A 55750-nucleotide genomic window follows, 5' to 3' on the forward strand; every position below is an offset into this window, starting at 1 on the left:
ATCCAGAAGTTACAGGCCTGCAAGACAGCATGGCCTATGACCGTGAGGAATTGAGCCTTGAGTTGACGCCGCAAGGCGAAGCGCTTGGGTTCGACATTGCCACGCTCGGCAGCACGTTGCGCAATCGCCTTGGCGGGATTGAAGCAGCCACATACCCCGATGGTCCACGCACGGCTGCGATCCGGGTGGAATTGCCTGCGGACGAACTGACCGCCGATTTCCTGGATCGTACCCTGCTGCGTGCGGATAGCGGTCAATACGTGCCCTTGGCTGACATCGTTACAGTCACATCGCGGCAAGGCTTCTCAACGATTGCGCGTGAGAACGGGGTTCGCTTGATTACTGTCTCCGGGGATCTGGGCGAAGATGATCCGGCCCGCGCGGAACTTGTGATGACCGAATTGCGCGAGGTGATCATTCCCCGCATCGAGGCGGAGTTCGGCGTTGCAACCCGCCTTTCCGGTTTGGCGGAGCAAGAGCAGGAATTCTTAACCGATGCGTTGGTTGGATTCCTGTTGTGCCTTGTGGGGATCTACCTTGTGCTGGCGTGGATTTTTGCCAGTTGGCTCAGACCCATGGTTGTTATGGCAATCATCCCGTTCGGGCTGGTCGGTACGATCTTTGGTCATGTCGCGTGGGATGTGCCGCTGAGCATGTTCACGGTGGTCGGCCTGATCGGCATGACTGGCATTATCATCAACGACTCCATCGTTTTGGTCACAACCGTCGATGAATATGCCGAAAAGCGCGGTCTCTTCCCGGCTATCATCGACGGCACTTGCGACCGTTTGCGTCCGGTTCTTTTGACGACGCTGACGACAGTTCTTGGTCTCATGCCATTGCTCTATGAGACCAGTCAGGATGCGCAATTCCTAAAGCCGACCGTGATCACTTTGGTTTACGGCTTAGGCTTCGGGATGTTCATCGTGCTTCTTGTGGTGCCGGCTCTGCTTGCGATTGGGCAAGACTTTGGCCAACAGATGCGGGGCTTCCGCCGTGCGCTTGGCTCGGCGGGACACAGCCGTGCGATGGCCCTTAGCATGGGCGCTCTGTGCAGCGCCGTGGCAGTTCTGTTCGCGGCCACGTTCGGATCGCTGGTGGCAAACGGAAGCCTTTGGGGCCCGCTTGCCGCATTGGGGGACAGTGCGTCGGCTGCCTTCATGGCGTTCGCAATCGGCACGCTGGCCCTTTGCGGTTTGGGATGGTTTGGTGCGATTGTTCTGCGCGCTACCGTGCGCCGCAGCGCTCCTTGAAGCGGATCAACCGGTGCAGTGATCCAGTTCGATTGCGCGCTGGCTGCCGATCACTGTGATTCTAAGATCACCGCGGTTCAACGCAAACGGTCCTTGATCAGCAGGAACAACGTCCGCAACGGCCGTGATCGCGCCGCCCTGCCGCTGCGTTGCGGCCTCGGAAACCCAGATCATGGGATCGCGGTGTTCTACGACAACAGTCTCATCGTTGCCCGTGGCAGGTACTTGCGCCCGAACGGTCACGCGCAAACCATCGCTGATTGGCTCGATCGTGCAGGTCACAGCACCAGCGCCCGCCTCAGAAGCCGTATAAGGACGGTCGGACAAGGCAGCCGCAATCGCGCCGTCGCGTGTGGTGCTGGGCGGCAGCGCGCCTTGAAGGTCGACCGAGATTGGCATGCAAACATCATAGCACACGCCAAGTTCCAACCGCCCTTCGACCTCCGCCGCGCCGTTCGTGTTTAACGCGAATTCGACTGGAAGGATTACCGATCCTTCATATCCAACCGACCTCAGTCCGTTAGTGAAAAAGACCTGCGGGCTTGGCCAATGGATGGCCATACCGGTCACACCCTCAACATCGGTCAAGCGCAGCACTGTAGGCACGCCCCCTTCACCCGGCGCGCGCCAATAGGTTTTCCAACCGGGGGCAAGATCAATGCGAATGGCTGCCATGTGCCTGTCGTCCGACAGTCGATAACCGGACAGCAGACTAACCTGCACAACCTCATCGGCCGAGAAGAACTGGGCCGAAGCGGGCAGTGCAGACATCAAGCCGAGCGCAAGTGCGCCAAAGGTGCGGGCGAAAAAGGTCATCGGATCGGAACTAGGAAGTTGCGCCTGAAATTGAAAGTCACGTTTCCGATACCCTGTGCAAGTGCATGACGATTGATTGATTCCGGCAACAGGCCCATGCTTCCCCCATGACAATGCCCGATCTTGCCCATGACCTGACCGGAAAGCTCCTGATCGCGATGCCGGGGATGGAGGATCCCCGCTTCGCCGGTGCGGTCGTGTTCATGTGCGTGCATTCACCGGGCCAGTCCATGGGATTGATCGTCAACAAGCCGATGGACGAGATCACCTTCGCAGAGATGATGGACCAGCTAGAGATCGCCAAGCAGGGCACCACGCCGGACGTTCCCGTGTGCTACGGAGGCCCTGTCGAGCTTCGGCGCGGCTTTGTGCTGCATTCATCCGACTACAAACCGCGTGGAGAAGAGGCTTTGCGCATAGACCATCGCTTCGCCATGACCGGGACGTTGGAGATCCTAGAAGACATTGCAGCCGGGCAAGGCCCGCGCCGCGCCATGCTGGCACTTGGGTATTCAGGTTGGGGCGAAGGCCAGCTTGAAGCCGAAATTCAACGCAACGATTGGCTAACGGCCGATGCGACGCCTGAACTGGTCTTCGATATTGCGATGGAGCGGAAATGGGACGCGGCGCTGGAAAGCCTTGGCGTGACGTCGCTGACCCTGTCCAGCGAGGCCGGTCACGCTTGAGGGTGTGAGGCCCGGCGCAAGCGATCATTGATTGCACGGCCGAGGCCAACCTCGGGGATATCCGCCACATGAATGCGCTTCGCCCCGGTTTTTCGCGCCAGTGCATCAGCCTCGTGCATGACGGAAAACAGGCGCGCGGCTGCTTCGACCAGATCACCGCTTTCTGACAGTGTCAGATCGGCGGCGACAGGCCCGAACCCGATGCGAATGTCGCCGTCCTGAGGCTCGCCTCCAAGGACGAGTGGCACGTTCGTTGCATAATGCCGCTCCATCTGGCCCGGGGCTTCGACACGTCCTGGGGTAAGGTCATCTGCAAGCGGGCCAACAAGCCTCTCGATCTCTTCCCGTGCGATGCCACCCTCTCGAAGCAAACGGACACCCGAGTTGCTCGGGGCCAGTATCGTCGATTCCAATCCCACGCCGCACGGCCCACCATCAATGATTGCGTCAACCTTGGCACCCAGACCGGCGGCCACGTGCGCGGCTTGTGTTGGGCTGACCTGCCCTGAAGGGTTTGCGGAAGGGGCCGCAATCGGTCCGCCGAAAGCCTGCAAAACACGCTGCGCAAGCGGATGCGCCGGGATGCGCACCGCGAGCGTCGGCAGGCCACCACTGACCAGATCAGCAACCGCCCCTTTGGATGGGAGCACCAAGGTCATGGCTCCAGGCCAGAACGCTTCGGCCAAGGATTGCGCTCCGGCTCCCAGCTCCACCAATTCCTCTACATGATCGAGCGATGGAACATGCACGATCAGCGGATTGAACTTGGGCCGCCCTTTCGCCTCGAATATGCGGGCAACGGCCTGACCATTCCGCGCGTCAGCGGCTAGCCCGTAGACCGTCTCGGTCGGGAGCCCAAGCAAACCGCCGTTTCGCAACACGTCAGCCGCTCGGGCAACACCCGCGCAATCATCTTGTAACATTTCGGGGTGAGACAGCGGCATCCGTGACGTAACGTTGAAGTTGCGTAAACTTGGGGGCGGACCCTAGGTCTGACCCATCAGACTGAGGCCCCTAGCGCAATCCAAGCGCTTTCGCAAACCGCCGGGAGGAACCAGACCATGCCCTATAGCGCACCCGTATCCGACATTTCCTTTTGCCTCGACCATGTCGTGGGCTTCGACCGCGTGCAGCAGGCAGAGGTGTTTGCTGAGGCGTCCAGCGATCTTGTGGAGGCGATGCTGACCGAAGCGGGCCGCATCTGTGAAGAGGTTATCGCACCGCTCAACCGTGCCGGCGATCTGCACCCTGCTGTGCTTGAGAATGGCGTCGTACGCACCTCACCCGGGTTTGGCGATGGCTACCACGCCTTGGCCGAAGCGGGGTTCATGGGCATCTCCGCAGATCCTGAATATGGCGGCCTTGGCCTGCCTCACACCGTCACTACCGCGATCAACGAGATGATCGGTGGCGCCTGCTTGTCGCTGGAATTGAATCCGCTGATGACGCAAGGCCAGATCGAAGCGCTCGAACATCACGCCTCGGACGAGATCAAGGCGCTCTATTTACCGAAGCTGACCTCAGGCGAATGGTCGGGCACGATGAACCTGACCGAGCCGCAGGCGGGATCGGACGTGGGTGCACTGACCTCTAAGGCGGAGCCGAACGGCGATGGCTCCTACGCCGTCAGCGGCCAGAAAATCTATATCTCCTGGGGCGACAACGACTTCACAGACAATATCGTGCATCTGGTTCTGGCACGTCTGCCGGATGCTCCAAGCGGAACGAAGGGCATCAGCCTGTTCCTCGTCCCAAAGAAAATCCCAGACGCCGATGGCAATCCCGGCGTTGCCAACAGCCTCAAGGTCGTCAGTCTGGAACATAAGATGGGCCTGCACGGCTCGCCCACCTGCGTCATGCAATATGACGGGGCCACCGGCTGGTTGATCGGGGAAGAGAACAAGGGCATGGCCGCAATGTTCACGATGATGAACAACGCCCGCCTTGGCGTGGCGGTGCAGGGTGTCTCGGTGGCCGATGCAGCCTACCAACACGCGCTGGCCTATGCGCAGGACCGCAAGCAGGGCCGGACAGGTGGTGAAACCGGCATGATCATCGACCACGCCGACGTGCGGCGCATGTTGATGGAAATGAAGGCCGAGGTCTTCGCGGCGCGCGCCATGGCGCTTGATCTGGCCGTTGCGCTCGACCTCGCCAAAACCGGCGACAAGGCAGCCGAGGCGCGCGCTGCGTTCCTGACGCCCATCGCAAAAGCCTATGGCACGGAAACCGGCATCAAGGTTGCCAACATGGGCATTCAGGTCCACGGCGGCATGGGCTTCATTGAGGAAACCGGCGCCGCCCAGTTCGCCCGTGATGTGAGAGTCACGGCGATCTACGAAGGTACCAATGGCATTCAGGCGATGGACCTTGCTGGTCGCAAATTGATGGATGGCGGCGAAGCGGCCTTCGCTTTGCTCGACGAAATCGCCGCCGTTGAGGGTGAGTTCGCATCGGTGATCCAACCGCTGGTCGAGGCGTTGCGCAAAACGACAGAGGATGTGCTGGCGCTCGACATGGGCGACCGTTTCGGCGGCGCAGTGCCATTCCTGATGGCCTATGCGCGGGTTCTCGGCGCGCATTACCATGCTAAGGCCGCAGCCAGCGGCGATGAAACACGCAAAGCGCTGGCACAGTTCCACATCACGCGGCTGTTGCCTGAGGCGCATGCGATGATGGTGCAGGCGCGCTGCGGCTCGGCCGGGCTTTATGACCTCTCGCCCGACGATTTGGCGGCGTAACGCATGAGCGATCTGGGCTTCACATGGAGAACACACAAATCTGGTGAACTTCAAATCTTTCATCGCGGAAAACTCGCAACCACCTTGCGTGGCGCCAAGGCATCCGACTTTTTGGACCTTGCTGCCTCCGGCGATACAGGAGCCGCACAGCAGGAGGCTGCGCGGCTGACGGGAAATTATAAACGAGGCAATGAACGTCTCGCGAAGGGACATCCGCGCAATGCCTGATGGCAACAACCCGATCCGAACCCCGTTTGAACAAACTCCGGCTGAGGCCGAGGCTGTAGAGGTCGCGGACGGTGTGCTGTGGCTCCGTATCTCGCTGCCGATGGCGCTAGATCATGTGAATGCCTACGCCCTGCGTGATGAAGATGGCTGGACGGTCATCGACACCGGGCTCAACACCAAACGCACGCGCGCGATCTGGCGCGCGGTCTTCGATGGCCCGCTTGCCGGTGCGCCGGTGCGCCGCTTGGTTGTGACCCATCACCACCCTGATCATGTCGGCCTCGCCGGATGGTTCCAATCGCAAGGCATCGAGTTGTCGATGACCCGCACCGCCTGGCTTTTCTCACGCATGCTGACACTGGATGAGCAGGCGCAGGCCACCAACGAACAGGTGCAATTCTGGATCGACGCGGGCATGGTCCCGGACGTTCTCGAAAAACGCCGGGCTGAGCGTCCGTTCAATTTCGCCGACATCGTTTACCCCATGCCCCTTGGCTTCACCCGGTTGATCGAAGGTGACACGATCAAAATGGGCGGTCGCACCTGGGACATTCGCTTTGGCCATGGCCACGCCCCCGATCATGCGACGTTCTGGAGCCGGGACGGAGAGCTTGTGATTGGCGGAGACCAACTGCTCGCCACGATCTCTCCCAACATCGGCGTCTATGCGACCGAGCCAGAGGCCGACCCGGTGGGTGAATGGATGGCGGCTTGCGAGGCGCTTCAGCCCCACGCGCTTGAGACACAGCTTGTGCTACCAGGCCACAAACTGCCCTTCACGGGGCTGCCCTCTCGCATGCGCCAGTTGATCGACAATCACCACGGTGCGCTCGACCGCCTGCGCGCCCATATCGCCAAGGCGCCGCGCACCGCGGCTGAATGCTTTCCACCGCTGTACAAACGCACGATTGATGAGGGGACGTATGGCCTCGCGCTGGTCGAAGCGGTGGCCCATGTGAACCATCTGCACCGCATCGGCGCAGTCACACGCGCCCGCCGAGCCGATGGGGCATGGGAATACAGCCTCGGCTGATCACATTTCGCCCCAGCGGCTTGACGCCACAGGCGCTTGGGGCTGACACTTTCCCCATTCTGCGATATTCCGACGCGCAAATGATTTTCCGAGGCATGAGGGACCAGACCAATGGCCGACAATGACGACTACAAGCACGGTGAAATGGACATCCGCGAACAGGAAAAGACGTTCGATGGGTTCATGAAGTGGTCCACCAATGTGGCCATTATCTCGATCCTGATCGTTATTGGCCTGGCGATCTTCGCCACATGATCCGCGCCTTCCGCATCGCCGCCGCTGGGCTCGTCGCGCTGGCGCTGGCTGGCTGTGCAGGTGAGGCTGTGTGGGACTCAGACGAGGCGGTCGCACGCGCGACCTACGTTCCCGCTGGCCCCGCCACGGTGACGCTGATCACGTCGATCAATACCCGCAACGGGTCTGGCGCACATTCCGCGCTTTTGATCGACGGCGCGCAGCGGTTGCTGTTTGATCCGGCTGGAAACTGGCACAATCCCGGCGTGCCTGAGCGCAACGATGTCCTGTTCGGTATGTCACCGGGATACATGGACCTTTACCTCGCGTTTCAGTCCAATGGCGTGTTTGAAGCGCATATGCACACGGTCGAGGTATCACCACAGGTCGCGGCGCAGTTAAGCCAAGCCGTTCAGGCCTACGGCCCGGTGGCACCTGCATTCTGTTCGCGCTCAATCACGGAAATCCTTTCGGGGACTCCAGGGTTCGAGACAATCTCACCGGGCTTCTTCCCGGACAATACGATGGAACAATTCGCGCAGTTGCCGGGTATCACCTACCAACTTGTCGAAGGCACCATTTCGGATGAAGCCAACGGAAGCGAAGAGGTACTGGCAGCGCAGGTTGCTGGAACGAACTGAGCCCTTTGAGCGAAGGCCCAAAACAAAACCCCCGCGGCCAGGCCTCGGGGGTTTTTTTGATTTTCTGATTCGCGGGTCGGACCCGTCAAGGCTTCCTTACAGGAGACCTTCGCGCTGCGCCTTTTTGCGCGCCAGCTTGCGGGCACGGCGAATGGCTTCAGCCTTCTCGCGCGCACGCTTCTCCGACGGCTTTTCGTAATGCTGCTTGAGCTTCATCTCACGAAAGACGCCTTCACGCTGAAGTTTTTTCTTCAGGGCGCGGAGTGCCTGATCGACGTTGTTGTCGCGAACACTGACCTGCATGTGGTGTCACCACCTTTCTAGGTTAGAATTGAGCGTAGGTGCAGGAGGTGGCCGTATAGCAACGACCTCCTACCTTGTCTACCATGGCGGTATGGAGGCCTTGAGATGAGTGACCAAAGCGACGCGATCCTTGATGCAGCGATGATGCATGTGCCTTTCGACGGCTGGTCAGAGGCGAGTTTTGCTGCGGCCGCATCGGATGCTGACGTTTCAATGGCGGAGGCCAAAGCACTGTTTCCGCGCGGGGCGGTGGACCTTGCCGTGGCGTTCCACCGTCGCGGTGACCGCGCACTGGCCACAAAGCTTGCGCAAACCGATCTGACGGGAATGCGCTTTCGTCAGAAGGTGGCCTGGGCGGTCAAGGCGCGGCTCGATGCGGTTGAAGATGATAAGGAAGCGGTCCGCCGCGGCGCGACCTTGTTTGCCTTGCCGCTCTATGCGGCGGATGGGGCGAAACTTGTGTGGGAGACCGCAGACACGATCTGGGCGGGGCTTGGCGACACGTCCGAGGATCTGAACTGGTACACAAAGCGCGTGACGCTCTCCGGCGTCTATTCATCCACCGTTCTATTCTGGCTGGGCGACACGTCCGAGGGGCATTCAGCGACCTGGGCCTTTCTGGATCGGCGCATCGAAGATGTCATGCGGTTTGAAGAGATGAAGGCCAAGGTGCGCACCAACGCGTTCCTGAAGCCCTTTGCCCAAGGGTTCGAGCGGTTTGCCTCATCGGTCAAAGCGCCTGCGCGCCGTGCACCGGATGATTTGCCGGGCCGGTGGCCTTCGTCGGCGGGCTAGCTCCTCCTCCGGTCTTCGACAATCCTCGCAGCTTTTTTGTATCCGGCGGGTTGTGTCCGACCTGCGTCTGGCGTGTTCTGAACGCAACGAAGGAGGCAACAGATGGCAGAAGTGATGCGTGCGATCGAGATTTCGAAACCCGGCGGGCCCGAGGCTTTGCGCCAATGTGAGCGCCCTGTGCCAAGCCCCGGTGCAGAGCAAATCCTGATCCGCATCGACCATGCCGGCGTGAATCGCCCCGACGCGCTTCAACGGGCTGGCAGCTATGCGCCCCCAAAAGGGGCGTCGGATTTGCCGGGGTTGGAAGCCGCCGGTGTGGTTGAGGCGGTCGGCCCTGGTGTGACCCGCTGGCACCCGGGCGATGCTGTGTGCGCGTTGTTGCCCGGTGGCGGCTATGCGGAATTCGCAGTGACCCATCAGGATCATGCGCTGGCTGTGCCTGATGGCCTGAGCATGGTGCAAGCTGCGGCCTTGCCGGAAACCTTCTTCACCGTGTGGTCCAACGTTTTCATGCGCGCCGGGCTGACAGCCGGGCAGCGTTTTCTGGTTCATGGTGGATCCTCGGGCATCGGAACAACGGCCATCCAACTGGCAAACACCCTTGGGGCACGGGTCTTTGCGACGGCTGGCTCGCCAGAGAAATGTGAGGCCTGCGCCGAATTGGGGGCCGAGCGGGCGATCAATTACCGGGAAGAGGATTTCGTCGACATCTTGCGGGCCGAGGGTGGGGCGGATGTAATCCTCGATATGGTCGGCGGATCTTACCTGCCTCGCAACGTCAAGGCGCTGGCCGATGACGGGCACCTGCAGCAAATCGCCTTCCTTCAAGGCCCTAAGGTCGAGTTGAACTTCGCCCAACTCATGGTGCGACGGCTCACGATCTCAGGCTCGACGTTGCGCCCGCAATCGGATGCAGCGAAGGCCGGTATCGCGGCTGATTTGCGCGAAAAGGTCTGGCCGCTTCTCGCCTCGGGGCGCATCGCACCGGTGATGGATCAGACCTTTGCGCTGGAAGATGCTGCAGCTGCCCACGCCCGCATGGAAAGCAGCGCACATATCGGGAAAATCATGCTGAGGGTTGCGTAACGGCCTAGGGCCCGAACATAGCCCATCCGGCGGCCAGCCGGGTCACCGCCGTGATCAGGCAGATCGCAGCGAAAACCCAGGCGATGACGGCGAAGGCAGACGGGAACAGGCAGAACGCAGCAAAGACAGCGATGGTCTCCGCCCCTTCTGCCAACCCGCCCAGGTAGTAGATGCCTTTGTTCGGATAGGCGTCCGACGACATGCCACGCCGTTCCGCGATAATGGAAAATGCAAGGAAAGACGTGCCCGTCAGGATAAACGTTGCCACCAAGACCGCGCCGGGTACCGCGTTTGTGGCCGGATCCGCCAGAACGAAACCAAGCGGGAAACAGGCGTAGAAAACGAAATCCAATGTGATGTCTAGGAAGGCCCCACGATCCGTCGGCTCCGTCATACGCGCAACAGGCCCGTCCAACCCATCCGCCAAACGGTTTAGCGCCAGACCGATCAGCGCCAGCCAGTAAAGCCCGAAGGCCGCGGCCAAAGCAGCCAACAGCCCGACTGCGCAACCCGTCAGCGTGATCTGATCGGCCCGAATTCCGCGCGCAACAAGGCCACGGGCCAAAGGCTCCATCAAGGCGCGTTGTAGCGGTAGAAGGCGGGCATCAATCATGGCCGCGTCTTGGCCCGACGGGAGGTGAGCGTCAATGCACGGCTTCTTGAGCGCCCGGCAAAAGCGCGTCGTTCATCAGATCGTCAAGAAAAAGCGAGATTAGCTGCAGCCGCCCTGAGACATCCGCTTTTCGGTAGACCGACGCGGCCTGCGCCTTCGCCGTACCCTGCGCGGTTTGCCGTAGGTCCGCGATTTCCGCGATCGAGTAACCTTTGATCGCCAACAGCGCCACGTCACGCTCCGCACTTGTCAGCGCCCACTCCGCGAACTTGGCGTCAAGCAGCGCCTGAAATGCCCCTGATGCGACCTGAAGCTGTTCGGTCAGGCGCGTCTGATGGCCTAACGCACGCCGCAACTCAGTGGCTGTGAAGGCGAGGCCCAAAAATAAGGTGACTGTGACGATGCCTTCCACGATATCGCTGTCCGCCAGTGAATTGACGCTTCCCGGACGGACGAAATCGAGCGTGATGTCATACAGAAAATAGGCACAGCAAAGCGCCTGAACGGCAAAAAGGCTCCAAAGCACAACGGGGCGGGAGGGCATGGTTCAGCTTTCCTGTCGCATGGGCCGGCCGCGCAATCGCGGCCGGCAGTGTTGTTGCGGATCAGGCGTCGTCGTCGTCCGCGTCATCATCATCGTCCTCTGCCTCGATCTCGGCAATCCGGCCCGTGGTAAGATCGACCTCGATCTCGAATTCGGCGCCATCCAGCATCACCTCGACCTCCAGCATATCACCCTCGGTCTCAGTCTCTTGGATGGTGTAGCCCTCGGCTTCGAGGAAAGCGAGGATGTCGGCCTCTGCCGTACCGGCCACATCGCCCGGGGTCAGCTGCGCAAATGCAACAGTGGGGGCTGTGATGAGGGCGAGAATTGCGGCTTTAGTTGTGGTTTTCATGGGTAGTTCCTTTCCAGATTGAGAATTGGCCACCGTTTTGTGGCTTGGGCTCATCTGGGCAGATCGCGGGCCATGCGGAATTAGACGTTTGGGGGATGCGCCGGGGCATAGGCCAAAGGTTTAGGCACAAATCCTAGGGGTTATAGCACGCTCTCAGCTGGAACATCCCGGTGGCGCACAGGGCCAATGCGGCGAGGCCGGCCAAAGCCAGAAGCGTCGCCTCCGGCCCGATCCGGCCGATTAACCAAGCGCTCGCAACGGGGCCCGAGGCCGCCGCAAACATTGCCGGGCGAGCCACGTAAGCCATGACCAAAGGGTAATCCTGCGCGCCGAAACGCGCCAAGGGCACCGTGCCGCGTGCAATGGAATAAAGCCCATTGCCTGCGCCATAGGCGATCAATGCGGCGCCTGCGGGCGCATCGAACCACAGGGCCAATACTCCGCTCAGGATAAGGGAGGTTGCCACGAATTGCGTGACAATCGGCGCATGGCGTTCGCGTCCCAACATCTCCAGCAATCGCGCACCGACTTGCGCAGGCCCAATCAAGGCACCAAGCCCCACGGCAGCGGCCAGTGACAGGCCCGTTGCCGTCAGCAACGTGATCAGGTGGACGGAGATTGTGGCAAACACGAACGTCAGGCAAACCGCTATGAAGGCCAGTAGCCTGTGGCGCACGTCCGCCTTCAGCCGGCCTTTGGCGTGGGCGACGGCCCCCGGCGCACCTCGCGGCAGTCCCCAAAGGCAAAGCGGCAGGGTCACGCACAGATGCAAAGCCACGTATCCAAGGCAGGCGCCGCGCCAGCCAAACGCCTCCACCATCCAGGCCGACAGCGGCCAGCAAACCGTACTGGCGAAGCCGCCCCATAGCGTCAGTTGGGTGATCGCCCCACGCGCGCTATCGCCGAAAATCGTGCCGAGGGTCGAGAAGGCGGCATCGTAAAGCGTGGCCGACATACCGCAGCCGATCAGCGCCCAGGCGAGCAGATAAACAGGCACGCCCGGGGCCATCGACAGGCACAAAAGCCCTAAGGCCAACACTATGACACCAACCGACATGACGCGCCGTCCACCCCGCGCGCGGATGAACCGCGCCACATGCGGCGCAGCAACGCCTGAGACCAGCAGCGCGATCGAGACGCCCCCAGTGACCAATTCCATCGGCCAGCCCGTCTCGGCAACGATTGGGGCGGCCAAGACCGCCAGCAGATAGAACGATGATCCCCATGTCAGGATCTGGACCACACCCAGCGCTGCCGTGATGCGGACCCGCAATGTCACTCCCCCGCGACCGCCGCAACATGCTCCGGCAGGCCCGCAAGATCCGCGATCTCACGGTAGCGCGGATGCCCCTCGGGCGGATCAGCATGCTCTAACGCCCAACTCAGACCGTGGGGCACATACACGGCCCACGACCCAGCCGCGAGCGCTGGCACGACGTCGGATTTCATCGAATTGCCTACCATCATCGCATGCTCGGCCCCGCCATGGTCCGCGAAGGCCCTAGAATAAACACTGGGCACCTTCTCCGACACGATTTCGACGCCAGCGAACATCTCACCCAATCCACTCGCGGCCAGCTTCTGTTCCTGATGCAGCAAGTCCCCCTTGGTGATCAGGACCAGAGGATAACGATCCGACAATGCACCAAGCGTGTCTTCCACATGGGGCAGCAACTCAATCGGGTGGCGCAGCATCTCTTGCCCCATATCGAGGATTTGCCCGATCACATGCCCATCGACCCGGCCCTCGGTCACATCCACCGCGGTCTCGATCATCGACAGCATGAAGCCTTTGATGCCGAATCCATAATGGCCGACATTCTTCATCTCGGCGGCCAGCAATCGCTCTTTCAGATGATCGCCCTGGGCGTGATCGGCCAGCAATTCGGCGAAGCGCTCTTCGGTCAGACGAAAGAAACTCTCGTTCTGCCACAGCGTGTCATCCGCATCGAATCCGATCACGCTTAACCTTGTCACGCGCCGTCCCTCTTTTCTGTTGGCCCATCCGTCTTATATAGTGCCGCCTCAGCGCACGCGATGAAACGGGATTCGCACCCAGATGATGACCGACTGGTATATGATGGCAGACAAACGCGACGACACCGAAGATGGTGACGGCGATGTCTCGCTTGCGACCAAGACCAAACCCAAGACGCAGCGCCCGCCGATGTACAAGGTGCTGCTGCTGAACGACGATTACACGCCGATGGAATTCGTTGTGCATGTCCTCGAGCGGTTCTTCGGTATCACGCATTCCCAAGCGGTCGAGATCATGCTGACCGTGCACAAGAAGGGTGTGGCGGTTGTCGGCGTCTTCTCGTACGAAATCGCTGAAACCAAGGTCGCTCAGGTGATGGATTTTGCCCGCCGCAACCAACACCCTCTGCAATGCACAATGGAGAAAGAGGAATAGGGCCAAGCCGCGCCCGTCTCGCATCCAATGACCCCAGACAGATGGACCCTTGCGATCGAGGGCGGTGAGATTGACCCGCCCTCAGGCCCCGTGCTCGTCATGCGCGCCCGCGGTGATGCGGATTTCTCCGCGCTGGGTGAGGTGACCTGTGTGCAAGGCTTCAAGCCGGACCATGATCGCCTCGCTGCACGTGGGCTTACCGTGATGGTCGAACCGGAGGGCCAGTTCGATGCGGCCCTCATCCAGATCGTCAAATCCCGCGCCGCGACCTATTCCGCAATTGCCGAGGCGATGGGCCACCTGCCGCCCGGCGCGCTTGTCATGGTCGACGGCCAGAAGGAAGAAGGCATCGAGGCCATCGTCAAAACCCTTCGCCTTGTGTTCGAGGTCGAAGGTGTGATGTCCAAGAGCCACGGCAAACTCGCCTGGTTCCGCCGCCCAGATGTCTTGCCGCAGCAAGTACTCGATTGGGTCATGGCCCCAGTGCCGACACCTGAGGGCTACTTGACCGTGCAGGGTGGCTTTTCAGTCGACGGGCCGGATCGCGGCTCGGAACTTCTCGTGGCCCTTCTGCCGCAACTGACCGGCCGCGTGGCCGATTGGGGCGCAGGCTGGGGCTATATCTCGGGTGAGGTCCTTGATGAGCAGGAGGGGATCGAAACCCTCGACCTGATCGAAGCCGACCACGCGATGTTGGATTGCGCAGAAATGAACGTCGACGACCCGCGCGCCAGCTTTCACTGGGCCGATGCGACAAAGTTCGCGCCTGATGCCCCGTACGACGCGATCCTGTGCAACCCGCCCTTCCACGTCGGGCGCCGTGCCGATCCGAGCCTTGGCCGCGCGTTCATCGCAGCGGCCGCCAAGGCCCTAGCGCCAAGGGGGCGCTTTTTCATGGTCGCCAACCGGCATTTGCCGTATGAAGATACGCTCAAGGCGTGCTTCGGAACGGGCCGCCTGTTTGGGGAGCTTGAAGGTTACAAGATCTACGAGGCCGCGAAGCCCAAGCGCACCAAGCGCTGAGCCGCGGCCACTGCCAGTCCAATCATCCAAAGGATATCCAGATGGGTCTTTCCATCCAGGGCAAAACCGCCATCATCACCGGCGCCGCGAATGGCGTTGGTCTCGCGATTGCGCGCCATTTCATTGATCGCGGCGCAAATGTCATGTTCGCTGACCGCGACAAGGCGCGCCTCAAAGACGAGTGCGGCGATATTGAGGGTGCAGATGAAAATATCCGCTACTTCGCCGGTGATTTGCGTGAACGCCTGACGGTCGAGAACCTGATCTCCGCAACGCTCGACGCCTATGACCGCGTCGACGTTCTTGTGAATGCCAGCAGGCAAATCTTGACTACCGATCCGCTTGATCCGACCGATACATCGGTCGAGACCATGCTGGAGCAGAACACATTCGCGGCGCTTCGGCTGAGCCAGGCTGTCGCCAAACGCATGATCACGCAGGCCGAGGGCGATGAACAAGACGATGGGCCTGTCGGCTCCATCATCAATGTCTCTTCCATCGCCGCGCGCAGGACGCATCCGGATCTGATGGGATATTCCATCGCCACTGCCGCGCTCGACCAAGTCACCCGCAGTCTTGCAGTGGCCTACGCCCCGCACCGCATTCGTGTGAACGGCGTGGCCTTTGGTTCGGTCATGTCAGCGAGCCTGAAGGACAGCCTGAACGAGACTGACGGTTTGCGGCAAGAAATACGCGAATGCACGCCACTCGGGCGCATTGCGTCGGCCCGTGAGGTTACGTCGGCGGTGCAATTCCTTGCCTCCGACGGGGCCGGTTTTGTGACCGGTGAAACCATCACCGTTGATGGCGGGCGGACGCTACTGGATAGCGTGACAAAAGCGGCGCACTAGGTCAGGACGGGTCGCAGACCCTTGGTGTGTTAGCGAAGTCCTCGACCCAGCCGAACAAGCCGTTCGTTCCATCGGGATTGTCCCATTGCACGAAGACCCAGCCACCAAAATCGCGATACCTGAAATACAGGTTCGCGCCCTGTGGTGGGGAACCGATCACATGGGAGCTTCGGCGCAACCCTGTATGCGCTGCCAATTCCGGGCCACGATAGTTTCTGCATTGGGACAACTGGCCCGTCTCAAAGGGGATTGCTGTCAAGCCGCGGTATCGGTCAATAACTGTCGGTATGCCCGCTTCCGACGCGGTTGAGTTCGGGTTGATCGCGCACCCCAGCGCAGCCTCACGCGCCCGTACCCACGCGATCATTTCCCTCTCAGCAGCCGTCAATTCCGCGCTGCTGCACCCTTCATTCGAGAACACGTCCCGTGCCAGAGCAGAATTGAAGCAATGCCCCGCCGCGTAATAGACCATATTCCGCGCCGTCCAGAGCGTGGCACAGTTTTGCGCCCAAGCGTCGACAGGCAGAATCGCAAAGACCGCTGCAATAAAAGTTAAGCGCATGCTTGGTTTACCCCGCCATCCATTCACACACATCTTCGGTCATCTCGATCCCCTGTACCCAGCCATGGCTTCGCTCGTCTCTATCGGGTCGGAAGACACCGATATACTCCCAACCTCCCGGCATCTGCAGGTGTGAAAAGCCGAAACTATCGCCGGGGCGCAGGTGGCCGATCACGGTAGTGCTGTTCGACATGCCGGAATGCAACTCCCGAACCGGGCCGGAATATCCGCCGCATCCGTGCTCGGTATCCGCCCGGATCGGGACGGTCCAAAGCTCGGTAAGCTCCTGCCGCCAGCGATCGACGATGGGGTCTAGCTCTGTCGTTGATGTATCAACGTCACAGCGCCCCTGCGCCTCGATTTCAAGGTATTCCGCAATGATAAACTGATCGAGTGGCGTCAATGGGCGCTCACCCGGCGTGCAGTTTGAATTGTCGAAAATGGCTTGCCCCAAAGGCGTTTCGAAGCAATGTCCAGCACGATCCATCACAGTATTCCGCCCCAGCCAAAGCTCCTGACACCATGCGCCGCCTTCCGCGTTTGCGGATGCAGTGATTGACGCTGCCCCCATAAGGCTCGCGACAAAGACCGCGCAAAGCCGCAATGGCGTATGCTTTTCAACCATCTCCACTCCCCAAAACAAAAAAGCCCCGCGATGGGCAGCATCGCGGGGCTGGATGGATGGTTCAAGCAGCGGAAAGGCTTACTTGTCCTCTTCGTCCTCATCGTCGTCGCTGCTGTCAGGCAGGTTGAAAAAACTGTCCGCATCGGGCGTTTCTTCCGCCTCGGGCTTCTCGTCGTCGCCACTACCAAGCGTGAAGGTCTCAAGCCCGGCAATCGAAGACGGTACGGCAGGCTCCGGATCCATCAGAAGCGAGGTCTCGGTCGACACCAGCTTGCGCCGCTCATCATCCGTCATTGCCGTGCCCTCGGCAGCTTTCTTGGCATTTGCCTTCTGAACGGCGGCATCCAATTCGGATTGCTTGCACAGTCCGAGCGCCACCGGGTCAATGGGCTGGATGTTGTTGATATTCCAATGCGTCCGTTCCCGGATCGCCTGGATCGTCGGTTTCGTGGTGCCGACCAGCTTGGAAATCTGGCCATCGGTCAGCTCCGGGTGGAACTTCACAAGCCACAAGATCGAGGCCGGGCGGTCCTGGCGCTTCGACAGCGGCGTATAGCGCGGGCCACGTCGCTTTTCCTCGCCCACGGCGGCGGCGTTGAACTTCAGCTTCAGCTTGTGCGACGCGTCCTTTTCGGCTGCATCGATCTCGTCCTGCGTCAGCTGGTTGTTCACGATCGGGTCGAAGCCCTTAACGCCAACGGCCACATCGCCATCGGCAATGCCCTGCACCTCCAACTCATGCAGGCCGCAGAAATCGCCGATCTGCTTGAAGCTCAGCGTCGTGTTGTCGACCAGCCAGACAGCGGTGGCTTTTGCCATAATCGGTTTGTTCATATCAGGCCTCCAAGGCTCACATCACATACGAGGAAAGGCCGGTGGAGCCGGGTGCGAGGGCAGGGCCTTCGCGGTTCCTCGATTTCAGGGAAATCGCAGGCTATATAGGCGCGAACAACGGGCGAGGGAACCCCCATTGCATCGAGGGACAGCATGAAACGATTGATTGCCGCGCTGATCTGCGGCGCCGGTATGGCTCACGCGGACGGAGAGCCTGCGGGTGAATTTGATTACTATGTGCTGGCGCTCAGTTGGACGCCGACATGGTGCGCCATCGAAGGCGATGATCGGGACAGTCCGCAATGCGATGCAGGGCAGGGATACGGGTTCACCCTGCACGGCCTCTGGCCGCAATACGAGGAGGGCTGGCCAAGCTATTGCCCCACGGCGATGCGCAACCCCTCACGTGGCATGACGGGTGAGATGGTCGATATCATGGGCTCCAGCGGCCTCGCCTGGCATCAGTGGAACAAGCACGGCGTCTGCACCGGGCTCGAAGCGGCTGACTATTATGCGCTGAGCCGCGTCGCCTACGAAAGCGTGACCCGACCTGACCTGCTGCGCCGTCTGGATCAGGAGGTGCGCCTGCCCGTCGCCGTGATCGAAGAGGCCTTCCTGGAAGAGAACCCGCAGCTCGAAGCTGACATGCTCACCGTCACATGCCGCGCGAACCGAATCCAAGAAGTCCGCATCTGCCTGACCCGAGAGCTTGAGCCCCGCACCTGTGGCGCGGATGTCATCCGCGATTGCACATCACCGGACGCGCTCTTTTCCCCAATGCGCTAAGTGGCAAAACGAGGCCGAGGCGCGCCGGCCGCCCGCCCACCCCGGCGCGCCACGGCCTCGGCCGTCTTTGCCAGAAAACCCCCGGTGGAGGCCACGCAACCGTGACGGCAAGTGGCGCGGCAAAAGGCGGACGCATCCTTCGCCGTTCGTACCAATCAGGAATGTAATGCAGCGCAGCTGCGCGAGTCTGTCAGGATCACACCGATTTCCGCGCGCGCAACGCGGCTGAAATTGTGCCGTCGTCAAGGTAATCCAATTCGCCCCCAATCGGGACGCCTTGCGCCAGCGAGGTCAGGCTCACCCCAATTCCTGCCAGTTCATCGGCGATGTAATGGGCGGTCGTCTGTCCATCGACCGTAGCATTTAGGGCAAGGATCACCTCTGTGATGCCTTCGTCGCTCATCCGCTCTTTCAGGCGCGGAATGCGCAGATCCTCTGGGCCCACATCGTCCAGCGCAGAGAGTGTCCCACCGAGCACATGGTAGCGCCCCTTGAACGCGCCGCCCCGCTCCATGGCCCACAGGTCGGCAACATCCTCGACCACGCAAATCTCACCCGTGGCGCGGCCTTGGTCCGCACAAATCTCGCACAGGTCGGCTGTGCCGACATTGCCGCAGTTCACACATTCCCGGGCCGTTTCGGCCACGCGCGCCATGGATTCGGCAAGTGGGCGCATCAACGCGCCGCGCTTCTTGATCAGCGTCAGCACAGCACGCCGGGCCGAGCGGGGGCCGAGACCAGGCAACCGGGCGAGAATCCCGATCAGTTCCTCGATGTCCTTTGGGGTGTCGGCCAACGGTTCAGAACGGCATCTTCACGCCGGCGGGAAGACCCATTTCTTCGGTGAGCCGTCCCATTTCCTCATTGTGCTTGTCCTGCGCTTTGGATTGCGCATCTTTGATCGCGGCCAGGATCAGGTCCTCGACCACTTCCTTGTCGTCTTCATTGAAGATCGACGGATCAATGTCCAACGCGGTCAACTCGCCCTTCGCGGTTGCCGTAGCTGTCACAAGGCCCGCGCCGCTCTCGCCTTGCACTGTCATTGTGGCAAGGTCTTCCTGCATCTGGGCCATCTTGCCCTGCAATTCCTGTGCTTGCTTCATCATCTTGGCCATGTCGCCAAGACCGCCCAAACCCTTCATCATCGTCCTGCTCTCCAGATGGAATACGTTTGAGCCACAGATACGCCGCGCAAGGCGAGGCGGCAAGGCGGCGCATTCTTGACAAAAACTGTCTGAAATGCGGGCCAGCGTCCAAGGCACCGTATCGGCACCCGGAAAACCTCTCCTATGAAAAGGTCCGAACCGATGACGTTTCGTATTGCCTTCACGCTCTCTCCCCTCCTGCCGCTCTTGGCGACATTGCCCGCGCTCGCGCAAGACGCCGCTGCCGACGATCTGATCGCAGCACTCCAAGAGGGCGGCCATGTCGTCTACATTCGCCATGCCCAGACCGAGGCGGACTACGCCGATCAGGTTACGGCCGATCCACTGAATTGCGCCACTCAGCGTGTTCTCAGCCGCACAGGCTGGCAACAGGCGCAGCACATTGGGGCTATGTTCGACGCACACGCAATCCCTGTAGGCGACGTAATCGCCAGTCAATACTGCCGCGCTTGGCAGACAGCGAGCCTTGCCTTTGGGACCTATTCGGAGAACGCCGCACTCAACTTTGAACCAGCGGAGGACTATACCGACGCACAGTTTGAGGCGATGCGCACGCGGGTCGAGCCATTGATCGCTGCCCCCTTGGCCGATGGGGCCAATCGCGTCATCGTCGGCCACGATGATCCTTTTGAGGCTGTCGCAGGCATCTACCCGGAACCGCAAGGGGTTGCCTACGTGTTACAGGTTGTAGATGGGCAGATCGTCGTTTTGGGTTCGATCGCACCTGATGCTTGGCCTCAGCCCTAAACGCCAACGGGCCACGCACGCATGCAAATTTGGTGTTGAGCTCGCGCGTTAGTGCGCGGGCTCACTCATCCTCAAACGGGTCCCAATCCTCTGCCTCTTCCAGGGCTTCGACGGCGGCCTCAGCCTCTATCTCAGCGTGAGAGCGTATTTCGGCAATCTTGGCGTTTGGAAACCGCGACAGTACCGCCTGCATCAACGGATGCGCAGTGACCTCCGCCTCAAGCTCATGGCGCTTTGCCTGCTCTTGTTCCTCAATCGTCGGCCCGCCGCCCTCTGACGCGACGGTGATGCCCCAACGGGCCCCGGTCGCGGTCTGAAGTGTGCGGCCCAGGCGCGGGATCAGGTCTTTTGGCGCGCGCTCGGTGGTCTGCACCTCCAACCGTCCCGGCGCATAGCTGACCAGCCGCAAGCCCGTCTTCACCTCGATCAACAGCTTGATGTCACGCGATTGTTCGACCAGCGCCACGACGCTCTCGAAGGTGGGATACAAGCTCAAATCCGGCCCAGCCTGCGGGGCCAAAGCCGCTTGCGGCCCGCCGCCACCCACCGGCGCCGTTCCCGTAACACGCGCCTGCGGTCCGGGCCCGAGCGCTGGGCCACCGCCACCGCCACCACCGGCAGGCGCGCCGCCGCTCGGGCGCTCCATCTGCCCCAGCTTCTTCACCAGATCGCCGGGAGTCGGCAGTTCAGCCACATGGGTCAGGCGGATCACCGCCATCTCAGCCGCCATCATCGCATTGGGCGCAATCGCCACCTCTTCCAGCGCCTTCAGCAGCATCTGCCACATCCGCGTCAGCACCCGCATCGGTAACTTCTCGGCCAGCGTCAGACCCCGCGAGCGTTCATCCGGCGAGATCGTCGGATCATCCGCCGCCTCCGCCGTGATCGAAATCACCGAAAGCCAATGCGTGATCTCCGCCAGATCGCGCAGCACGGCCACCGGATCGGCCCCGTCGGCATATTGCCCGCCTAACTCGTCCAGCGCCTTGGCGGCATCGCCCGCCATGATCGCCTCGAACAGGTCCATCACCCGGCCCCGGTCGGCCAGGCCCAGCATCGCGCGCACCTGATCGGCGGTGGTCTCCCCCGCGCCATGGGCAATCGCCTGATCCAGCAGGCTCATCGCATCGCGGACAGACCCTTCGGCGGCCCGCGTGATCAGCGCCAGCGCATCCTCGGCGATCTCGGCGCTTTCCAACCCCGCGACCTTTTGCAGATGGGCGATCATCACCTCCGGCTCGATCCGGCGCAGGTCAAAGCGCTGGCACCGCGATAGGACCGTCACGGGAACCTTGCGAATTTCGGTGGTGGCGAACAGGAACTTCACATGGGCGGGCGGTTCTTCCAGCGTCTTCAAAAGCGCATTGAAGGCGCTCGTCGACAGCATGTGAACTTCGTCGATGATGAAGATCTTGTAACGCGCGGTCGCGGCCCGGTAACTCACCGTTTCGATGATCGCGTCGCGGATGTTCTGCACGCCGGTGTTCGACGCCGCGTCCATCTCCATCACGTCTACATGCCGGCCTTCGGCAATGCCCACGCAATTCTCGCACACACCGCAGGGGTCCGCGGTCGGCCCGCCATTGCCATCCGGGCCGATACAATTCAGCCCCTTGGCGATAATCCGTGCCGTCGTCGTTTTCCCGGTCCCGCGGATCCCCGTCAGCATGAAGGCCTGCGCGATCCGATCCGCCTCGAACGCATTCTTCAGGGTGCGTACCATCGCCTCCTGCCCGATCAGATCGGCAAAAGTGGCCGGGCGGTATTTCCGGGCAAGAACCTGATAGGTGGCTTTGTCTTCAGCGCTCATGGAGACTCGCGGTTTTGGGGTCCTCGCACAAGCTAAGCCCCCGGGCCCGCAGCGTCCACCGGATTGCGTGGTTGCCGCGAATGCGCTTCACTCAGACCAGACACCAGATGGAGGTCGCTATGTCTTGCTGCGGAAAATGCGAAGATCGTGAGGAAATGGTGCGCGACGCCAGCGCCTGGATGAACAACCTCAAGAAAGGGGAGCGGCGCTCTGTCATGCTGACCTTCGAGGACAACTACGTTGCCGTCGGTAAATTCGTCTCACTACACGATGGCTATTTCACTTTCCACAATGAGAACAATTACGGCCCCGGCGCCCCCAACAGCAGCGATAGGGCATGGCGTTACGAAGATCACCCTTACTGCATGGTCAAACGCATCCAGCGCGACTATTTCGGCGAATACAAAGGATACGGCGAATAAGGCGAGGCCGTTCTGTTGGTCACAACGACCAAAGGATCGCACCGGTGCACAGCGTTGCAAATGTAAGGATCGCGGCCAACGCCGTATAGGAGCGTGATGGCTGCGCCTCAGCATCGGTATCCTTCAGGCGGTGAAACGTCTTTAACGCCTGCCTGCGCGCGGACCAAAAGGTCAAAATGGCGGCCAGAAGAAAAACGCTCGCCACTGCTTTTGCCGCCCATGTCGGCTCGAATGCACCAAAGACGGCCTTCAGGCCAATCGCAACCCCAATGGCGGCCATGCCCGTACCCATCCATGATGCAAAAGTCCGCTCATTCGCCAGAATCGTCCGATCCTGCGCCCAATTCGTGCGGTCTTTCGCCATGTTATTACGATCTGCCATTCTATTGAACATAGCGTGCCAGACACCGAGAGGCGAATGATCAAGCCCTTTCACTTGAAACCAAAGTGACCCTGCGCTAGATAGCCTCATGGTCGACAGGGCGGCCTCCAGATCCGCGGAAAGTTGGAACCGACACCCTCCAGAGCACGCGACAGACACATACTCGGTGTCTCTCAAGCCCTCCTTAGCGGATCGTTGGGCAGATGTGAGGGAACCCGATGACCATACGATCAATCGACCAGCTGCGCCGTGATGCCACGGCTCTCAAGAAGGCGTACCACGGCGAAGATCGGGGCGCTTTTTTGCGCATTCAAAACCACCATCCAAGGCCTGACGGCGCGCCGCTGAAACACGCGGACTTTCTGCACGTCGTTGCGCGCGAGCAAGGCTTTGCGTCCTGGCCCCATCTCAAACTTGCCGCCGAAACCCACGGCATGGACCGCGCTGCGCGCCAGCAACGTTTGGGTATTGCGCTGGCCAATGGGCAGGATTTCGTGGTGCGCCAGCTTCTCGCCGATGACCCTGACCTACCAAACGGTAATATCGGATTGGCCTGCAGGCTTTACCTGAAAGATGAGGTCGCCCGCATTCTGGCTGCCAGCCCATCAGCTGCCACTAAGCCTGCGCCGGTGAACCCGCCCCTATGCATGATGGCGCAATCCAAGGCGATCCACCTGTTTCCCGATCGCGAGGCCGACATGCTGGCGATTGCCGATCTGCTGCTGAGTAAGGGGGCCGATCCCAATTACGGCACGCCCTATGAGTCAGATCCGGCCCACAAACTCTCAACGCTCTACTTTGCGCTCGGCCATGCCAATAACATGGCGCTCTCGGAATGGTTACTCGATCACGGTGCCGATCCCAATGACGGCGAAAGCCTCTACCATGCGACGGAGCTTGGCCACCATGGCGGCCTTCGCCTTCTGTTGGCCCATGGGGCGGACCCGTCCGGCACCAATGCGCTGTTGCGGGCAATGGATTTCCATGATGTGGAGGCCGTTCGCCTGTTGCTGGAAGCCGGCGCCAAGCCCGATGATTTCAACGACGCCGAAGTGGGCGGTGAGACACCATGGGTCGTCCCCGCGCTCCACCAGGCCGCGCGCCGCATGAGCCCACCCGAAATGGTAAAACTCTTGCTCGACCATGGGGCGGACCCGAAGCGCGCCTACGAGGGCATGACGCCTTACGCCTATGCCCGCGTGTTTGGAAACGCGGCTTTGGCCGACCTTTTGAGAGACCGCGGCCATGCAACCCCGCTCTCGCCTGAGGAGGCGCTGCTGGCACAAGCTGCGGACGGCGACGTGCCGGACGGCGCTTTCATCAACCCCGACAACCTGCCCGAAGGGTGCCGCAATATCATTCGCCAGATCCTGCACCTGCCCGGCAAACTGCCGCACGTGCAGCGTCTTGTGGCGATTGGTGTGGAAACTGATCGGCCCGACAGCGAAGGCCTGACCCCGCTGCAAGTCGCCGGGTGGGAAGGGCTGCCAGAGGTCATGGCATATCTCCTGCACCAGAAACCCGATCTGGGTCATATCAATGGCTATGGCGGCACGCTCTTCTCGACCATCCTGCACGGGGCCGAGAATAATCCGGCACGGCAGGGGCGCGATTACATCGCCTGCCTGCGCCTTGCGCTCGAGGAAGGCGTGGCCTTGCCCCGCGCCGCGCCGGAGCGTGCAGGCGATCCCGAGATTGCGGCCTTCCTCAAGGATTGGGCAGAGGCCCATCCCGGTCAGGTTGTCGAAGGCGGGCCAGTCTGACTTGTCCTCCGACAGGATGAGCGCCAAACCGACGGCGCGGGAAACCATCCGCGCCGTCCCCGGATCAAAGGCCGCCTAGACCCCCATGACCGATCATCGTCCCGATCCAGTGGAACTCGGCAAGGACACCAGTCCTGTGCGCAAGGCCCTAGTTTTGATCGGTCTGCTGGCCTGGGTCGCCCTCATGGTCACATCCATCGTGGCGTGGCTGGATGAACCACCGCCCAATGTCATCGTCACTGGCCTCGGAACCTTTATCGCCTTCTTGGGCTGGCAATGGATCGCAGCCCTGCTGGCGACCATCCTGTGGTGGCTGTCCAGTGGCTTGCCCCAAGGCACCATACTCCGCTACCTGGCGCGTGTGCCGGGGTGGTAGAGCATGCCGGGCGTCTTCATCGTCTTCGGTCTCGCATGGCTTATTGTGATGTTCAGCTGACCCGCTACCACTTGCCCTTTTTGCCCTTCTGTTCGGCCATCACCGTCTTGACCATGCGGTGAAAGCCCTTCTCTCGGGCGCGGCGTTCATGCGGGGCCTCTTGGTTGATCTCTTCTTCGCGGACCAGCTTGCCAAACCGGCGCAGCCGATCTGCGTCGAGGTCCCCGGCCGCAATCGCTGCCTGCACCGCGCAGCCCGGCTCGCTCTCGTGCTGGCAATCGCGAAACCTGCACTGCTCGGCCAACGCTTCGATATCGGCAAAGACCGCGCCGATCCCCTCCGCCGCATCATGTAGGCGCAGGGCCCGCATGCCCGGCGTGTCGATCAGCCAACCGCCAAAGATCGTCGGCGACAGCCCGCGCGACGTCGTCGTGTGCCGCCCCTTCGCATCGTCTTCGCGGATGCCCGCCGTGGCCTCCTCCGCGCCGGTCAGCGCATTGGCCAAAGTGGTTTTGCCCACACCGGATGAGCCCACCAGCGCCAGCGTTTGCCCGGCCTTGGCCCAGGGCTTCAACCGCTCCGCCGCGTCGTCGTCCTTGGCGTTCAGCGCGATGGCAGAGGCCAGCGGCGAAAGCGCCTCCGCCCGCCGCTCAAAATCTCGCGCCTCGTCGGTCAGGTCCGATTTCGTCAGCACGATCAACGGCAAGCACCCCGCCGTCGCGGCCAGCGCAAGGTAGCGCTCCAACCGGGCCATGTTGAAATCGGCATTGCACGAGGTCACGATGGCAAGCGTGTCGACATTGGCCGCGATGAGTTGCGTCTCAAGGCCCGAGCCCGCCGCCCGCCGGCTCAGCAGCGTGTCGCGCTCCAGCAGGCGCACGATCTGCCCGCTCTTCGCGTCGGCCAGAACCCAATCACCGGTCGCATAATCGCCGGTCGTCTGGTCAGGGGGCGTTAGAAGGGTCAGCGGGCCGCCGTCTGTCAAAGCGGTGATGCGGCTGCGCGAGACGCTGTTGATCCGCGCTGGCGCAAGGCCCGCATCGGCATCGGTAAGTTGAGAGATATGGCGCTGGCTCCAGCCAAGCGCAGCAAGGGTTGGGGTGGTCATTGTGGAATGTCCCGAAATGTCATGACAAAGGGCGCAGCACGTGGCAGCGCGGTCAATTCATCGGGCGCGGTCTGAGGGTCAGACGCGGGCCCGGAGGGGGGATGCAATCGGCATGGGACCTCCGGCTTTGGGTTGGTGGGCCTGCGCGCTCTGCTGCGCATAACGCTTTCGGCCCGACGCGCCTTGCTTCGCAAGACGCTTGGGTGAGAGGCTGGACAACGACCCAAGCAGGAATCGTTATGGCTGCTTCCTTCCGGACCTGACCAGGTTGGCGAAGTGCTTGCCCGCGCCAACCTCTCACCCCCGCAGATAATCGCACCGACGCCGAATCGCAAGATGCGCGCGTGGCGGACGAAATTTGACCTTCCCCACGCCGCATGCAACCTTTTGCACCCGCAAATGAGCCCGACCCAGATTGAGGTGAGATGCCCGACAGTGACCCAGATCCCAAGCGACCGCAGGCTCAGGCTCCGGTCCTGACAGATCTCGACAAGTACCTGATCGGGGAAGGCACTCACAAACAGCTCTGGCGTGTGCTTGGTGCGCATACCCATCCAGATGGCACCCATTTCGCGGTCTGGGCGCCCAACGCCCTATCGGTCAGTGTTGTCGGCGATTTCAATCATTGGGATGGCAGCGCCCACCCGATGCAAGCCGCTGGCCAAACCGGTGTGTGGGAGGTCTTTGTTCCCGATGTCACAGACGGCGCGCTCTACAAATACGAACTGATCGGGGCCGATGGCGGCACGCGGCACAAAGCCGACCCTGTTGGTTTCGGTGCACAGCATCCGCCCGACCAGGCCTCCATCGTGCGCGACATATCCGGCTATGGCTGGCGCGATGCGGATTGGATGGCAACCCGCGCGACGGCGAATGACCGCGCGAGCCCGATCTCTATCTACGAGGTCCATCTCGGGTCCTGGCGCAGGCGGTACGACGATGGCGGCCGCCCGCTCAGTTACCGCGAACTCGCCCGCGATCTGATCGACTACGTGGCCTTCATGGGCTTCACCCATATCGAGCTGTTGCCGATCTCCGAATTCCCCTTCGACGGCTCCTGGGGCTATCAGCCCGTGGGCCTCTACGCGCCGACCATTCGTTTCGGCCCCCCCCACGAATTCCGCGATCTGGTCGATGCGGCCCATGCCAAAGGCATTGGCGTCCTGCTCGATTGGGTGCCCGGCCACTTCCCAACCGACGCTCACGGCCTTGCCCAATTCGACGGCACGCACCTCTACGAACATGCCGACCCGCGCGAAGGCTTCCATCAGGATTGGAACACCCTGATCTACAATTATGGCCGGACAGAGGTGCGAAATTTCCTCACCGCCAATGCGCTCTATTGGATGGAGGAATATCACCTCGACGGCCTGCGCGTGGATGCGGTCGCCTCCATGCTCTACCGCGATTATTCCCGGGCCGAGGGGGAGTGGATTCCCAACAAGGATGGCGGGCGCGAGAACTACGAAGCGATAGCTTTCCTCCAGCAAATGAACACAGAGGTCTACGGGGCCGATCCCTCCGTGATGACGGTGGCGGAGGAAAGCACCTCCTTCCCACAGGTCTCGCAGCCGGTTCACACCGGCGGCCTTGGGTTCGGCTACAAGTGGAACATGGGCTGGATGAACGACACGCTGCGGTACATGGAAAAGGACCCCATCTACCGCCAGCACGATCATCACCTGATGACCTTCCCGATCGACTGGGCCTTCACCGAGAATTTCATCCTGCCGATCAGCCATGATGAGGTCGTGCACGGCAAAGGCTCCATGCTCGCCAAAATGCCCGGGACGGAGTGGGAGAAATTCGCCAACCTCCGCGCCTACTATGCCTATATGTGGACCCAGCCGGGCAAGAAGCTGCTCTTCATGGGCTGTGAATTCGCGCAGCCCGAGGAATGGAACCACGACGCCGAGCTGAACTGGGGCGCGGCCGAGGCGCCGGAACATAAAGGCATCCAAAGCCTGATCCGCGATCTCAATACGCTCTACCGTGAAACGCCCGCGCTCCATGTGAAGGATTGCGAGGCTGACGGCTTCGCGTGGCTCTCCAACGATCCTTCGCAATCCACGATGGCCTACCTGCGCAAAAGCGGGTCAGACGATGCGCCCGCCGTGATCGCATGCAACTTTACGCCGGTTGAGCGGTTGGGTTTCCGCGTTGGCGTGCCCAACGCGGGCTTCTGGGAGGAAGCGCTCAACACCGACGCTGGACACTACGGTGGCGGCAACAGGGGCAATCTGGGGGGATGCGAGGCCAGTGACACGCCGTACGACGGGCAGGATCACTCCGTGACGCTCACCTTGCCCCCACTTTCAGTGATCGTGCTCAAACTGCGCGACACGCAATGAACAAACGCGGGAGGGATAGGACATGGCACTGACAAAGCGACTGACACAGAGATCCATGGTTTTTGTGCTGGCGGGGGGGCGCGGCAGTCGCCTGAAAGAACTCACCGACCGCCGCGTGAAACCCGCCGTCCCCTTCGGCGGCAAGGCCCGGATCATCGACTTTGCCCTGTCGAACGCGATGAATTCCGGCATCCGCAAGATGGCCGTGGCCACGCAATACAAGGCGCACTCGCTGATCCGTCACGTGCAACGCGGCTGGAACTTCTTCGGGGCCGAGCGCAACGAATTCATCGACGTGCTGCCCGCCTCGCAGCGTGGCAACAACGAAAGCTGGTACAAGGGCACCGCTGACGCTGTGACCCAGAATATCGACATCGTCGACAGCTATGGCGTGGATTACGTCGTCATCCTTGCGGGCGATCACATCTACAAGATGGATTACGAGATCATGCTCCGCCAGCATGTCGAAAACAAAGCCGACGTGACTGTGGGATGCCTGACCGTGCCCCGGATGGAGGCAACGGCCTTCGGCGTCATGGCCACCGACAAAAGTGGCCAGATCACCAGTTTCCTCGAAAAGCCCGCCGACCCACCCGGCACGCCCGACGATCCGGAAAAGGCGCTCGCGTCCATGGGAATCTACGTGTTCGACTGGAAGTTCCTGCGCGATCTTCTCATCCGCGACGCCGAAAACCCCGACAGCTCCAACGATTTCGGCAACGACCTGATCCCCGACATCGTCGCCAACGGCAAGGCTATGGCGCATCGCTTCGACGAAAGCTGCGTCCGGGAAGACGGCGCACCGGCCTACTGGAAAGACGTCGGCACCGTTGATGCCTTCTGGCAGGCCCATATCGACCTGACCAACTTCACGCCCGAGCTGGACCTATGGGATCGCAACTGGCCGGTCTGGACGTATAATGAGGCCACGCCACCCGCAAAATTCATCCACGACGAACGCGACCGGCGCGGCATGGCGATCTCGTCCATGGTATCCGGCGGCTGCATCATCTCGGGGACGGAGGTGCGCAATTCCGTGCTGTTCTCCAACGTCCATACCAACTCCTACGCCGTGCTCGACAATGCCGTCCTGCTGCCAGAGGTTGTGGTCCACCGCTCGGCCCGGCTCCGTCAGGTGGTCATCGACAAAGGCGTCGTGATCCCCGAGGGCCTTGTGGTCGGCGAAGATCCGACCGAAGACGCGGAATGGTTCCGCGTGACCGATCGCGGCACCACACTGATCACGCAAGAGATGCTCAATAAACGAGCCGCCGCCCTATGACGCAAATCCTATCGGTCGTCTCCGAATGCGCGCCCCTGATCAAGACGGGTGGCTTGGCCGATGTGGCGGGCGCTTTGCCCGGCGCACTGGCCGCGCATGGCGACCATATGCGGGTGCTGCTGCCCGGCTACCGCGCGATTATGGGCAAGCTGGGCAAGACAACGGTGGTCGACACCTACCGCGACCTATTCGGCGGCAGAGCCACCTTGCGTGCAGCAACGGCCCACGGCCTCGATCTGCTTATCGTGGACGCCCCGCATCTTTATGACCGCGACGGCGGCATCTACTGCGATGCGGGCGGGCAGGATTGGCCTGACAACCCCGAACGCTTTGCAGCACTCTGCTACGTGGCCGCGCTGATCGCGAAGGATGGGGCAGGGGGCTGGACCCCGGACGTGGTCCATGGCCACGATTGGCAGGCAGGCCTGACGCCGGAATACCTGCACGGCCAGGACGTGCAGACCCCCTTTGTCTTCACGATCCACAACATCGCCTTCCACGGCAACACCGGCGCGGATCGCCTGAACGCGCTGCGCCTTGATCCGGACCGGTTCACCACCGATCATTTCGAGTTCTGGGGCCATATCTCTGCCCTCAAGGCCGCCATCGCCGCCGCCGACCGCATCACCACAGTCTCCCAAACCTACGCGCGCGAACTGCTCACGCCCGAATTCGGCATCGGCATGGACGGGATCCTGCGCGCCCGAAGCTCGGACCTCACCGGCATCGTCAACGGCATCGACACCGGGGTCTGGGACCCTGAGACAGACCCCAACATCGCCCCCTACAAAGCACCCGCCGGGAAGGCCGCCAACAAACGCGCCCTGCAAAAGACCTTTGGCCTCGTGAAATCCGATGGGCCCCTCTGCGTCCTCGTCTCACGCTTGACGGAGCAGAAGGGCATCGACCTCCTGCTGCACGCCCTGCCGACCCTGCTGGACAATGGCGGCCAGCTGGCCCTCCTCGGCTCCGGCGACCCGGCGCTTGAGGTCGCCCTTCTTGAAGCCGCCGACCACCACCCAAATCTCGCCGTGAAGATTGGCTATGACGAACCACTCTCGCACCAAATGATCGCGGGCGGCGATGCCATCCTCGTGCCGTCGCGGTTTGAACCCTGCGGCCTCACCCAACTCTACGGCCTGCGCTACGGCACGCTCCCCCTTGTGGCCCTGACCGGCGGCCTCGCTGATACCATAATCAACGCGTCCCCCGCCGCCCTTTCCGCGGGCGTGGCCACTGGCATCCAATTCCACCCGATCAACGCGCAGGCCCTCTCCGATGCCTTCGCCACCCTCTGCACGCTCTACGCCGACCAACCGACGTGGAAAAAGATGCAACGCAACGCGATGAAGCAGGCCGTCGGCTGGGACACATCTGCCGCCGCCTACCACGCCATCTACGCCGACCTCACCGCATGAGCCTCCACCACGGTCCCATCCAGCCCGGCCGCCCGACGCCGCTTGGGGCCACTCCCGATGAAGATGGCATCAACTTCGCCATCTTCTCGCGCCACGCCACCAAGGTTGTGCTGTGCCTCTTCGATGAAGCTGGCAGGGAAATCGAGAATATCGCACTGCCGGAACGCGAAGGGCATGTCTGGCACGGCTACCTGCCCGGTCTGCAAACCGGCCAGCAATATGGCTACCGCATGGATGGCCCCTACGCCCCCGCAGAAGGCCATCGCTTCAACCCCCACAAGCTGCTGATCGACCCCTACGCCAAGCGCCTGACTGGCCACCCAAAGTGGAACGAGGCGCTCTATGGCTATGCGGCGGGCCACGCCGACAAGGACCTCAGCTTCTCCAAGCTGGATAGCGGCCCGTATATGCCGCGTGGCGTCGTAACTGACCTGCCCACCTACAAGGACGACCGCCCCGTCACCCCGATGGAAAACACGGTGATCTACGAGGCACATGTAAAGGGCCTCACCGCCGGTCGCCGCGACATCGCCAATCCCGGCACGTACCTCGCCATGTCCGCCGACCCGATCCTCGATCATCTCAACCGGCTTGGCGTCACGGCGATTGAACTTCTGCCCGTCCACGCCTTCCTGAACGAAAAATTCCTGCTCGACCGCGGCCTCACGAATTACTGGGGCTACATGACTTACGGCTTTTTCGCCCCCGACCCGCGCTACATGGGCGGCGACGACATTGCCGAGTTTCAAGAGATGGTCCGCCGTTTCCATGGCGCAGGGATCGAGGTTATCCTCGACGTCGTCTACAACCACACCGCCGAAGGCAGTCAGCTTGGCCCGACCCTCATGTTCCGCGGCCTCGACAACGCCAGCTATTACCGCCTCGCCCCCGACCCGCGTTACTACATCGACGATAGCGGCTGTGGAAACTCGCTCGACTTCGAGAACCCCTTTGTCATCCGGCTCGTCATGGACAGCCTGCGCTATTGGGTGAAGGTGATGGGCGTCGACGGGTTCCGCTTTGACCTTTGTTCGTCGCTTGGCCGCACCGCACGCGGCTTTGAACGCGATGGCCCGTTCTTCCGTGCCATCGGGCAAGACCCGGTCCTCAACCGCGTGAAGCTGATCGCTGAGCCTTGGGACATCGGCCCGGGTGGCTACCAACTCGGAGCCTATCCCGCGCCTTTTGCGGAATGGAACGACAAGTTCCGCGACGACACGCGCGCGTTCTGGCGGGGCGATGCGGGAAAGGTTTCTTCCATTGCCGCGCGCCTCTCTGGCTCCGCCGAATTCTTCGACCATGATGGCCGCGCCGCCACTTCTTCGCTCAACTTTCTGACGGCCCATGACGGCTTCACGCTGCACGACACCGTCAGCTACTCGGCCAAGCAAAACGCCGCCAATGGCGAGAACAACAACGACGGCCATTCGAACAACTATTCCGATGCCATGGGGGCCGAGGGGCCAACGGATGACCCGGCGATCCGAGCCGCCCGCATCCGCCGCAAACGCAACCTGATCGCCACGCTGATGCTCAGCCAGGGCACGCCGATGCTTCTGGCCGGAGATGAACTCTCCAACAGCCAGGGCGGCAATAACAACGCCTATTGCCAGGATAATGAGATCGGCTGGGTCACCTGGCCCGAGGCCGAAGACCCGTTCTTCACCTTCGTCGAGCAGGCCATCTCTTTCCGTCGGATGCACCCGCTCCTGCGCCAACGACGCTTCCTGCATTCCCGCACCCGTGTAGTGGATGGTGAGCCTGATCTCTTCTGGCGCCGCGCCGATGGCGACCCCATGCGGCAAGAGGATTGGGACAATCCTGACCTCAACACGCTGGTCGCGGAAATGCGCATGGCCTCCGGCTCACCGGAATACGTGCAGCGTGAAGGCGCGCTTCTCGTCGTGCTCAACCGTGGTGCGGCCATAGACATCACGCCGCCAGCGCTGCCCGATGGCGGGGCCTGGATACGCCGTTTCGATACCAGCCAGGAGGACGCCATCGCCGTCGCGCCCGGCTTCCACGTCGCGGAAAACGCAGTCGTGGTATTCTCGCATGAGACCGTGACCTGAGGGAGGATCACCAATGCCAATGCAAACCGCCCGGACCGAACCCATCGAAGGTCAGAAACCCGGCACCTCTGGCCTGCGCAAGAAGACCAAGGTGTTCCAACGCCCGCATTATCTTGAGAATTACGTCCAATCCATTTTCGACGGCATCGGCGGCGTGGCGGGCAGCACCCTCGTCGTGGGCGGCGATGGGCGCTATTTCAACGATGACGCGATCCAGATCATCCTGCGCATGGCCGCCGCCAACGGGGCCTCGAAATGTATCGTCGGGCAGGGCGGTATCCTATCGACGCCCGCCGCCTCCAACCTGATCCGACAGCGCAAGGCCGATGGCGGGTTGATCCTCTCGGCCAGCCACAATCCCGGCGGCCCCGACGCCGATTTCGGACTGAAGTATAACGGCCCCAACGGCGGCCCCGCCTCCGAGGCCGTGACCGCCCGCATCTATGCCCGCACGCTCAGCATCGACGCCTACAAGATCACAGCCTCCGGCGGCATCGACATAGACACACTCGGAGAGCGCAGCCACCAGGGAATGCAGGTCGAAATCGCCGATCCGGTAGAGGACTACGCCGCCCTAATGGAAAGCCTCTTCGACTTCGACAAGATTGCCGCGCTCTTCGCAAACGGCTTCACCATGCGCTTCGACGCCATGCATGCCGTCACCGGCCCCTACGCGAAGGCCATCCTCGAAGACCGCCTCGGCGCGGCCAAGGGCACGGTGGTCAACGGCATCCCCAGCCCCGATTTCGGCAAGGGCCACCCCGACCCGAACCCGATCTGGGCCAAGCCCCTGATGGATGAGATGTACGGCCCCGACGCCCCCGATTTCGGCGCGGCCTCCGACGGCGATGGCGACCGCAACATGATCGTGGGCAAAGGTGCTTACGTCACCCCCTCCGACAGTCTCGCGCTTCTCACCGCGCAGGCCCATCTCGCGCCCGCTTATGCTAAGGGCCTCGCCGGTGTGGCCCGCTCCATGCCGACTTCTCGCGCTGTCGACCGCGTGGCCGACGCGCTTGGCATAGCCTGCTATGAGACGCCCACGGGCTGGAAGTTCTTCGGCAACCTCCTCGATGCAGGCAAGGTCACGCTCTGCGGGGAGGAAAGCGCTGGCACCGGTTCCGACCATGTGCGCGAAAAAGACGGACTTTGGGCCGTGCTCCTCTGGCTGAATATTCTGGCCGAGACCGGCAAATCCGTCGCCGACCTCCTCGCAGATCTCTGGGCGACCCACGGACGCTGCTACTACACCCGCCACGATTATGAGGATGTGGACAGCGACAAGGTAAACGCCATGATCGATGCCCTGCGTGCCAAACTGCCCGCACTGCCCGGCACCGGGGCCGCCTCCCTCACCATCGAGACCGCTGATGAATTCGCCTATGACGATCCCGTCGACGCCTCCCGGTCCGAGGGGCAGGGCCTGCGGATCACCTTCACCAACGGCGCCCGCGCCGTCTTCCGCCTGTCGGGCACCGGCACGCAGGGCGCCACGATCCGCGTCTACCTCGAACAGCTGGAAATCGACCCCGCCAAACTGGCCCTCGACCCGGCAGAGGCGCTGGCCCCCGTGATCGACGCGGCCCTCGCCGTGTCGGACCTGAAGGCCATGACCGAGCGGGACGCGCCGGACGTCATCACCTAAACGGCAGATGCTCTCTTGCCTGGCCTTTGGGCCGGGCGAACTTCCCAAACGCGCATCGCTCAAACCGCCCCTTCCCCCCTCCGCAAAACTGTGGCACCCCCCGCGCATCCCGAACCCTCGCAGGATCCAAGCCGCCATGACCGCGCATCAAGACCTTTCCGCCGACGCCATGCGCGCCCGCATCCTGCAACACCTCACCTATACGCTCGGCAAGGACCGCCCTCACGCCAGCCTGACCGATTGGCGCATGGCCACCAGCTACGCCATCCGCGATCTGCTGATCGAGCCGTGGTTCGCCGCCACCCGCCGCACCTATGAGGCGCAGGGAAAGCGCGTTTATTACCTGTCGATGGAATTCCTCATCGGCCGCATCATCGAAGATGCGATGGTCAATCTCGGCCTGCGCGCGACGATCCGCGATGTCCTCAAAGACGAAGGCATCGATCTTGACGCACTCATCGCCGATGAACCCGACGCGGCGCTGGGCAATGGCGGTTTGGGCCGCCTCGCCGCCTGCTTCCTCGAAAGCCTCTCAACACTTGCCTGCCCCGCCTATGGCTACGGCATCCGCTATGAGCACGGCCTCTTCCGGCAGAAATTCGAAGGCGGGCGGCAGGTCGAATTGCCCGAGGATTGGCTCAACCAACCACACCCGTGGGAATTTGAACGCGCCGAGGCCCGGTACGAAATCCCCTTTGCGGGCCATGTCGAAACGCTGGATGGCCGCCCCGTCTGGCATGCGGCTGAAACCGTCTATGCCCGCGCCTACGACATGCCCGTCGTCGGTTGGCAGGGCAAATGGGCCAACACCCTGCGCCTCTGGGGTGCGCATCCGACCGAGCTTTTCGACCTCGACCGGTTCAACGCAGGCGATCACACCGCCGCCGCAGCCCCCGAGGCGCTCGCCCGCACCCTGTCCCGCGTCCTCTACCCCGATGACAACACCGACAGCGGCAAGGCCCTGCGCCTGAAGCAGGAGTTCTTCCTGACCTCCGCCGCCCTGCAAGACATCCTGCGCCGGTTCCTCTCGGAATATGACGATTTCGCCCTTCTGCCCCAGAAGGTCGCGATCCAGATGAACGACACGCATCCGGCGCTGGCGGGCCCGGAACTGATCCGCCTGCTGACGGACGTCCACGGCCTCGACTGGACCCGCGCGAAGACGCTGGCGCAGGGCTGCCTGAACTACACCAACCACACCCTCCTGCCCGAAGCGTTGGAGGCCTGGTCCACTTGGCTCATGGGCAACGTCCTGCCGCGCCACATGCAGATCATCGAACGCCTCGATGCGGACCACCGCGCCGCCACCGGCTGCGAGGGCCATCTGGGTATCGTCCACCACGATCAGGTCCATATGGGCACACTGGCCTTCGTGATGGCCTCCCATGTCAACGGTGTCTCCGCGCTGCATACGGATCTGATGCGTGAGACGGTCTTCGCAGGCCTCGATGCCGCCTATCCCGGTCGCATCCTCAACCAGACCAACGGCGTCACCCCGCGCCGCTGGCTGCGCATGGCCAACCCTGCGCTGTCCCGCGTCCTGACCGACACACTCGGCACGGGCTGGGAAAACGACCTCTCCCGCCTCGCCGATTTGCGCGCGCACGAGGATGACGCCAGAGTCCGCGACGCCATCGCCGCGGCCAAACGCACCAACAAGGTGGCGCTGTCGAATTGGGCCGCGGATCAGCTTGGCATCGCCATCGACCCCGACGCCATGTTCGATGTGCAGATCAAGCGGATGCACGAATACAAGCGCCAGTTGATGAACCTGTTAGAGACGATTGCGCGCTGGCAGGCCATCCGCGAAAACCCCGATGCGGGCTGGACGCCCCGCGTGAAAATCTTCGGCGGCAAGGCCGCGCCCGGCTATGCCTTTGCCAAGGATGTCATCCGCCTGATCAACGACGTGGCCCGCGTGATCAACGCCGATCCGGTCACGGGCCATCTGCTCAAGGTGCTCTATCCAGCCAATTACAACGTCTCCATGGCCGAGCGTCTGATCCCTGCCGCTGATCTGTCCGAACAGATCTCCACCGCCGGGAAAGAGGCCTCGGGCACCGGCAACATGAAGTTCACCCTCAACGGCGCGCTCACCATCGGCACGCTCGATGGTGCCAATGTCGAGATCCGTGAACAGGTCGGGGCCGAGAATTTCTTCCTCTTCGGCATGGATGTGGCCCAGGCTCAGGCCTGCGCCGCCACCCAAGACCATGCGCGCGCCGCCATTCTCGCCAGCCAGCCCCTGCAAGACGTGCTGCAGGCCATCGTCGAGGGCCGGTTTAGCCCGACCGACACCGGCCGCTACGCCCATATCGTCGATGTCACCTGGAACCACGACCCCTTCCTCGTCGCTTCCGATTTCGACAGCTACTGCGCCGCCCAGGCCCAGGTCGATGCCGCCTACCAGGACCCCGACCACTGGACCCGCCTCACGCTCCGCAACATCGCGGGCAGCGGACATTTCTCCTCGGACCGAACCATCCAAGGCTACATGGCCGACATCTGGCAGGCCCACAGCCTCCTCTGACCCGCCTGTCTTCCTTGTGCCGCAAATATTCCGGGGGCAGCGCCCCCCAATTTTCCTTTGGAAAATTGCACCCGGCGACGACGCAGTCGGCGCAACCCCTTGTCGCCCTCGGCACGCAGGCGTAGCCAAGACCCATGCCCACCACCCAACAGCCCCTGCGCGGCATCGCGCTGAAAGTCGCCTCTGTCTGCGTCTTCGTCTCCATGGCCTCGCTCATCAAGGCCTCCGCCGACGCGATCCCACCCGGGCAGGCCGTCTTCTTCCGCTCCTTCTTCGCGATCCCCGTGATCCTCGCCTGGTTGATGATCCAGCACGATCTCGCCCATGGGTTGGAGACAAATAATCCTATGGGTCATGTCTGGCGCGGCCTGGTCGGAACGTCCGCGATGGGCCTTGGCTTTGCGGGCCTCGGTCTCCTGCCGCTGCCTGAGGTCACCGCCATCGGCTACGCGGCCCCGATCCTCGTGGTCGTCTTCGCCGCCATGTTCCTCAACGAACAGGTCCGCCTGTTCCGACTTTCAATGGTCGCCTTGGGGATGGGGGGTGTTCTGATCGTCCTCAGCCCGCGCCTGAACCTCGACCCGACCACTGCGGACACGGGCGAGGCTCTTGGTGCGGTCCTTGTCTTGATGGGCGCGGTCTGCGCGGCGCTAGCACAGGTCTTCGTCCGCAAACTCGTGCAGACCGAACGCACCGCCGCCATCGTCTTCTGGTTCTCTGTCACCGCTTCGGCCCTCAGCCTGCTGACGATCCCCTGGGGCTGGGTCTGGCCAACGCCTGCACAATGGGCGTTGCTGATCGGCGCAGGTCTTGCGGGCGGGGTAGGGCAGATTTTGCTCACCTCCTCCTACCGCTTCGCCGATGCCTCGCTTATCGCGCCGTTCGAATACACGTCCATGCTGCTAGCCATTGGCGTCGGCTACTTCATCTTCGCCGAGACCCCGACCACAACAATGCTGCTCGGCGCGGCCCTAATCGTCACAGCAGGCATCGCGATCATCTGGCGCGAACGCCAACTTGGCCTGCAGCGCGGTGCGCGCAAAGCGGGAACCCCGCAGCCGTGACGTAGCGTCAGACCCTCTGACACCGCACATCTGACACCAACCTGCAAGGTTTCCCCCTTCGCGCGCCCGTTGCCCTGTGTACCACCACATCACGACGGGAGCGGCGGCAAGTGAAGGGGTTGCCGCGCCCGCAACCATCGAAGCGCGATTACCCGCAGCTTCGATCCGCGCCACTAAACTGGGTGGGGCGGCGGTGGCAAAGGGGCATCACTCCGCCCATGACCCACCAAGGGGCCGGGCCGTGCGCAGGGCAGATCGCACGCCCGGCCCCTTTTTTGCGTCCGCCATGACAGTCACCTACGATCTATCGAGTTGACGCCATCCGGCCTTCCATTAACTTTCCCTACAACACTCATTTCAGGACGCGCCACCATGACCCGGACCCACCTTCACACGTGCCTTGCAACCCTGCCCCTTCTGCTTCTTGCAACAGCCGCCTCGGCGCATGTCGGCGAGGGAATCAATACAGGCTTCGCCTCCGGCTTCTGGCACCCGATCCTGGGGTGGGACCACGTCGTTGCCATGGTCGCCGTCGGCCTCTGGGGCGCCTTCCTCGGTCGCCCGGCAATCTGGATCCTTCCGGTCGTATTCCCGCTCGTCATGGCCTTTGGTGGCGCGCTGGGCGTTATGGGCGTGCCAATCCCTGCGGTTGAAACCGGCATCGCACTGTCCGGCGTGATCCTTGGCCTCTTAATCGCGTTTGCTGTGAAGGCCCCAATTTGGGTCGCCGCCGTGATTGTCGGCGTATTCGCGATCTTCCACGGCCATGCCCATGGCGGTGAGTTGCCCGAACAGTTCAGCGCCTATGGCTACGCAGTGGGCTTCGTGATCGGCACCGGCCTTCTGCACGTTGTCGGCATTGCGCTCGGCTTCCTGACCAAAAGCTCGGTCGGGACTTGGGCGGCGCGGGGCATCGGCGGCGCGATTGCGCTTGTCGGTGCCGCGTTCCTGTTCGGCCTCGCCTGACTTGAACCCCACGACGCACCCGTGAAACACCGCTACCTTCTGCCCTTGGCGTTCGCCGCCGCGCCCACCAGCGCGGCGGCCCATTCGTTTGAATCCGGCGCGGACCTTTACGCTCAGTTTGTGGAAGGGGCAGGGGTGATCGCCACCTACCCGGCGGTCTTCCTGCCGCTGCTGGCGCTCGGGCTCTTCCTGACCCTGTGGCAGAGCGAGGGCATGGTCGCCGCCTGGCCCTACTTCCTCGCGGGGCAGATTGCAGGCATCGCGGTCGCCCCACTGGTCGGCGAATGGATCCTGCCCGTAATGATGAGCGCTGGCATCATCGTAGGTGCGCTCGCAGCCCTCCTCCCACAGCCCAACCGGCCTCTGTCGCTGATCTTCGCAGCCACCCTAGGCACGCTGACCCTCGCGCTCGGGCTGGAAGGGCACCGTTTCTTCGAACTTCCGGTTCTCATCCACCTCGGCCTGCTCTTTGGTGCAAACGCCGCCGTGGCGCTCGCCGCAGGTATTGCGCGATTGGCGTTGGAGAAAGTGCCAGCCGAATGGATGCGCATAACGGTTCGCGTCGCCGCGTCGTGGATTGCCGCGATGTTGATGCTGATCCTCGCCTTCACCCTGCGCGGCGGTGGCGTTACTTAAACTCTACCCTTGCGCGCGGCGGTAATCGTCTTCTGCCAGATTGCCCTGCCGCGCCAATAGCCCCTGCAAGCGTTGCATCACGCGGCCCCGCGCCAGTTTCAGCGTCTGAAGGGCCAACCGGGCCGAGAGTGTGTTGGCCGACATATCCAGCACGACCTGCACCCGCGTCATATCCGGGCGCAATTCCAGAAACGTCATCTCGTAGACCGCTTGCATGCCGCCGACAGTGGTCTGGATCTCGCACCGCTCCGGCGCGTCCATGGCGCTGATTTCCGAGGTCACAGGCCGCACTCGGCCACGCACGGTGACAGATCCGCGCCAGCCGCAACCCGGTGCGGCTTCGGCCCAATTGCCGACGCGCGTCAAATCGGCGCCGCGCCCCTTGGCTTCGGCCTCGATACCACTGAAATCCGTGAACCGGGCCCATGTAATGGCCGCAGGTGCGTCCACATCTTCGGAAACCTTGAATTTCATAACCCGCGTTGCTCCTGCTCAGCCCCCGCTTTCCGTTTGCCGGGGGCAGGGGTAGGGCGTCAAGGTAAAGGTCAGGTCAATCCAGCGTATCGGCCAACCAGTGTTGCAACAGAAAATGCGCAATCGCGCCTTTCCGGGCCGGAAGCATCGTTGGGTCATTTCCAGCCCAGACTTCAACCATTTGCGATTTCGTGACCCACTTGGCGTCTTCGATTTCTTCGGGATCGATTTCGATCTTGGTAGACGTCGCCTCCCCACGGCACCCGAACATCAAGGAGGCCGGAAAGGGCCAGGGCTGGCTGGACAGGTAATCGACACGTCCAACCTGAACCCCTGCCTCCTCTCGCACTTCACGTCGGACGGCGGCCTCAATGGTCTCGCCGGGTTCCACAAATCCCGCCAACAGGGAATACATCCCCTCGGGCCAGCCGGGCGAGCGGCCCACCAGAACCGAGTCGCCATGCGTGATCAGCATGATCACCACCGGATCGGTGCGCGGGAAATGATGCCCGCCGCACTTTCCGCAATCGCGCTGCCAACCGGCCATGGCCAAAGCACTCTTCTCTCCGCACTTCGCGCAATATTGGTGGGTCGCATGCCATGTCAGGATGGCGCGCGCCGTCGCGGCCAGTTCAGCCTCGCGCCGGGATAGGTGGGTCATCAGGCCACGCAATTCGCGGAACCCGGCCTCCTTTTCGGAAGGGTGCATTTGCACGCTCGGGTCGAGAAAGGCGTTCACACCTTCTTCGTCAACATCGACAGGCGTCCAGGCTGACACATCTCGCGCGAACAGCAGGCGTTTCCCATCTTCGTCGTAGCCCAAGAGAATGGGAGGTTCACTTGCACGTCCGAATACGGCAGCGTCCGCTGCCCGAACAGCGAGTTTCACATCGCCATCCTTTGGGTCGCCTTCGACCATCGGCTTGCCGCGCCACAGCGGCAGTACCATTGCATCGGCGTCCAGCGCCGCATCTAGATGATCTGCTTTCCCGCGCAATTCGGCAGCGCGGTCCAAGCCCGAGGTCCCGAAGGTCACGTCTTCTGAGTATTTCATAGTCACCCTTCCCCGGACGTCAGGTGCCATCTCTATGGCCCGAGGGCAACACCACAGCTTGGCTATGGAAAAACCGCTGTGAAGTGCAACGAAGGCTCTCTGATAGCTCGGCCTTGCAGCTACGGTGAAAAAAAAAGACGGCTGGGGCCCAAGAACATGACCCTAATCGGGGCAACAATGGTTTCAAAGATTTCTGCTGGGCCAGATCAGGTGCATTTGCGCCTTCTGGCCACAACGGATTTGCATGCGCATCTGTTGCCGTTCGACTATTTCACCGACACCCCCACATCGGGCGTTGGTCTGGCGCAGCTGGCCGATCTGATCCGTGCGGCCCGCAAAAACGCGCCCAACACGCTGCTGTTCGACAACGGCGATACGCTGCAGGGAACGCCACTGGCCGACGCCACCTTTGCCGAGGTCCTGCCAAACGGCGATCCGAACCCCATGATCGTGGCGATGAACGGCCTTGGGTTTGACGCGGCCACACTGGGCAATCACGATTTCGATTTCGGTCTGGATTACCTGCAAATGTCGTTGTCAGCCGCCCGCTTCCAGTTGACACTTGCAAATGTCCACCAACCCGATGGCAGCCCCTTCCTGCCGGAACGGACCCTGCTCAAACGGCGGGTAACAGACGGCTCGGGACGGGAGCATGAGCTGCAAGTCGGCATCACTGGCGTGGTTCCACCCCAAGTGGCTGCCTGGTCAAAGCCAAGCGTCGACGGAAAGCTACGTTTCTCCGATATGACCATGGCCGCCGCGACGCAGGTTGCGGCTCTGCGCGACGAGGGCGCGGACGTGGTTGTTGTTCTCGCCCATAGCGGACTTGGCCAGAAAGACGCCGCCGCTGGAGCCGAAAACACCGCCTCTCAAATCGCCGCTCTGCCGGGGGTTGATGCCGTTTTCGCAGGCCACACACACGATCTGTTTTCGCATCCCGGCGAAGCAGGGCGGGCACCTCTGGTGCAACCCGGCGCATACGGGTCGCATCTGGGACTCATAGATCTCATCCTCGAACCGGCGCGCGATGAAAACCGATGGTCCGTGAAGCCCGCCCAATCCGCCACGCCGTCATTACCGGCCCGTGTCCAAGACCAAGACCCGCAGTCGACCCACCTGCTCAGCGATCTCCCTGATGTGCGCAGCCAAGTCGACGAAGCCCATCGCATCACGCGCACCCATGTCGACAGGCCGCTCGGCCATTCCGCCGTGCCGCTTGAGACGCTGTTTTCCACAATCGCCCCCTGCGCCGCGACGCAAGTGATTGCCGATGCGCAACGCGCCGCCGCACTACCCCTGATCGCGGCACACCCGGAATTGAGCGACCTGCCCATCCTGTCCGCCGCCGCGCCCTTCCGCGCCGGGGGGCGGGCAGGGCCCGAAAACTACACCGACATCCCGGCGGGCGATCTGAAACTGCGCCATGCAGCGGACCTCTATATTTATCCCAATTCGCTCTGCGTTCTGCGGATCAACGGGGCCGGCCTGCTTCAGTGGCTGGAACGCAGCGGCTCGATCTACAACCAGATCGACCCAACGGCGACCGAACCGCAAAAGCTGATCAACCACAGCTTCGCGCCCTACAATTTCGATCGCATCACCGGGCTGACCTACCAGATCGACGTGTCACAACCGCCGCAAACCGATCCCGAAGGCCATCACGTCGACGAAGCCGCCTCTCGCATTCGCAACTTGCGCTTTGAAGATGGCCGCGCCGTTGGCCCTGCGGATGAGATGCTGATCGTCACAAATTCCTACCGCGCCGCAGGGGGCGGCCATTTTCCGTCTGCCGCCCAAGCCATCATGGTCAAAACCAGCAGCATTTCCGTCCGCGATGCCGTCGCGAAATACATCGCACAATCCGAACAAAGCCTCGCCCCGACCGTTCAGCCAAGCTTCTCGCTTACCCCCCTTGGGGGCGTCGACCTTCTATTTGAAACAGGACCCGCTGCAGAAAAGCATAAAAATCGACAGGCGCAACTTGGCCTTCGCGCCATTGAAGAAGATGAAGATAAACAAGGCTTTACCCCCTTTCTCCTCACTCTCTAAACTATCTCCCACACTATTTTTCCGCACATTTCCAAACTTTTTTTGCCCGCCATGTCGATTGGCCCACCCCTCCGTTCGTCATGGGGGTGAAGGCGATGATGCCTTTGCTCAAACAGACGGAGAAAGACAATGACCCTCACGACCATCCTAGCCGCCGGCACCGCAACCCTCGCCATCGCCGCCGCCGCCACCTACCTGCTGCCGCGCAACGTGACCGTGGAACGCAGCGCCCTTGTCGATGCCACACCCGAAGCGGTCATTGCGCTTGCCTCCTCCACCCAGGGCTTCCAACAGTTCAACCCCTACCTGACCAGCGACCCCGAGTTGAGCATCGAACCTTTCGGCCCCGAGGCCGGCATCGGCGCAGGCTTCCGCTTCGAAGGCCGCGAGGGCACTGGCACCCAGACGATCAGCGCCATCACCGCCGATCGTGTCACCTACGCCATCGACCTCGGCTCCATGGGCCAGCCGACGCAGCACATCAGCGCCGTCGCTGAAGGCAACCAGACCCGCGTGACCTGGACGGTCGAGAGCGACATGGGCCTCAACCCCGTCTTCCGTGTCTTCGGCCTCTTCATGGATCGCATGTTGGGCGGCACCTATGAAACCGGCCTTGCCAACATCGCCCGCGTTGCCGCCTAATCCCCCAACCAGACCAAGGACAAAAACAATGCGTTACACTTTTCTGCTCTACTCCGACCCTGCCGATTTCGCCCATATGACCCAGGACGACTGGATCGAGATGAAATCCGTCTACGGCCAATACATCGGCGCTCTGCAAGAGGCCGGAGTGTTCGTCGACACCGACTGGCTCCACCCCGCCGACACCGCCACCACGCTCAGCATGAAGGGCGGCGAGAAGACGGTGCAGGATGGTCCCGTGGCCGAAACCCGCGAAAGCCTTGGCGGTTACTTCGTGATCGACGTGCCTGACCTCGACGCAGCCTTGGCCTGGGCCGAGAAATGCCCCGCCGCTCATGCGGGCAAGATCGAGATCCGCGCAACCGCGATGGACAGCCTCGGATGACTGACCCAACCCGCGCCGCCGAAGATGCGGCGCGGGCCTCCTACGGGAAACTGGTGGCCATCCTCGCCGCGCAATCCGGCGACATCGCCGCCGCCGAGGATGCCCTGACCGAAGCCTTTATTCAGGCCCTACGCCTCTGGCCCGAGCGCGGCATCCCCGACCGGCCCGAGGCATGGCTTCTGACCACCGCCCGCAACCGTCGCATCGACGCCGCCCGCCGCGACAAACGTGTGACCTTCACCGATGAAATGCCAGAGATCGCAATGCCCGACCCGCACACCTTCCCCGATGATCGCCTCAAGCTGATGTTTGTCTGCGCCCATCCCGCCATCGACGAAGCCATCCGCACGCCACTGATGTTGCAGACGGTGCTTGGGGTGCAGGCCGCCGACATCGCCCGCATCTTCCATCTGCCACCGGCGACCATGGCGCAGCGGCTGGTGCGGGTAAAACGCAAGATCAAAGACACCCGCATCCCCTTCACCCTGCCTGATGACGTAGATCTCCCCGATCGCATTGGCGCGCTGCTGGATGCGGTTTACGCCGCTTTCGCCGTCGACTGGCAGGAAGGCGCGGGCGATCTCAGCCACGAGGCGCATTTCCTCGCCACCACGCTGGCCGATCTTTTACCCGACAACGCCGAGGCGCTTGGCCTCGCCGCGTTGATCACCTTTGTCGAGGCGCGCCGCGATGCCTCGCCCGTGGATGGGGTCTATGTGCCCCTTCCGGATCAGGACATCGGGCTTTGGAACACCGACCTGATCGACCATGCGGCGCTACTGCTGACCCGCGCCAGCGCGCTTCAGGCGCCCGGCAGGCTTCAATTGGAGGCCGCGATACAGGCCGTCCACGCGGAACGGCACGTCACCGGCGTGACCAACTGGCGCGCGCTTAGCCAGCTTTATGCAGGGTTGATGCAGATCACCCCTTCTCTCGGGGCCGCCGTCGGGCGCGCCGTAGCGGTGGGCGAAGATGCGGGCGCACTTGAAGGCCTGCGCCTGTTGGATCTGATCGACGCGGACGCCGCGGAGGCGTTCCAACCCTATTGGGCCACCCGCGCGCACTTGCTCGCCGCCAGCGCGCCGCAAGAAGCAGCCGAGGCGTATTCACGCGCCATCGAGCTTAGCACCTACGCCCCCGCAACAGCTTGGCTGGAGGCCCGCCGCACCGCGCTCCGCTCGCGGCTTCTCTGACCCTCTTTGTTCCCAAAATATGCTGGGGGAGTCTGCGCAAGCAGACGGGGGCATAGCCCCCATGCTCTCCGCTTTTTTCTGGTGTTAAGAAAGGTTAAGAGAACGGAAAATAATAACTAAAACAAAAACTTAACCCGTCTGCTCACGCGTGAGCAGCTAGTCCCGTGCCGGATCCGCAGGGTAGGTGCCGAGGATCTTCAACTCGCTGGTGAAGTACCCCAACTCATCAAGCGCCAGCTGGACGTTATGATCGTCTGGATGCCCCTCGATATCGGCATAGAACTGCGTCGCCGTGAACGCCCCGCCGACCATGTAGCTCTCCAGCTTGGTCATGTTGACGCCATTCGTCGCAAACCCACCCATCGCTTTGTAAAGCGCCGCTGGAATGTTTCGCACACGGAAGACAAACGTAGTCATCATATGATCTGACCGCCGCGCCATATCCGCCTCCCGTGACATGACAAGGAAGCGCGTGGTGTTGCGGTCATGGTCCTCGATATGCCGCGCCAAAACGTCCAACCCGTAGATCTCTCCCGCCAGTTCCGAGGCGAGCGCCGCCTTGCTGGCATCTCCCCATTCCGCCACATCCCGCGCCGCCCGCGCATTGTCCGGGCTGACGCGCCCCGTGATGCCCTTCTCGCGCAGGAATGTTCCGCATTGCGGCAGCAAAACGAGATGGCTATAGGCCTCTTTCACGTCCGTAAGATCTGTGCCTGGCAAAGCCAGCAGGTTGATGTGCACCCGCACGAACGCCTCGTCGATGATGTGCAGCCCCGACTCGGGCAGAAGGCGGTGGATGTCGGCCACACGCCCGTAGGTGGAGTTTTCGACCGGAAGCATCGCAAGCTCTGCCTCACCACTGCGCACCGCCTCGATCACGTCTTCAAAGGTGGCGCAAGGCAGCGGCTCCATGTCCGGGCGCGCCGCGCGGCAGGCCTCGTGTGAATAGGCTCCGGGCTCTCCTTGGAAGGCAATACGGGCTGTCATTGGCAAAATCCGCTCGAAAAGGTCGTTTCGTCGCGCTCCCTACACCTTGCCTTGCCCCAAAGGAACACCATACATAGCCGCGAACGAGCGACAGACCTTTGTGGAGCCGACATGTTTGACACGATGACCATCACCAAAGCCGGCGGCGCGGTCTGCGCAGCCCTGCTGGTGTTCCTTCTGGGCGGTTGGGCCGCCGAAGAGCTTTATAACATCGACCACCATGGCGAAGATCACGTCAGCGGCTATCGCATCGAGATTGCCGAATTGGATGAAGGCCCGGTTGAAGAAGTACCGGAAATCCCGTTTGCAGACGTTTATGCCGTGGCGGATGCTGGCGCGGGTGAGCGCTTGTGGCGCCAATGCTCGGCTTGCCACGCGTTGAATGCCGGCCAGAATGGTGTCGGTCCCTACCTGCTTGGTGTTGTGGACCGCCCCATCGCTGCGGCTGATGGCTTTGACTATTCGGACACGCTTGCCGGGATGAGCGACATGGCGTGGACGCCCGAAAATATCTCGGGCTTCATCGAAAACCCGCGTGAATGGGCCCCGGGCACGGCGATGTCTTACGGCGGTATGGATGATATCGAGGATCGCGCGAACCTGATCGCCTACCTCGCCACGCAGCAGTAACACCTGCGGAAATGGGATAGCGAACGCCGCCTTCGGGCGGCGTTTTTCGTTTTTTGTCACTCAAAGCGAAAAAAGCGGCCGATCACTACCTGATCACGGAATCTCAACTTGAACCGAACGCAGGCTGGTCTCTAACGTTTTGCGACACATAATAATGGTAGCGCGATCCAGAATTGCGTCCAGTAACCAACCGACGAACGGAGGTGCATATGCAGGACCAGACCAGAGCCAAAGTTGCCGTTGCCAAACAGGACGCCGCAATCACCCGGCCAGCCGCCTTGCTACCGCTAACCAGTGCGGCGCTCATCCTTGCCCTTGGCGCATTTGCTACGGACGCGCAGGAAGTGGGTGACGACGGTCTGATCCGAACATACGGCATCTCTACGTTTGGTGAGCTTCGATACAGCCCAGACAGCCCTCATCTGGATTATGTGAACCCTGATGCACCGCAAGGCGGCGAGATGTCATTCTCCTGGTCGTCGGGATCGTTCGACTCCATGCATCCCTATTCGCGGGTTGGTCGCCCCGCTGTCTTATCGAGCATCTTCTTTGAGGCGATGCTTGAAGGCACCGCGGATGAGATTGGGTCGGCCTACTGCCTGCTCTGCGAAGAATTCGCGTATCCCGAAGACCGCTCCTACGTCATCTTCACGTTGCGTGAGGGTGTCACCTTCTCCGACGGCACACCGATGACGGCGCAGGACGTGATGTTCTCGTATGAGATCCTGCGGGATGAAGGTTTGCCGTCATTCCGCGCCAATATCCCGAACACGATCGCCAGCGCAGAGGTTATTGACGAGCGGTCAATCCGGTTCGACTTCAATCCCGAAGCGCCGCTTCGCGACCGTATCCAGACTGCAGGCGGCCTGCCGGTATTCAGTCAAGCCAGCCATGAAGCGTCCGGCCTCGCGTTCGAGGATAGCCGGTTGGAGCCACTCGTTGGGTCCGGGGCTTACACTCTTGGCGAAGTGGAGCCGGGCCAACGTGTCGTGTTCGTCCGCGACCGCGATTATTGGGGCGATGATCTATGGATCACCCAAGGTCGGAACAATTTCGACAGCATTCGCATCGAGTATTACGGCGACAGCCTTGCCGCGTTCGAAGGCTTCACCGCCGGTAACTACACCTTCCGGCAGGAAAGCAGCAGCCAGGCTTGGGCCAACAACTACGATTTCCCGGCGCTTGAAGATGGCACTGTCATTCAGGAATCCTTGCCCGATGGCACCATCGCCTCTGGCCAATCGTTCATGATCAATTTGCGCCGTCCGCAGTTCCAAGACGTCCGTGTGCGCAGCGCCTTGGCGCATATGTTCAACTTTGAATGGACGAACGAGACGCTGTTCTACGGCCTTTACTCTCCTGTTGTCAGCTTCTGGGAAAATACCTGGATGGAAGCCGAAGGCATGGCCGAAGGCGAAGAGCTTGCTCTGCTTGAGCAATTCCGTGACCAGCTTCCTGAGACCGTGTTCACGAGCGAAGTTTATGCAGTCCCAGAGTCGAACCCTGACCGCGCGTTGGACCGTCGGCAGTCCCGCCGCGCGCTAGCCCTTCTGGAAGAGGCAGGCTGGGTGCCGGGTGATGACGGTCTTTTGCGGAACGCTGCGGGGCAGACGCTGGATGTGGAGTTCCTGAATTCGTCACCGCTATTTGATCGTATCATCAACCCGTATGTCGAAAACCTGCGCGCCATTGGTGTGAATGCCTCGATGAACCGTGTCGACAACGCACAGCTGCAACAGCGTCAACGCGATGCCGATTACGATATGATCACCGACCATTTCCCCATGGGCTATGAGCCCGGTGCGGGCCTGCGCCAATACTTCGGTTCACTGGGTGCAGATGAAAGCCTATTCAACGTGCCCGGATTGGCAGACGAAGGCGTGGATGCCCTGATCGAGACCGTTGTGAACACGGAAACACGGGAAGAATTGGACGTAGCCGTTCGGGCACTGGACCGCGTCTTGCGCGATCGGGTGATCCGCGTTGGACAGTGGTACAACGACGCCCATTGGGTCGCGTACTACGACATGTATCGCTACCCGGAGGAGCTTCCGCCATATTCCCTTGGCTTCCTGGACTTCTGGTGGGTAGACCCCGAGGCCGAGCAGGCCCTTCGTGACTCAGGCGCGCTCTAAGGCCGGACGCAAGCCATGGGCGCCTATATCCTCCGACGGCTCTTGCTGGTGATCCCAACGATCTTTGGCGTGATGCTACTGAACTTCATGCTAATCCAGCTGGTGCCCGGAGGGCCGATCGACCAGATCATCGCGCAGCTGGAGGGTGAGGGCGATGCCTTTGCCGGTATTTCCGGCGGAGGCGGTGACAATGCCGCCGACGCCTCGGACTTTGATGTTGGCTATCAGGGCGCGCGCGGTTTGCCGCCGCAATTTCTTGAGCAGCTGCAGGTGGAATTCAACTTCGCGCGGATCGTCTGTGAAGACGGTTTCACCGGAGAGCCCGACCTCGATGCCGAGGAATGCGTGGCTGAAGAGATCCCAATTCTTGAACGCTTCGGCCTGATGATGATGGATTACCTGCGCTTCGACTTCGGAGAGAGCTATTTCCGCTCGATCTCGGTGGTCGATCTGGTGATCGAAAAGATGCCCGTGTCGATCACGCTTGGCCTGTGGTCTACGATCATCGCCTACATCGTTTCAATCCCGTTGGGCATCCGCAAGGCGGTCCTTGATGGCACCCGTTTCGACAGTGCGACCAGTGCAATTATTATCGTGGCCTATGCGATCCCGGGCTTCCTGTTCGGTATCATCCTTTTGGTGGTCTTTGCTGGAGGGCGATACCTGAGTTGGTTCCCGCTACGCGGCCTTACGTCAGACGGGTTTGAGGATATGACGGTGATCCAACAGATCATCGACTATCTGTGGCACATCACTCTGCCGGTTGTGGCGTCAACGATCTCTGCCTTTGCCACGCTGACATTGCTCACCAAGAATTCGTTTCTGGATGAAATCAAGAAACAATACGTGATGACCGCCAAGGCCAAGGGCCTGACGGAGCGGCGTGTGCTTTACGGCCATGTTTTCCGCAACGCGATGCTGATTGTGATCGCAGGCTTCCCGGCGGTCTTCATCGGCGTCTTCTTTGGCGGATCACTGATCATCGAGACGATCTTCTCGCTCGACGGATTGGGGCGGCTCGGGTTCGAAGCCGTGGTCACGCGGGACTATCCGGTGGTCTTCGGCACGCTGTTTGTGTTCAGCCTTATCGGCCTGACCGTCGGGATCATATCCGATCTGATGTATGTGTGGATTGACCCGCGCATCGACTTTGAATCGTTGGAGGGGTAGCGCATATGGCCCTTCCCGACGAAACGACAAAAGCCTCACCGCTGCCCGACAGCGATATGGACGCCGCCGCGTCCCATGGCCGTGTGCAGGGGGACCGCCAAGGCTGGCTTAGCCCGTTGAACCGTCGCCGCTGGCGCAACTTCAAGCGCAACCGCCGGGCGTTCTGGTCGCTGTGGATCTTTGCCGTCCTCTACGGCTTGTCGCTGTTGTCGCCTTACCTGGCCAACGACAAACCGCTAGTGGTCAACTTCCGCGGCGAGTACTTCACCCCGATCTTCAACTTCTACCCGGAAACCGCATTCGGCGGCGATTTCGGGACCGAGGCCGTCTATCGCGACATCGAAGTGCAATGCCTGATCGTCTCAGGCGGTCTAGAGGATTGCTGGGACGACCCTGAAGAGGTGATTGCACAGGTTGAGGAGACTGGCGCATTTGCTGGGGCCGAGGTTGAGCAGGGCTGGATTATGTGGCCGCTGATCCCCCACAGTTTCAACACCATCGTCGACCGGCCTGGCCATGCGCCTGCCTCACCCAATGTGATTGGCTGGTGGCCCGAGATTGAACGGGACGGCGCCGGGGAACCTGTGTTGGACGAAGACGACCAGCCGGTGATCGACTGGAACTTCGGCCTGTTGCCTGAGGATCGTCGTGGCACGAACCTGTTGGGCACGGATGACACCTCGCGCGATGTGTTGGCGCGGGTGATCTACGGCTTCGAATTGTCCGTCAGTTTTGCGTTGATTGTGACGGTCTGCACGTCAATCATTGGCATATTCATGGGGGCGTTGCAGGGCTATTTCGGCGGGTTGGTCGACCTGTTTTGGCAACGGATCATCGAAATCTGGAACGCGACACCCAGCCTCTATGTGATCATCATCGTAGCGGCGATCATCCCGATGAACTTCACCCTGCTGGTGTCTTTGATGGTCTTCTTCGGGTGGATGAACCTGACCGGAGTCGTCCGTGCCGAATTCCTGCGGGCCCGAAACTTCGAATATGTGCGCGCGGCCCGTGCGTTGGGCGTTGGCAACGCAACAATCATGTTCCGCCACATTCTACCCAACGCGATGGTGGCCACCCTGACATTTCTGCCGTTCATCGTGACAGGGACAATCGCGGGCCTGGCCAGCCTTGATTTCCTGGGTTTTGGCCTGCCGTCATCTGAGCCTTCCCTGGGAGAGCTGACATTGCAGGGCAAGAACAACCTGCAAGCCCCATGGCTGGGTTTCACCGCATTCTTTACCTTCGCATTCATGTTGTCGCTGCTCGTCTTCATCTTTGAAGGTGTCCGCGATGCGTTTGATCCACGAAAGACATTCACATGACCCGGCGCGTGCTCGATATTCGTGACCTTACGGTCGATTTCTCCCAAGAAGGGGGAACGGTGAATGCCGTGCGCGGGGTGTCCTTCCACGTTGAACGTGGTGAGACGGTTGCCCTTGTCGGCGAAAGCGGATCCGGCAAATCTGTAACGGCCTTGTCGACCGTTGACCTATTGCCGGGTGCGGCGGAAGTGGGCGGCTCGATCAAATACGATGGGGCCGAGATGGTCGGTGCGTCAGACGCCGAGCTACGTCGCGTGCGTGGAAACGACATCAGCTTTATCTTTCAAGAACCGATGACATCGCTCAACCCGCTGCACACCATCGAAAAGCAGATGGCCGAAAGCCTCGTCGAGCATGGGGGCTACAAGTACCCCGGTGGCTTGAAACGGATGGCGAGCAGCATCGCGGGTGGCGATCCGGTGCCTGTGCTGCTGGCAATCTTCCTGCTGCTGTCGATTGTCATGTTCTATATTTTCGCGGTCATCCAACCCGATGATTTCGGTACGATACGCGAGGTGGTTCAGGACCGCGCCGGCAATGCGGGAATACTGTTCTTTGCTATCGCCAGTCTGGTTGGGGCCATCATCCAAGCCGCACTCATAACCGCAATCCTTGCCGTTCCGCTGCTTGTTCTGCGGTTCATCCTGCGGGCTTTGGGGTTCACGGATGTCGTTTCCTCAGATCTGCGGACCCGTGTGATCGACCTTCTGACCAAGGTGGGCATCCGCGACCCTGAAACGCGGCTGGGCGCCTATCCACACCAGCTGTCAGGTGGGCAGCGGCAGCGCGTGATGATCGCCATGGCGCTGGCCAATGGGCCGGAATTGCTGATCGCGGATGAGCCGACGACAGCGCTGGATGTCACCATCCAGGCCCAGATTCTAGACCTGTTGGGTGATCTGAAACGGTCCGAGGGCATGAGCCTTCTGTTCATCACTCATGACCTTGCCATCGTCCGACGCATCGCAGACCGCGTTTGCGTCATGCAAGGCGGCGAGATTGTGGAGCAAGGAAAGACGGGCGAGATTTTCGACAACCCTCAACACCCTTACACGCGCAAGCTGTTGGGGGCGGAACCGTCAGGTTCGCCTGATCCCGTTGCCGGTGATGCCGAAGAAATTCTGAATACCGACGATCTCCGCATCTGGTTCCCGATCCAGCGCGGGTTGCTGCGGCGCACAGTGGGCCACGTGAAGGCCGTCAACGCGGCGAACATTTCCATCAAGCAAGGTGAGACACTGGGGATTGTTGGGGAGAGTGGCTCAGGCAAGACCACCTTGGCACTCGCGATCATGCGTCTTGTTCGATCGGAAGGTCCGATCATGTTCCTCGGGCAGAATCTTTCTCACGCGACCAAGTCCGAGCTGCGCGGCGTGCGGCGCGACATGCAAATCGTGTTTCAGGACCCCTACGGCTCCCTCAGTCCGCGCATGACGATTGAGCAGATCGTCTCCGAAGGATTGAAGGTGCAGGGCGTCGGTCCGCGCGAACGACGGACAAGGGTTGGCGAAATCCTTGAGGAGGTCGGGCTGAGCCGCGACATGATGCACCGTTACCCGCATGAATTCTCCGGCGGGCAGCGGCAACGCATCGCCATTGCGCGCGCCATGATTCTGCGCCCGCGTCTGGTTGTTCTTGATGAGCCCACGAGCGCGCTCGATATGACAGTGCAGGTTCAAATCGTGGAGTTGCTGCGCAAGCTGCAGCGGGACCACAACCTTGCCTATCTGTTCATCAGCCATGACCTGCGTGTCGTGCGTGCGCTCAGCCACAAGGTGATCGTCATGAAACAAGGCGATGTGGTCGAGATGGGCGACACAGACGCATTGTTCGATAACCCCCGGCAAACCTATACGCGGGAGTTGATGGCAGCAGCCTTCGGAGATCGCGCGGGCGCAGCTTAAATCGCGGACGAGTGGTTTCTGGCCTTCTCGCTTGTATAGGCATCCACATGGCGCGCGATCAGCCGGGTCAGGGGCCGAGACTCTTCCAAGACGGTCAGGCCATTGTCGTTGCGTGCTACATGTCCTTCGTAGGACCGGGCGATGTCGTCCAGGATCGGGTCGACTGCTTTGCGCGGGAAGGTCGATGACCCACGCTGATCGACGCCAAAGTCGCACATCAAGCGTTCGATGATGTGGCTGCGCAGGCGATCTTCGTCGGTCAGTATATGTCCGCGACCTGTGGGAAGCTCGCCCGCGCGGACGGCCTTTTGATAGGCGGCCGTGCTGGCGGCGTTCTGGACAAATCCCTGCGGGAATTTTGAGATTGAGGATGCACCAACACCAATCAGCACATCGCAGCTGTCATCCGTGTAGCCCTGGAAATTGCGCATGAGGCGGCCTTGCCGCGCGGCGACAGACAGGCTGTCCTCGGGGCGGGCGAAGTGATCGATCCCGATCTGGTCGTACCCGTCCCAACGCAAGACTTCACTGGCTGTTTCAAACAGGCCAAGGCGCGCCACAGGATCAGGCAAATCCTCGGTCGGGATCAGGGATTGGCGCTTTGCCATCCAGGGAACATGTGCGTAGCCGTAGAGTGCCACCCGATCCGGGTTTAGCGATAGCAGCATCTGCATTGAGGATGTGATGCGCGCCTGCGATTGGCGGGGCAATCCATAGAGCAGATCGGTATTCAGCGAGGTCACTCCCCGCGCGCGCAAACCTTCAACGGCGGCGCGTGTCACTTCGAAGCTCTGCTCGCGTCCGATGATTTTCTGAATCTCGGGGTCAAAGTCCTGCACACCGATCGAAGCGCGGCCCATTCCGGCATCCGCCAGTGCATCTAGACGAGCATCGTCGATTTCATTCGGGTCGATCTCAACCGAGAACTCGGCATTCTTGGTCAAAGGAACGGCCTCGCGAATCGAATCCGCCAACCGAGTGATCTCGGGAGCATTCAAAAGCGTCGGAGTGCCGCCACCCCAATGCAATTTCGCGATCTCGACGCCCTGCGGCAAAAGGCCCGTAAGGGCCTGAATTTCTTGTATAAGAGTGTTTGTGTAGGCGACCACCGGCCCTTCCGATTGCATACCCTGCGTTCGGCAGGCGCAGAACCAGCACAGCCTTCTGCAGAAGGGGACATGGGCATAGAGCGACACTTTTGAACCGGGTGGAATCGCCGCAAGCCAGGCGCGGTGCACCTCGGTCGTGACATCGCCTGCAAAGTGGTTCGCAGGCGGATACGAGGTGTAGCGGGGCACGTTCGCCTCAAACAGGCCTAACCGTCGCATTTGATAATATCTGTCCATGAGGTAAAACTTATGCGTGCTCAAGACCGGGCGCCTTGACCCAGATCAACCCGAGCACAGCGCGCGAACAGGAGCATTTTCATGCAGCACGCGGACTTCCGCCTTGAGAAGATTGACTGCTCTGCTTGCCCGATCCGACATCGGGCCGTCTGCGCGCGTGCGGATGAGGACGAACTTAAGCAATTGAACGCGATCAAGTCTTACCGCAGCTTCAAGGCAGGTGAGACAATCGTTTGGGCAGGCGAAAACGTTGATTTCGTCGCTTCCGTCGTGAGTGGTGTCGCTTCGCTGTCGCAGAC

Annotated in this window: 57 protein-coding genes and 1 other RNA gene (2 of these 58 only partly in view); 37 read left to right on the forward strand and 21 right to left on the reverse strand. The window is 61.6% G+C overall.

Going from position 1 to position 55750, the window contains the following annotated elements; genetic code table 11:
• Nucleotides 1-1253, forward strand: partial view of an efflux RND transporter permease subunit gene (locus tag V8J81_RS19685; RefSeq protein ID WP_368477440.1) — the end only. The gene continues 2131 nt to the left of window position 1, outside the view; the window shows 1253 of its 3384 coding nt (coding positions 2132-3384); its start codon lies off the left edge, out of view; the stop codon is at nt 1251-1253.
• Nucleotides 1254-1259: 6 nt separating this feature from the next.
• On the opposite strand, the gene V8J81_RS19690 is transcribed toward V8J81_RS19685, so the two are convergent.
• Nucleotides 1260-2069, reverse strand: coding sequence for a protein-disulfide reductase DsbD domain-containing protein (locus V8J81_RS19690; protein WP_368477441.1), 810 nt, complete (start codon nt 2067-2069; stop codon nt 1260-1262).
• Nucleotides 2070-2176: 107 nt separating this feature from the next.
• Between V8J81_RS19690 and V8J81_RS19695 the strand changes: the two genes are divergently transcribed.
• A complete protein-coding gene (locus tag V8J81_RS19695) occupies nt 2177-2755 on the forward strand; it encodes a YqgE/AlgH family protein (protein WP_368477442.1) in 579 nt (192 codons plus the stop codon).
• On the opposite strand, the gene V8J81_RS19700 is transcribed toward V8J81_RS19695, so the two are convergent.
• Nucleotides 2746-3699, reverse strand: a complete 954-nt coding sequence (locus V8J81_RS19700) for an L-threonylcarbamoyladenylate synthase (RefSeq protein ID WP_368477443.1) — start codon at nt 3697-3699, stop codon at nt 2746-2748. The genes V8J81_RS19695 and V8J81_RS19700 overlap by 10 nt on opposite strands.
• Before the next feature lie 117 nt (nt 3700-3816).
• Here V8J81_RS19700 and V8J81_RS19705 point away from each other — a divergent pair, with 117 nt between their 5' ends.
• From V8J81_RS19705 to V8J81_RS19725, 5 genes are all read left to right on the forward strand, one after another.
• Nucleotides 3817-5496: an acyl-CoA dehydrogenase gene (locus V8J81_RS19705; protein WP_368477444.1), complete on the forward strand. Its 1680-nt coding sequence runs from the start codon at nt 3817-3819 to the stop codon at nt 5494-5496.
• Nucleotides 5497-5499: 3 nt separating this feature from the next.
• Nucleotides 5500-5724: a hypothetical protein gene (locus V8J81_RS19710; protein ID WP_368477445.1), complete on the forward strand. Its 225-nt coding sequence runs from the start codon at nt 5500-5502 to the stop codon at nt 5722-5724.
• Nucleotides 5717-6757 (forward strand): MBL fold metallo-hydrolase, encoded by a 1041-nt coding sequence (locus V8J81_RS19715; RefSeq protein WP_368477446.1) that lies wholly within the window; start codon nt 5717-5719, stop codon nt 6755-6757. The genes V8J81_RS19710 and V8J81_RS19715 overlap by 8 nt, the downstream gene beginning before the upstream one ends.
• A 111-nt stretch (nt 6758-6868) precedes the next feature.
• Nucleotides 6869-7012, forward strand: a complete 144-nt coding sequence (locus tag V8J81_RS19720; protein ID WP_368477447.1) for an aa3-type cytochrome c oxidase subunit IV — start codon at nt 6869-6871, stop codon at nt 7010-7012.
• Nucleotides 7009-7632 carry a hypothetical protein gene (locus V8J81_RS19725; RefSeq protein WP_368477448.1) on the forward strand — a complete coding sequence of 208 codons (624 nt, stop codon included), beginning with the start codon at nt 7009-7011 and terminating at the stop codon, nt 7630-7632. Before V8J81_RS19720 ends, V8J81_RS19725 begins: the two co-directional genes overlap by 4 nt.
• A gap of 96 nt (nt 7633-7728) precedes the next feature.
• On the opposite strand, the gene rpsU is transcribed toward V8J81_RS19725, so the two are convergent.
• A complete protein-coding gene (gene rpsU, locus V8J81_RS19730) occupies nt 7729-7935 on the reverse strand; it encodes a 30S ribosomal protein S21 (protein WP_368477449.1) in 207 nt (68 codons plus the stop codon).
• Nucleotides 7936-8040: 105 nt separating this feature from the next.
• Here rpsU and V8J81_RS19735 point away from each other — a divergent pair, with 105 nt between their 5' ends.
• On the forward strand, nt 8041-8730 hold the full coding sequence (locus V8J81_RS19735) for a COQ9 family protein (protein ID WP_368477450.1): 690 nt from the start codon (nt 8041-8043) through the stop codon (nt 8728-8730).
• 102 nt (nt 8731-8832) lie between these two features.
• The gene (locus V8J81_RS19740) at nt 8833-9816 is read left to right on the forward strand and encodes an NAD(P)H-quinone oxidoreductase (RefSeq protein WP_368477451.1); all 984 of its coding nucleotides are present in this window, start codon (nt 8833-8835) and stop codon (nt 9814-9816) included.
• A gap of 4 nt (nt 9817-9820) precedes the next feature.
• Here V8J81_RS19740 and V8J81_RS19745 read toward each other — a convergent pair whose 3' ends face one another.
• The 5 genes from V8J81_RS19745 to V8J81_RS19765 all read right to left on the reverse strand — a co-directional run bounded on the left by V8J81_RS19745 (nt 9821) and on the right by V8J81_RS19765 (nt 13302).
• Nucleotides 9821-10429, reverse strand: coding sequence for a CDP-alcohol phosphatidyltransferase family protein (locus V8J81_RS19745; protein WP_368477452.1), 609 nt, complete (start codon nt 10427-10429; stop codon nt 9821-9823).
• A 31-nt stretch (nt 10430-10460) separates the two neighbouring features.
• Nucleotides 10461-10973: a helix-turn-helix transcriptional regulator gene (locus tag V8J81_RS19750; RefSeq protein ID WP_368477453.1), complete on the reverse strand. Its 513-nt coding sequence runs from the start codon at nt 10971-10973 to the stop codon at nt 10461-10463.
• A 61-nt stretch (nt 10974-11034) separates the two neighbouring features.
• The gene (locus tag V8J81_RS19755) at nt 11035-11325 is read right to left on the reverse strand and encodes a PepSY domain-containing protein (RefSeq protein ID WP_368477454.1); all 291 of its coding nucleotides are present in this window, start codon (nt 11323-11325) and stop codon (nt 11035-11037) included.
• Between the two features lie 133 nt (nt 11326-11458).
• Nucleotides 11459-12604 carry an MFS transporter gene (locus V8J81_RS19760; protein ID WP_368477455.1) on the reverse strand — a complete coding sequence of 382 codons (1146 nt, stop codon included), beginning with the start codon at nt 12602-12604 and terminating at the stop codon, nt 11459-11461.
• A complete protein-coding gene (locus V8J81_RS19765; protein ID WP_368477456.1) occupies nt 12601-13302 on the reverse strand; it encodes an HAD family hydrolase in 702 nt (233 codons plus the stop codon). The genes V8J81_RS19760 and V8J81_RS19765 overlap by 4 nt, the downstream gene beginning before the upstream one ends.
• A gap of 82 nt (nt 13303-13384) precedes the next feature.
• Between V8J81_RS19765 and clpS the strand changes: the two genes are divergently transcribed.
• Genes clpS through V8J81_RS19780 form a run of 3 tightly spaced genes read left to right on the forward strand, consistent with a single transcriptional unit; the run spans nt 13385 to nt 15612 of the window.
• Nucleotides 13385-13738, forward strand: a complete 354-nt coding sequence (gene clpS, locus V8J81_RS19770) for an ATP-dependent Clp protease adapter ClpS (RefSeq protein WP_368477457.1) — start codon at nt 13385-13387, stop codon at nt 13736-13738.
• A gap of 27 nt (nt 13739-13765) precedes the next feature.
• The gene (locus tag V8J81_RS19775) at nt 13766-14761 is read left to right on the forward strand and encodes a class I SAM-dependent methyltransferase (RefSeq protein WP_368477458.1); all 996 of its coding nucleotides are present in this window, start codon (nt 13766-13768) and stop codon (nt 14759-14761) included.
• 41 nt (nt 14762-14802) lie between these two features.
• The gene (locus tag V8J81_RS19780) at nt 14803-15612 is read left to right on the forward strand and encodes an SDR family NAD(P)-dependent oxidoreductase (protein ID WP_368477459.1); all 810 of its coding nucleotides are present in this window, start codon (nt 14803-14805) and stop codon (nt 15610-15612) included.
• A gap of 1 nt (nt 15613) precedes the next feature.
• On the opposite strand, the gene V8J81_RS19785 is transcribed toward V8J81_RS19780, so the two are convergent.
• From V8J81_RS19785 to V8J81_RS19795, 3 genes are all read right to left on the reverse strand, one after another.
• Nucleotides 15614-16174: a DUF4453 domain-containing protein gene (locus V8J81_RS19785; RefSeq protein WP_368477460.1), complete on the reverse strand. Its 561-nt coding sequence runs from the start codon at nt 16172-16174 to the stop codon at nt 15614-15616.
• 7 nt (nt 16175-16181) lie between these two features.
• Nucleotides 16182-16799 carry a DUF4453 domain-containing protein gene (locus V8J81_RS19790; RefSeq protein ID WP_368477461.1) on the reverse strand — a complete coding sequence of 206 codons (618 nt, stop codon included), beginning with the start codon at nt 16797-16799 and terminating at the stop codon, nt 16182-16184.
• Between the two features lie 78 nt (nt 16800-16877).
• Entirely contained in the window at nt 16878-17633 is a 756-nt protein-coding gene (locus V8J81_RS19795) for a DUF1013 domain-containing protein (protein ID WP_368477462.1), read from the reverse strand.
• A gap of 153 nt (nt 17634-17786) precedes the next feature.
• On the opposite strand from V8J81_RS19795, the gene V8J81_RS19800 reads away from it, so the two are divergent.
• On the forward strand, nt 17787-18419 hold the full coding sequence (locus tag V8J81_RS19800; RefSeq protein WP_368477463.1) for a ribonuclease T2 family protein: 633 nt from the start codon (nt 17787-17789) through the stop codon (nt 18417-18419).
• A gap of 196 nt (nt 18420-18615) precedes the next feature.
• Here V8J81_RS19800 and recR read toward each other — a convergent pair whose 3' ends face one another.
• Together recR and V8J81_RS19810 are read right to left on the reverse strand one after the other, a co-directional pair.
• Nucleotides 18616-19215 carry a recombination mediator RecR gene (recR, locus tag V8J81_RS19805; RefSeq protein WP_368477464.1) on the reverse strand — a complete coding sequence of 200 codons (600 nt, stop codon included), beginning with the start codon at nt 19213-19215 and terminating at the stop codon, nt 18616-18618.
• A gap of 4 nt (nt 19216-19219) precedes the next feature.
• Nucleotides 19220-19564 (reverse strand): YbaB/EbfC family nucleoid-associated protein, encoded by a 345-nt coding sequence (locus V8J81_RS19810; RefSeq protein WP_368477465.1) that lies wholly within the window; start codon nt 19562-19564, stop codon nt 19220-19222.
• Nucleotides 19565-19726: 162 nt separating this feature from the next.
• Between V8J81_RS19810 and V8J81_RS19815 the strand changes: the two genes are divergently transcribed.
• The gene (locus tag V8J81_RS19815) at nt 19727-20332 is read left to right on the forward strand and encodes a histidine phosphatase family protein (protein WP_368477466.1); all 606 of its coding nucleotides are present in this window, start codon (nt 19727-19729) and stop codon (nt 20330-20332) included.
• A 61-nt stretch (nt 20333-20393) separates the two neighbouring features.
• Here the strand turns inward: V8J81_RS19815 and V8J81_RS19820 are convergent, their stop codons facing one another.
• Complete coding sequence (locus V8J81_RS19820) at nt 20394-22142, reverse strand: DNA polymerase III subunit gamma/tau (protein ID WP_368477467.1); 1749 nt, start codon at nt 22140-22142, stop codon at nt 20394-20396.
• Between the two features lie 107 nt (nt 22143-22249).
• Between V8J81_RS19820 and V8J81_RS19825 the strand changes: the two genes are divergently transcribed.
• On the forward strand, nt 22250-22564 hold the full coding sequence (locus V8J81_RS19825) for a hypothetical protein (protein ID WP_368477468.1): 315 nt from the start codon (nt 22250-22252) through the stop codon (nt 22562-22564).
• 19 nt (nt 22565-22583) lie between these two features.
• On the opposite strand, the gene V8J81_RS19830 is transcribed toward V8J81_RS19825, so the two are convergent.
• The gene (locus V8J81_RS19830) at nt 22584-22946 is read right to left on the reverse strand and encodes a YidH family protein (RefSeq protein ID WP_368477469.1); all 363 of its coding nucleotides are present in this window, start codon (nt 22944-22946) and stop codon (nt 22584-22586) included.
• Nucleotides 22947-23164: 218 nt separating this feature from the next.
• Here V8J81_RS19830 and V8J81_RS19835 point away from each other — a divergent pair, with 218 nt between their 5' ends.
• Entirely contained in the window at nt 23165-24709 is a 1545-nt protein-coding gene (locus V8J81_RS19835) for an ankyrin repeat domain-containing protein (RefSeq protein WP_368477470.1), read from the forward strand.
• An 85-nt stretch (nt 24710-24794) separates the two neighbouring features.
• On the forward strand, nt 24795-25085 hold the full coding sequence (locus V8J81_RS19840) for a hypothetical protein (protein ID WP_368477471.1): 291 nt from the start codon (nt 24795-24797) through the stop codon (nt 25083-25085).
• Between the two features lie 64 nt (nt 25086-25149).
• Here the strand turns inward: V8J81_RS19840 and rsgA are convergent, their stop codons facing one another.
• Both rsgA and ffs read right to left on the reverse strand, forming a co-directional pair.
• Nucleotides 25150-26193 (reverse strand): ribosome small subunit-dependent GTPase A, encoded by a 1044-nt coding sequence (gene rsgA, locus V8J81_RS19845; protein WP_368477472.1) that lies wholly within the window; start codon nt 26191-26193, stop codon nt 25150-25152.
• Nucleotides 26194-26395: 202 nt separating this feature from the next.
• Nucleotides 26396-26492, reverse strand: an RNA gene (ffs, locus tag V8J81_RS19850) — signal recognition particle sRNA small type.
• A 126-nt stretch (nt 26493-26618) separates the two neighbouring features.
• Between ffs and glgB the strand changes: the two genes are divergently transcribed.
• The 10 genes from glgB to V8J81_RS19900 all read left to right on the forward strand — a co-directional run bounded on the left by glgB (nt 26619) and on the right by V8J81_RS19900 (nt 40157).
• On the forward strand, nt 26619-28544 hold the full coding sequence (gene glgB, locus V8J81_RS19855) for a 1,4-alpha-glucan branching protein GlgB (protein WP_368477473.1): 1926 nt from the start codon (nt 26619-26621) through the stop codon (nt 28542-28544).
• Nucleotides 28545-28566: 22 nt separating this feature from the next.
• Nucleotides 28567-29826, forward strand: a complete 1260-nt coding sequence (glgC, locus tag V8J81_RS19860) for a glucose-1-phosphate adenylyltransferase (RefSeq protein WP_368477474.1) — start codon at nt 28567-28569, stop codon at nt 29824-29826.
• Complete coding sequence (glgA, locus tag V8J81_RS19865; protein ID WP_368477475.1) at nt 29823-31244, forward strand: glycogen synthase GlgA; 1422 nt, start codon at nt 29823-29825, stop codon at nt 31242-31244. The genes glgC and glgA overlap by 4 nt, the downstream gene beginning before the upstream one ends.
• On the forward strand, nt 31241-33316 hold the full coding sequence (gene glgX, locus V8J81_RS19870) for a glycogen debranching protein GlgX (protein ID WP_368477476.1): 2076 nt from the start codon (nt 31241-31243) through the stop codon (nt 33314-33316). Before glgA ends, glgX begins: the two co-directional genes overlap by 4 nt.
• A 13-nt stretch (nt 33317-33329) precedes the next feature.
• The gene (locus V8J81_RS19875) at nt 33330-34961 is read left to right on the forward strand and encodes an alpha-D-glucose phosphate-specific phosphoglucomutase (RefSeq protein WP_368477477.1); all 1632 of its coding nucleotides are present in this window, start codon (nt 33330-33332) and stop codon (nt 34959-34961) included.
• A 136-nt stretch (nt 34962-35097) separates the two neighbouring features.
• Nucleotides 35098-37491 (forward strand): glycogen/starch/alpha-glucan phosphorylase, encoded by a 2394-nt coding sequence (locus tag V8J81_RS19880; protein WP_368477478.1) that lies wholly within the window; start codon nt 35098-35100, stop codon nt 37489-37491.
• Between the two features lie 134 nt (nt 37492-37625).
• Entirely contained in the window at nt 37626-38555 is a 930-nt protein-coding gene (locus tag V8J81_RS19885; RefSeq protein ID WP_368477479.1) for a DMT family transporter, read from the forward strand.
• 76 nt (nt 38556-38631) lie between these two features.
• Nucleotides 38632-38871, forward strand: coding sequence for a hypothetical protein (locus tag V8J81_RS19890; protein ID WP_368477480.1), 240 nt, complete (start codon nt 38632-38634; stop codon nt 38869-38871).
• A gap of 56 nt (nt 38872-38927) precedes the next feature.
• Nucleotides 38928-39521: a HupE/UreJ family protein gene (locus tag V8J81_RS19895; RefSeq protein WP_368477481.1), complete on the forward strand. Its 594-nt coding sequence runs from the start codon at nt 38928-38930 to the stop codon at nt 39519-39521.
• A 21-nt stretch (nt 39522-39542) separates the two neighbouring features.
• Complete coding sequence (locus tag V8J81_RS19900; RefSeq protein WP_368477482.1) at nt 39543-40157, forward strand: hypothetical protein; 615 nt, start codon at nt 39543-39545, stop codon at nt 40155-40157.
• A gap of 3 nt (nt 40158-40160) precedes the next feature.
• Here V8J81_RS19900 and V8J81_RS19905 read toward each other — a convergent pair whose 3' ends face one another.
• Together V8J81_RS19905 and nudC are read right to left on the reverse strand one after the other, a co-directional pair.
• Complete coding sequence (locus V8J81_RS19905; protein ID WP_368477483.1) at nt 40161-40631, reverse strand: SRPBCC family protein; 471 nt, start codon at nt 40629-40631, stop codon at nt 40161-40163.
• A gap of 76 nt (nt 40632-40707) precedes the next feature.
• Nucleotides 40708-41685: an NAD(+) diphosphatase gene (gene nudC, locus V8J81_RS19910; protein WP_368477484.1), complete on the reverse strand. Its 978-nt coding sequence runs from the start codon at nt 41683-41685 to the stop codon at nt 40708-40710.
• 156 nt (nt 41686-41841) lie between these two features.
• Between nudC and V8J81_RS19915 the strand changes: the two genes are divergently transcribed.
• The 4 genes from V8J81_RS19915 (at nt 41842) to V8J81_RS19930 (ending at nt 45954) form a co-directional block, all read left to right on the forward strand.
• Entirely contained in the window at nt 41842-43734 is a 1893-nt protein-coding gene (locus V8J81_RS19915; protein ID WP_368477485.1) for a bifunctional 2',3'-cyclic-nucleotide 2'-phosphodiesterase/3'-nucleotidase, read from the forward strand.
• Between the two features lie 129 nt (nt 43735-43863).
• Nucleotides 43864-44376 (forward strand): SRPBCC family protein, encoded by a 513-nt coding sequence (locus V8J81_RS19920; RefSeq protein WP_368477486.1) that lies wholly within the window; start codon nt 43864-43866, stop codon nt 44374-44376.
• A gap of 28 nt (nt 44377-44404) precedes the next feature.
• Complete coding sequence (locus V8J81_RS19925) at nt 44405-44761, forward strand: YciI family protein (protein WP_368477487.1); 357 nt, start codon at nt 44405-44407, stop codon at nt 44759-44761.
• Complete coding sequence (locus tag V8J81_RS19930) at nt 44758-45954, forward strand: RNA polymerase sigma factor (RefSeq protein ID WP_368477488.1); 1197 nt, start codon at nt 44758-44760, stop codon at nt 45952-45954. The genes V8J81_RS19925 and V8J81_RS19930 overlap by 4 nt, the downstream gene beginning before the upstream one ends.
• Before the next feature lie 156 nt (nt 45955-46110).
• Here the strand turns inward: V8J81_RS19930 and V8J81_RS19935 are convergent, their stop codons facing one another.
• Entirely contained in the window at nt 46111-46941 is an 831-nt protein-coding gene (locus V8J81_RS19935) for a prephenate dehydratase (protein ID WP_368477489.1), read from the reverse strand.
• Between the two features lie 111 nt (nt 46942-47052).
• On the opposite strand from V8J81_RS19935, the gene V8J81_RS19940 reads away from it, so the two are divergent.
• The 5 genes from V8J81_RS19940 (at nt 47053) to V8J81_RS19960 (ending at nt 54105) form a co-directional block, all read left to right on the forward strand.
• Nucleotides 47053-47571: a c-type cytochrome gene (locus tag V8J81_RS19940; RefSeq protein ID WP_368477490.1), complete on the forward strand. Its 519-nt coding sequence runs from the start codon at nt 47053-47055 to the stop codon at nt 47569-47571.
• A 209-nt stretch (nt 47572-47780) separates the two neighbouring features.
• Entirely contained in the window at nt 47781-49706 is a 1926-nt protein-coding gene (locus V8J81_RS19945) for an extracellular solute-binding protein (RefSeq protein ID WP_368477491.1), read from the forward strand.
• A 15-nt stretch (nt 49707-49721) separates the two neighbouring features.
• On the forward strand, nt 49722-50876 hold the full coding sequence (locus V8J81_RS19950; RefSeq protein ID WP_368477492.1) for a microcin C ABC transporter permease YejB: 1155 nt from the start codon (nt 49722-49724) through the stop codon (nt 50874-50876).
• Between the two features lie 56 nt (nt 50877-50932).
• Nucleotides 50933-52201 (forward strand): ABC transporter permease, encoded by a 1269-nt coding sequence (locus V8J81_RS19955; protein ID WP_368477689.1) that lies wholly within the window; start codon nt 50933-50935, stop codon nt 52199-52201.
• The gene (locus tag V8J81_RS19960) at nt 52198-54105 is read left to right on the forward strand and encodes an ABC transporter ATP-binding protein (protein ID WP_368477493.1); all 1908 of its coding nucleotides are present in this window, start codon (nt 52198-52200) and stop codon (nt 54103-54105) included. The genes V8J81_RS19955 and V8J81_RS19960 overlap by 4 nt, the downstream gene beginning before the upstream one ends.
• On the opposite strand, the gene hemN is transcribed toward V8J81_RS19960, so the two are convergent.
• Complete coding sequence (gene hemN / locus V8J81_RS19965) at nt 54102-55433, reverse strand: oxygen-independent coproporphyrinogen III oxidase (protein WP_368477494.1); 1332 nt, start codon at nt 55431-55433, stop codon at nt 54102-54104. The genes V8J81_RS19960 and hemN overlap by 4 nt on opposite strands.
• Before the next feature lie 99 nt (nt 55434-55532).
• Here hemN and fnrL point away from each other — a divergent pair, with 99 nt between their 5' ends.
• Nucleotides 55533-55750, forward strand: partial view of a transcriptional regulator FnrL gene (fnrL, locus tag V8J81_RS19970; protein ID WP_368477495.1) — the 5' portion only. It continues 529 nt past the right edge of the window; only the first 218 of its 747 coding nucleotides appear in the window; its start codon is at nt 55533-55535; its stop codon lies beyond the right edge, outside the window.

It is taken from the genome of Gymnodinialimonas sp. 202GB13-11, assembly GCF_040932485.1.
Classification (GTDB): Bacteria; Pseudomonadota; Alphaproteobacteria; order Rhodobacterales; family Rhodobacteraceae; genus Gymnodinialimonas; species Gymnodinialimonas hymeniacidonis.

What these genes read in the sequence shown, in the direction of transcription:
- V8J81_RS19690 (WP_368477441.1), bottom strand. Translation starts at nt 2,069, where the DNA reads ATGACCTTTTTCGCCCGCACCTTTGGCGCACTTGCGCTCGGCTTGATG.
- V8J81_RS19695 (WP_368477442.1), top strand. Translation starts at nt 2,177, where the DNA reads ATGACAATGCCCGATCTTGCCCATGACCTGACCGGAAAGCTCCTGATC.
- V8J81_RS19700 (WP_368477443.1), bottom strand. Translation starts at nt 3,699, where the DNA reads ATGCCGCTGTCTCACCCCGAAATGTTACAAGATGATTGCGCGGGTGTT.
- V8J81_RS19705 (WP_368477444.1), top strand. Translation starts at nt 3,817, where the DNA reads ATGCCCTATAGCGCACCCGTATCCGACATTTCCTTTTGCCTCGACCAT.
- V8J81_RS19710 (WP_368477445.1), top strand. Translation starts at nt 5,500, where the DNA reads ATGAGCGATCTGGGCTTCACATGGAGAACACACAAATCTGGTGAACTT.
- V8J81_RS19715 (WP_368477446.1), top strand. Translation starts at nt 5,717, where the DNA reads ATGCCTGATGGCAACAACCCGATCCGAACCCCGTTTGAACAAACTCCG.
- V8J81_RS19720 (WP_368477447.1), top strand. Translation starts at nt 6,869, where the DNA reads ATGGCCGACAATGACGACTACAAGCACGGTGAAATGGACATCCGCGAA.
- V8J81_RS19725 (WP_368477448.1), top strand. Translation starts at nt 7,009, where the DNA reads ATGATCCGCGCCTTCCGCATCGCCGCCGCTGGGCTCGTCGCGCTGGCG.
- rpsU (WP_368477449.1), bottom strand. Translation starts at nt 7,935, where the DNA reads ATGCAGGTCAGTGTTCGCGACAACAACGTCGATCAGGCACTCCGCGCC.
- V8J81_RS19735 (WP_368477450.1), top strand. Translation starts at nt 8,041, where the DNA reads ATGAGTGACCAAAGCGACGCGATCCTTGATGCAGCGATGATGCATGTG.
- V8J81_RS19740 (WP_368477451.1), top strand. Translation starts at nt 8,833, where the DNA reads ATGGCAGAAGTGATGCGTGCGATCGAGATTTCGAAACCCGGCGGGCCC.
- V8J81_RS19745 (WP_368477452.1), bottom strand. Translation starts at nt 10,429, where the DNA reads ATGATTGATGCCCGCCTTCTACCGCTACAACGCGCCTTGATGGAGCCT.
- V8J81_RS19750 (WP_368477453.1), bottom strand. Translation starts at nt 10,973, where the DNA reads ATGCCCTCCCGCCCCGTTGTGCTTTGGAGCCTTTTTGCCGTTCAGGCG.
- V8J81_RS19755 (WP_368477454.1), bottom strand. Translation starts at nt 11,325, where the DNA reads ATGAAAACCACAACTAAAGCCGCAATTCTCGCCCTCATCACAGCCCCC.
- clpS (WP_368477457.1), top strand. Translation starts at nt 13,385, where the DNA reads ATGATGACCGACTGGTATATGATGGCAGACAAACGCGACGACACCGAA.
- V8J81_RS19775 (WP_368477458.1), top strand. Translation starts at nt 13,766, where the DNA reads ATGACCCCAGACAGATGGACCCTTGCGATCGAGGGCGGTGAGATTGAC.
- V8J81_RS19780 (WP_368477459.1), top strand. Translation starts at nt 14,803, where the DNA reads ATGGGTCTTTCCATCCAGGGCAAAACCGCCATCATCACCGGCGCCGCG.
- V8J81_RS19785 (WP_368477460.1), bottom strand. Translation starts at nt 16,174, where the DNA reads ATGCGCTTAACTTTTATTGCAGCGGTCTTTGCGATTCTGCCTGTCGAC.
- V8J81_RS19790 (WP_368477461.1), bottom strand. Translation starts at nt 16,799, where the DNA reads ATGGTTGAAAAGCATACGCCATTGCGGCTTTGCGCGGTCTTTGTCGCG.
- V8J81_RS19795 (WP_368477462.1), bottom strand. Translation starts at nt 17,633, where the DNA reads ATGAACAAACCGATTATGGCAAAAGCCACCGCTGTCTGGCTGGTCGAC.
- V8J81_RS19800 (WP_368477463.1), top strand. Translation starts at nt 17,787, where the DNA reads ATGAAACGATTGATTGCCGCGCTGATCTGCGGCGCCGGTATGGCTCAC.
- V8J81_RS19810 (WP_368477465.1), bottom strand. Translation starts at nt 19,564, where the DNA reads ATGATGAAGGGTTTGGGCGGTCTTGGCGACATGGCCAAGATGATGAAG.
- V8J81_RS19815 (WP_368477466.1), top strand. Translation starts at nt 19,727, where the DNA reads ATGACGTTTCGTATTGCCTTCACGCTCTCTCCCCTCCTGCCGCTCTTG.
- V8J81_RS19820 (WP_368477467.1), bottom strand. Translation starts at nt 22,142, where the DNA reads ATGAGCGCTGAAGACAAAGCCACCTATCAGGTTCTTGCCCGGAAATAC.
- V8J81_RS19825 (WP_368477468.1), top strand. Translation starts at nt 22,250, where the DNA reads ATGGAGGTCGCTATGTCTTGCTGCGGAAAATGCGAAGATCGTGAGGAA.
- V8J81_RS19830 (WP_368477469.1), bottom strand. Translation starts at nt 22,946, where the DNA reads ATGGCAGATCGTAATAACATGGCGAAAGACCGCACGAATTGGGCGCAG.
- V8J81_RS19835 (WP_368477470.1), top strand. Translation starts at nt 23,165, where the DNA reads ATGACCATACGATCAATCGACCAGCTGCGCCGTGATGCCACGGCTCTC.
- V8J81_RS19840 (WP_368477471.1), top strand. Translation starts at nt 24,795, where the DNA reads ATGACCGATCATCGTCCCGATCCAGTGGAACTCGGCAAGGACACCAGT.
- rsgA (WP_368477472.1), bottom strand. Translation starts at nt 26,193, where the DNA reads ATGACCACCCCAACCCTTGCTGCGCTTGGCTGGAGCCAGCGCCATATC.
- glgB (WP_368477473.1), top strand. Translation starts at nt 26,619, where the DNA reads ATGCCCGACAGTGACCCAGATCCCAAGCGACCGCAGGCTCAGGCTCCG.
- glgC (WP_368477474.1), top strand. Translation starts at nt 28,567, where the DNA reads ATGGCACTGACAAAGCGACTGACACAGAGATCCATGGTTTTTGTGCTG.
- glgA (WP_368477475.1), top strand. Translation starts at nt 29,823, where the DNA reads ATGACGCAAATCCTATCGGTCGTCTCCGAATGCGCGCCCCTGATCAAG.
- glgX (WP_368477476.1), top strand. Translation starts at nt 31,241, where the DNA reads ATGAGCCTCCACCACGGTCCCATCCAGCCCGGCCGCCCGACGCCGCTT.
- V8J81_RS19875 (WP_368477477.1), top strand. Translation starts at nt 33,330, where the DNA reads ATGCCAATGCAAACCGCCCGGACCGAACCCATCGAAGGTCAGAAACCC.
- V8J81_RS19880 (WP_368477478.1), top strand. Translation starts at nt 35,098, where the DNA reads ATGACCGCGCATCAAGACCTTTCCGCCGACGCCATGCGCGCCCGCATC.
- V8J81_RS19885 (WP_368477479.1), top strand. Translation starts at nt 37,626, where the DNA reads ATGCCCACCACCCAACAGCCCCTGCGCGGCATCGCGCTGAAAGTCGCC.
- V8J81_RS19895 (WP_368477481.1), top strand. Translation starts at nt 38,928, where the DNA reads ATGACCCGGACCCACCTTCACACGTGCCTTGCAACCCTGCCCCTTCTG.
- V8J81_RS19905 (WP_368477483.1), bottom strand. Translation starts at nt 40,631, where the DNA reads ATGAAATTCAAGGTTTCCGAAGATGTGGACGCACCTGCGGCCATTACA.
- nudC (WP_368477484.1), bottom strand. Translation starts at nt 41,685, where the DNA reads ATGAAATACTCAGAAGACGTGACCTTCGGGACCTCGGGCTTGGACCGC.
- V8J81_RS19915 (WP_368477485.1), top strand. Translation starts at nt 41,842, where the DNA reads ATGACCCTAATCGGGGCAACAATGGTTTCAAAGATTTCTGCTGGGCCA.
- V8J81_RS19920 (WP_368477486.1), top strand. Translation starts at nt 43,864, where the DNA reads ATGACCCTCACGACCATCCTAGCCGCCGGCACCGCAACCCTCGCCATC.
- V8J81_RS19925 (WP_368477487.1), top strand. Translation starts at nt 44,405, where the DNA reads ATGCGTTACACTTTTCTGCTCTACTCCGACCCTGCCGATTTCGCCCAT.
- V8J81_RS19930 (WP_368477488.1), top strand. Translation starts at nt 44,758, where the DNA reads ATGACTGACCCAACCCGCGCCGCCGAAGATGCGGCGCGGGCCTCCTAC.
- V8J81_RS19935 (WP_368477489.1), bottom strand. Translation starts at nt 46,941, where the DNA reads ATGACAGCCCGTATTGCCTTCCAAGGAGAGCCCGGAGCCTATTCACAC.
- V8J81_RS19940 (WP_368477490.1), top strand. Translation starts at nt 47,053, where the DNA reads ATGTTTGACACGATGACCATCACCAAAGCCGGCGGCGCGGTCTGCGCA.
- V8J81_RS19945 (WP_368477491.1), top strand. Translation starts at nt 47,781, where the DNA reads ATGCAGGACCAGACCAGAGCCAAAGTTGCCGTTGCCAAACAGGACGCC.
- V8J81_RS19950 (WP_368477492.1), top strand. Translation starts at nt 49,722, where the DNA reads ATGGGCGCCTATATCCTCCGACGGCTCTTGCTGGTGATCCCAACGATC.
- V8J81_RS19955 (WP_368477689.1), top strand. Translation starts at nt 50,933, where the DNA reads ATGGACGCCGCCGCGTCCCATGGCCGTGTGCAGGGGGACCGCCAAGGC.
- V8J81_RS19960 (WP_368477493.1), top strand. Translation starts at nt 52,198, where the DNA reads ATGACCCGGCGCGTGCTCGATATTCGTGACCTTACGGTCGATTTCTCC.
- hemN (WP_368477494.1), bottom strand. Translation starts at nt 55,433, where the DNA reads ATGCGACGGTTAGGCCTGTTTGAGGCGAACGTGCCCCGCTACACCTCG.